We start from the raw sequence: 57,671 nt of genomic DNA on the forward strand, positions 1-57,671 counted from the left end.
ATGGCGATGACGTTAAGCTGATCTACAGTAACCGTACGACAGAAAATGTCGCCATGACCATCAGTGGTTTACAGGTGCCTGGCCCGCTGCTTGGCGGCGCGGCACGCATGATGTCGCCTAACGCTGACTGGGCGCCCGTTCTGCCAATTCGTCAGAGCGCGGCGACGCTCTGGTATCATGCCAATACCCCTAACCGCACGGCCCAGCAGGTGTATAACGGCCTGGCCGGCATGTGGCTGGTGGAAGATGAAATCAGTAAATCCCTGCCAATCCCGAACCACTATGGCGTGGATGATTTTCCGGTCATTATTCAGGACAAACGGCTGGATAATTTCGGCACGCCGGAATACAGCGAGCCGGGCAGCGGTGGCTTCGTTGGCGATACGCTGCTGGTTAACGGCGCGCAAAGTCCGTATGTCGAAGTGTCGCGCGGATGGGTACGTCTGCGTCTGCTGAACGCCTCTAACTCGCGCCGCTACCAGCTGCAAATGAGCGATGGCCGCGCGCTACACGTCATCTCCGGCGACCAGGGCTTTTTACCGGCCCCGGTTTCCGTGAAGCAGCTGGCGCTGTCGCCAGGCGAACGCCGCGAAATCCTTATTGATATGACCAACGGTGATGAGGTGTCGATCACCTGTGGCGAAGCGGCCAGCATTGTGGACCGCATTCGCGGTTTCTTTGAGCCGTCGAGTATTCTGGTCTCCACCCTGGTGCTGACCCTGCGTCCTACCGGCCTGCTGCCGTTGGTGACCGACAGCCTGCCGATGCGCCTGCTACCGCAGGAGATCATGAGCGGTTCGCCGGTGCGCAGCCGCGATATCAGCCTGGGCGACGATCCGGGGATCAACGGCACGCTGTGGGACGTTAACCGTATCGATATTACCGCGCAGCAGGGTACCTGGGAGCGCTGGACGGTTCGCTCGGACATGCCGCAGTCGTTCCATATCGAAGGGGTGAGTTTCCTGATCCGCAACGTCAATGGCGCGATGCCGTTCCCCGAAGACAGGGGCTGGAAGGATACCGTCTGGGTGGATGGGCAGGTCGAACTGCTGGTCTACTACGGACAGCCTTCGTGGCCGCACTTCCCGTTCCTGTTCCACAGCCAGACGCTGGAGATGATGGACAGGGGTTCCGTCGGCCAGATGCTGGTCAACCCGGCACCCTAAACCACGATACGATTCCCGGTTCGCCGGGAATTTTTATGCCCGCCAGAAAAAGCGTGAGCACAGGATCAGTACCGGATAAATTTCCAGACGCCCCATAATCATCGCCGCACACATCAACAGCTTGGCCTCGTCTTTTAGCGTTCCGAAGGTTGACGCCGTTTCGCCGAACCCCAGCCCCATATTGTTAATACAGGCCGCAACGGTGGCAAATGACGTGAACAGATCGTATCCCAGCAGGTTCAGCGCCCAGACGAAAAAGCCCGTTATCATCACGTAGAGAAAAAAGAAGCTCCACACCGAGCGCAGAACGCGTTCATTCACGACGCTTTTGCCGACCTTAATACTCAGCAGCGCGCGCGGATGCGCAAGTTGATTCATCTCCTGAATACACTGCTTAAACATGATGAGAAAACGCAGCGCTTTGATCCCGCCGCAGGTAGAGCCGACGCAGCCGCCAAAAAAGCTGGCGCTCAACAGCAGGAAAATGGTGTGGGGAGGCCAGTGAGCGTAATCGGCCGTCGAAAGACCGTTGTCGGTCATCATGGAGCTGGCCAGAAAGAAGGCATGTACCAGGCTGTCGGTACCGTTGTACATCCCCGCGTGCCACACCTGCCAGGCGGTGATGGCGATAATGACGGTGGCGGCACCGAGAAAGAATTTCACCTCCGGGCTGCGCCGAATCGGTTTCAGCGTGCGGCGCGCGATGACGACATACCAGAGGGTAAAGTTAAACGCGGAAAGCAGTGAAAAAGCCCCGGCGACAAGCTCAATCGCGTGGCTGTCGTAAAACCCGATGCTCTCACTTCGGGTTGAAAACCCACCCAAGGAGACGGTGGAAAGCCCGTGACAGACGGCGTCAAAAAAGGGCATGCCCGCCAGCCAGTACGCCAGCGTGCAGACCAGTCCCAGCGCCAGATAGGTTACCCACAGCGTACGCGCGGTATCGGCGAGTCGGGGCGTCAGGCGTTCCTCCTTAAACGGCCCAGGCATTTCCGACTGATACAGCTTCATGCCACCGATACCGAGCAGCGGCAGGACCGCGACGGCCAGTACGATGACCCCTAATCCGCCAATGAAATTGAGCTGAGCGCGGTAATAAAGGTACGACTTCGGCAGGGCACTGACGTCTCCAATCACCGTCGCCCCGGTGGTGGTGATCCCTGAGACCCCTTCAAAGAGCGCATCGGAAAAGGAGAGTTGCAGACCGTCATCCATCCATAACGGCATGGCGCTAATCAATGAAAACAGCAGCCAGAACAGAACGATAATCACGAAACCGTCACGGGTGCGCAGCTGTATACCGGAATGACGTGTTGCCCGCCAGGTGAGTCCGCCAAGGGTGAAAAAGGTCAAAAAGGTGGTTAAAAAAGCAAAGTAGGTTCGCTCTTTATTCAGCAGGGCGATAACCATCGGCGGCAGCATGGACAGGCTGTACAGAAGAACCAGAAAACCGCAGAGGTGAAGCACAACCCGCAGCTGGGACACATGTAACGAATCGTTGAACTTCACAAAGAAACTCCGTGCCAGAATGCATCCCGGTAACTGATTACCGCAAGATATAGTGGATATTATGATCCAAAATTAACAGTGCGCTGTATTTTAACGGCTTCCTGGATTTTCTGTTTACTTCTTGCATCCTTTTCTTCAAATCCGGCGGACTAACAGCGTATAATCCCGCTCCTTTTGTCTATTTTTTCTTCGGAAGCACTATGAGCGCAATTTCCCTGATCCAGCCGGATCGTGACCTCTTCTCCTGGCCCCAGTACTGGGCGGCCTGCTTTGGACCGGCGCCGTTCCTGCCGATGTCCCGGGAAGAGATGGACCAACTGGGCTGGGACAGCTGCGATATCATTCTGGTGACGGGCGATGCCTATGTCGACCACCCGAGCTTTGGCATGGCTATCTGTGGCCGTATGCTTGAAGCGCAGGGCTTCCGTGTGGGGATCATCGCCCAGCCTGACTGGAACAGCAAAGACGACTTTATGCGTCTGGGGAAACCCAACCTGTTCTTCGGCGTGACCGCAGGCAACATGGACTCGATGATCAACCGCTATACCGCCGACCGTAAGCTGCGTCATGACGATGCCTACACGCCGGATAACGTCGCGGGTAAACGTCCTGACCGCGCGACGCTGGTCTACACCCAACGCTGCAAAGAAGCCTGGAAAGACGTGCCGGTTATCCTGGGCGGCATCGAGGCGAGTTTGCGCCGTACCGCGCACTACGACTACTGGTCAGACACCGTGCGCCGTTCGGTGCTGGTGGATTCCAAAGCCGATATGCTGATTTACGGTAACGGTGAACGTCCGCTGGTGGAAGTGGCGCACCGTCTCTCACAGGGTGAGCCGGTGAGCAGCATCCGCGACGTGCGCAACACGGCGATCATGGTGAAAGAGGCGCTGCCGGGCTGGAGCGGGGTGGATTCCCGTATCATTGATATGCCGGGTAAAATCGACCCGATCCCGCACCCGTACGGCGACGATCTGCCGTGTGCGGATAACAAGCCGGTAGAGCCAAAGAAAGCCGAAACGAAAGCTATCGTTGTTCAGCCACCGCGCCCGAAACCGTGGGAAAAAACCTACGTGCTGCTGCCTTCCTTTGAGAAGGTCAAAGCCGATAAAGTGCTCTACGCGCATGCGTCCCGTATTCTGCACCACGAAACCAACCCGGGCTGCGCGCGTGCGCTGATGCAAAAGCACGGCGAGCGCTTTATCTGGATCAACCCGCCGGCAATCCCGCTTTCCACCGAAGAGATGGACAGCGTCTTCGCGCTGCCGTACAAACGCGTGCCGCATCCGGCATACGGCGAGAGCCGAATCCCGGCGTATGAAATGATCCGTTTCTCAATAAACATCATGCGCGGCTGCTTCGGCGGCTGCTCCTTCTGTTCCATTACCGAGCATGAAGGGCGCATTATTCAGAGTCGCTCCGAAGATTCGATCATCAATGAGATCGAAGCCATTCGCGATACCGTGCCTGGCTTCACCGGGGTGATCTCCGATCTGGGCGGCCCGACTGCGAACATGTACATGCTGCGCTGTAAGTCACCGCGCGCGGAACAGACCTGCCGTCGTCTGTCGTGCGTGTACCCGGATATCTGTCAGCACATGGATACCAACCATGAACCGACGATCAACCTTTATCGTCGTGCACGTGACCTGAAAGGGATCAAGAAGATCCTGATCGCTTCCGGGGTGCGTTACGATATTGCCGTGGAAGATCCGCGCTACATCAAAGAGCTGGCGACGCATCACGTGGGTGGCTACCTGAAAATTGCCCCTGAGCATACCGAAGAAGGCCCGCTGTCCAAGATGATGAAGCCGGGTATGGGCAGCTACGATCGCTTTAAAGAGCTGTTTGACACCTACTCGAAGCAGGCGGGTAAAGAGCAGTATCTGATCCCATACTTCATCTCCGCGCACCCTGGCACGCGCGATGAGGACATGGTGAACCTGGCGCTGTGGCTGAAACAGCGTCGCTTCCGTCTGGATCAGGTGCAGAACTTCTATCCATCACCGCTCGCGAACTCAACGACCATGTATTACACCGGCAAGAACCCGCTGGGTAAAATTGGCTATAAGAGTGAAGATGTGGTGGTGCCGAAAGGGGATAAACAGCGCCGTCTGCATAAAGCACTGCTGCGCTACCACGATCCGGCTAACTGGCCGCTGATCCGTCAGGCGCTGGAAGATATGGGTAAAAAGCATCTGATCGGTTCGCGCCGCGACTGCCTGGTGCCTGCGCCTACGCTTGACGAGATGCGTGAAGCGCGCCGCCAGAACCGCCATACGCGCCCGGCATTGACCAAGCACACGCCGATTGTGCATCAGCGTTCAAACGGTAACGCTACTGCGAAGAAACCCGTGAAACGTAAAGCGTAAAAAATAAAAACCCCGGCGAGCCGGGGTTTTTTTATTCACCCGCCAAACTGATCGGGATCAGGGCCTAAACGCTTGCCCTTGTCCAGCTTCGCAATTTCACTCAGTTCATCTTTATCCAGGCGGAAATCCCAGACGTCGAAATTCTCAGCGATACGCGATGGCGTGACCGATTTCGGGATCACCACCAGGCCGTTATCCAGATGCCAGCGAATAACGATTTGCGCCGGCGTCTTGCCGTATTTATCCGCGAGATCGCGAATAATTTTCTGGTCGAACACCCCTTCACCGCCCTGTGCCAGCGGGCTCCAGGACTCGGTCTGGATCTTGTGCGTGGCGTTCCAGGCGTGAAGCTGACGCTGCTGCATCAGCGGGTGCAGCTCAATCTGGTTGATAACCGGCGCGACGCCCGTCTCGTCAATCAGGCGCTGCAGGTGGTGAACCTGGAAATTACACACGCCGATGCTTTTCACCAGCCCTGCCTGCTGTAGCTCAATTATCCCTTTCCAGGCGTCAACATAGTGATCGATAGCCGGGACTGGCCAGTGCATCAGATAGAGATCGACGAAATCGAGCTGGAGTTTGTCCAGACTCTCCTGCAAGGCTTCGCGGGGGCGTTTTTGATCGTCGTTCCACAGTTTGGTGGTAATGAAAAGGTCGTCGCGGGACATGCCAGCGCTGGCCAGTGCCTTACCCACGCCGTCCTCATTTTTGTACGCGGCGGCGGTATCAATCGACCGATAGCCGACTTCCAGTGCTTTATGAATGGCGGAGACGACCTCGTCGTTACCGGCTTTCCATACACCTAGCCCCAGTTGGGGCATCACGTTGCCATCCTGCAGCTTGATTACGGTTTGGTTTGCCATTTTTCCTCCTTCAGGTGCTCATCGTCGGAGGGAACCCCCGACGATGTGATGTGCATTAAGTCTGGACGAAATGTCAAAAAACGAAAGGCGGGATGTCAAAAACGCTTAGCGTGCCGCTTCGTAGATACGACGGCTCACTTCCAGCGTAATGTCGCCGTGCTCACCCAACTGGGTCATACCGTGTTCTTCAAGTTTCGCCAGCAGGGCAGGGATGGAGCTGCCATCCAGACCATAGCCGGACAGACGCGTTGGCACGCCCAGACCTTCAAAGAAGCTGCGGGTTGCTTCGATAGCCGCGTCGATACGCGCATCGTCAGAACCTTCGGTGATGTTCCACACGCGCTCAGCATACTGCAGCAGTTTGGCGCGTTTGGTATCACGTTTTTCGTTCCACAGTGCAGGCAGGACGACGGCCAGCGTTTGCGCGTGATCCAGACCGTGCATGGCCGTCAGTTCGTGGCCCAGCATATGGGTTGCCCAGTCCTGCGGCACATCGGCACCGATCAGACCGTTCAGCGCCTGGGTTGCCGCCCACATCACGTTGGCGCGCACATCGTAGTTTTCCGGCTCTTTCAGCGCTTTCGGGCCGTCTTCAATCAGCGTCAGCAGAATGCCTTCCGCGAAGCGATCCTGAATTTTGGCATCTACCGGGTAGGTAACGTACTGCTCAACGGTGTGCACAAACGCATCGACCACACCGTTCGCGACCTGACGTGCAGGCAGGGTGTAGGTGTAAACCGGATCGAGGATGGCGAATACAGGCTGAACGTGATCGTTCATAAAGGCCTGCTTATCACCCGTGGTTTTACGGGAGATAACGGCACCTTTGTTGGATTCAGAACCGGTCGCGGGCAGGGTCAGCACGGAACCCATTGGGATCGCGCTTTTGATATCGCTGCCGCGGGTTTCCAGAATGTGCCACGGGTCAATACCGTCCGCGTAGTGCGCCGCAGCGGCGATGAATTTGGTGCCGTCCAGGACGGAGCCGCCGCCGACTGCCAGCAGGAAGGTGACTTTTTCATCACGGGCGATTTTGACCGCGTTCATCAGTGTTTCATAAGACGGGTTAGGCTCGATACCGCCGAACTCACGCACGTCCAGACCTTCCAGCGCGCTGTAAACCTGATCCAGTACGCCGGTTTTTTTCACGCTGCCGCCACCGTAGGTGATCAGTACGCGGGCGTCAGCAGGGATCTGTGCGCGCAGGTCGGCGATAGCGCCTTTACCAAACAGAATGCGGGTTGGGGTGTGGAGATTAAAATTATTCATTGCTCGTTCCCTTATGTGGGTGAAAAACCGTGGTGGCGCTGAAGGCTACCTGATGCTGCACATTGTGGCCGTCCGGGGCTATCCTCTCAATGCACATTCCTGCCGATGTCTTGCCCATTTCTACAGAGCGCTGGAGAAAACACGGTAAACTGCGCACACTGTTAACGTCGGAAACCGTAGCCGGAGTAACGTAAAATGAACCGTGAAGCGATCTGCCTTCAGCTTACTGCGCAGATTAAAAGACTGATTGATAAAGAAAATGGCGTCGGTGACATGTTGCCTGACATTCGTCTTCTGTATGGGACGCAGCCAGGGACACGCACACCGGTCATGTACCAGCCGGGCATCGTTTTTCTCTTTTCAGGCCATAAAATTGGCTATATCAATGAGCGCGTGTTCCGGTATGACACCAATGAATATCTTCTGCTCACAGTACCTTTACCCTTTGAATGTGAAACTTTCGCGACAGAAGCGGTACCGCTGGCGGGCATTCGTTTAAATGTTGATATCCTACAGCTGCAGGAACTGCTGATGGAGATTGGCGAGGACGCATTGTTCCGGCCGTCGATGCCCGCGAGCGGGATTAACTCCGCGACGTTATCCGAGGAGATCCTCTGCGCCATTGAGCGTCTGCTCGACGTTATGGAACGGCCGCTGGATGCACGCATCCTGGGCAAACAGATTATCCGCGAAATTCTTTACCATGTGCTGCTGGGGCCGGGCGGTGGGGCATTACTCGCGCTGGTCAGCCGCCAGACGCACTTCAGCCTGATTAGCCGGGTGCTCAAGCGTATCGAAAGCCAGTACACGGAAAACCTGAGCGTTGACCAGCTGGCGGCGGAAGCAAACATGAGCGTCTCGGCGTTTCATCATAATTTTAAGTCGGTGACCAGCACCTCGCCGCTGCAGTATCTCAAAACCTATCGGCTGCATAAGGCTCGTATGCTGATGATCCACGACGGCATGAAGGCCAGCGCGGCGGCGATGCGGGTGGGCTATGAAAGTGCGTCGCAGTTTAGCCGGGAGTTTAAGCGTTACTTCGGCGTCACGCCGGGGGAAGATGCGTCGCGCATCAGAATGATGCAGGGGACCTGAGGGGAGAGCCCAGCCGGGTAAGCGTAACGTCACCCGGCTTTTTTATATCACGCGCTGCAGTATTTCTTCTTAATCACGACCGCAATCGTCCCGAGCAGTCCCGCGACCAGCAGGAAAAGCGGGAGGATCATCAGGAAGGTCATTACCTGGTCTTCGTGGTGTTTCACAAAGGGGATCATATTCAGCGCGTAGCCAAGCGTGGTCACCACGCCTACCCACAGCAGGGCGCTCAACCAGTTGAAGAACTGGAAGCGGCGGTTTGACAGCCCGGAAATGCCTGCCATGGTCGGCAGCAGCGTGCGAACAAACGCCAGAAAACGCCCGGCCAGCAGCGCCAGCAGACCGTGGCGGTCAAACATGCAGGTCGCACGTTGATGATATTTATGCGGTAACTGCGCCAGCCAGCCTTTCACGACGCGCGTATTGCCGAGCCAGCGGCCCTGCAGATAGCTCAGCCAGCAACCGAGGCTGGCAGCGGAGGTGAGTATGACCATCGTCGGCGTGAAGTCCATGACGCCTTTACCGATTAACGCCCCGGCCAGTAAAAGCAGGCTGTCACCGGGTAAAAATGAGGCTGGCAGTAATCCATTTTCCAGAAACAGGGTTGCGAACATCACGAAATAGACGATACCTACAACGTGAGGGTCCGCCAGCGCGGCAAAATCGTGTTGCCAGAGTGCCGCAATAATATCTTGAATAACAGCCATGGACTTTCCTGTGGAACAGCAGATGCAGATATAGCGCTATTGTACTCCCTAATTCGCCCGTGGGGTTTGATCGCGGGCGCAACTAATGCAGACTTTTCTGGTGGCAGTGTTCACAAAAGCGTCCAGGGAGTACATTTTCAGCATGCACTCTACACGATACGTTCAAACCCTGCCGCTAAATCCGCAATTAAATCGTCAACATCTTCTAAACCAATATGCAGTCGGATCAGCGTGCCGCTGAAATCCACTTCTCCACCGGGGCGCAGGGCCGCAATTTGCTCCGGCTGGTTAGGCAGGAGCAGGGATTCAAACCCGCCCCAGGAGTAAGCCATGCTGAAAAGGGTAAAATGATCCAGGTAGTTCGCCAGTTCGTCGTTACTGAGCCGTTTTTTAAGAACAAATGAGAACAACCCGCTACTGCCCGTAAAGTCACGTTGCCAGAATTCATGGCCTTTGCTGCCCGGAAGCGCCGGATGGTTAACGCGCTCGACCTGCGGGTGCCGGGCCAGCCATTCGGCCACCTTCAGACTGCTTTCATGGTGCTGACGCAGGCGTACCCCCAGCGTACGGATACCGCGGCTGGTCATGTAGGCCGTATCCGCATCCACCATCTGGCCCATCAGGTAGGCATTCTCCCGAAGTTGATCCCAGCAGCGCGCGTTCGATACGGCAGTACCGATCATGCCATCAGAGTGGCCAATCAGATATTTGGTCGCTGCCTGAATAGAGATATCAATGTCGAATTCCAGCGCCCTGAACAGCACGCCCGCCGCCCAGGTGTTGTCGATCATGATGATTGCCTCGGGGGCTTTGCTGCGCACTGCTTTCACAATAGCCGGGACGTCGTGCACTTCCATGGTGATAGAGCCTGGGGATTCCAGAAATACAATGCGCGTGTTCGGCTGAATAAGTTCAGCGATACCTTCGCCAATCAGCGGATCGAACCAGCCGGTGGTCACGCCGAGCTTGCTGAGGATTTTGGTGCAAAAATCCTGGCTTGGTTCATAAGCGGTATTGGTCATCAGGATATGGTCGCCCTGTTCCACAAACGCCAGAATGGTATTGGCGACTGCCGCCGCACCACAGGGGAACAGGGCGCAGCCCACGCCGCCTTCCATTTCGCACATGGCTTCCTGAAGTGAAAAATGGGTTAGCGTGCCACGACGGCCATAGAACAGCCCGCCTTTGGCGCGGTTGCGCGTGGCGATTTTTTTATCCTCGACGGTATCAAATACCAGTGAGGAGGCGCGTTGAATCACGCTGTTGACCGATCCCTGAGTGTATTTTTTGCTGCGTCCTGCCTGTACCAGCGTGGTATCAAGATGCTTCTTTATCATGTTCGCTAACCCTGTTTTTATACGTCTGGACGTCCAGACTACCACGATTGTAAAAATCTGCACCCGGGGGCTTATCGAATAAGCAGAAAATATTAGCAAAAATACGCATAAGAAATTTTTACTGCGTAAGCGCAAGGAAAGTGAACGAAAATTACGGCAGTATGTAAATACTAATGAGAACTACTATCAATTCGACGACGTTTTGATATTATTACGGTCAGATTTTGTGATTTGCGTCCTGGAGATACAGAGTGGGTAATAATTTGATGCAGACGGATCTCTCCGTCTGGGGCATGTATCATCATGCTGACATCGTGGTTAAGATTGTGATGATCGGCCTGGTTCTGGCGTCCGTGATCACCTGGGCTATCTTCTTCAGTAAGAGCGTCGAACTGCTGTCGCAGAAGCGTCGCCTCAAGCGGGAACAACAGCAACTGGCTGAAGCCCGCTCCCTGGATCAGGCCTTAGACATGACCTCATCCTTCCATGGAAAAAGCCTGACCACCCTGTTAGTCAACGAAGCACAGAACGAGCTGGAACTCTCCGCAGGCAGTGAAGATAACGAAGGCATTAAAGAACGTACCGGCTTCCGCCTGGAGCGTCGCGTTGCTGCCGTTGGCCGTCATATGGGCCGCGGTAACGGTTATCTGGCCACTATCGGGGCGATCTCACCGTTCATCGGTCTGTTCGGTACGGTCTGGGGCATCATGAACAGCTTTATCGGCATTGCGCAGACGCAGACCACCAACCTGGCGGTGGTTGCGCCAGGGATTGCCGAAGCGCTGCTGGCGACCGCAATCGGTCTGATCGCGGCCATTCCTGCGGTCGTCATCTATAACATCTTCGCGCGTATGATTGGCAACTATAAAGCCACGCTCGGTGACGTCGCCGCGCAGGTGCTGTTGCTGCAAAGCCGCGATCTTGACCTCAATGCCAGCTCCGTTAAACCGGTGCATGCGGCGTCTAAACTGCGCGTAGGTTGATTGTATGGCGATGCGTCTTAACGAAAATCTGGACGATAACGGCGAAATGCATGAAATCAACGTGACGCCGTTTATCGACGTCATGCTGGTTCTGCTGATTATCTTCATGGTGGCTGCGCCGCTGGCGACGGTCGATGTGAAGGTGAATCTGCCTGCCTCTTCCAGCCAGCCGCAGCCGCGTCCTGAGAAACCTGTCTATTTGTCGGTGAAAGCGGATAAATCGATGTTCCTCGGCAACGACCCGGTGACGGATCAGTCTGTTATCCCGGCGCTGGATCAGCTCACCGGCGGCAAGAAAGACACCACGGTCTTCTTCCGTGCGGATAAAACCGTCGATTACGAAACCATGATGAAGGTAATGGACACGCTGCATCAGGCGGGTTATCTCAAGATTGGGCTGGTCGGCGAAGAGAAAGCGGCCGCGAAATAACAAAGAAGCTGGCGAAAGCCGGCTTTTTTTATGCGTGTCGGGCGATCAGTTCTTTGTCTCAGTGGACGCAGGTGCAGGCGCGTGGGACGCCAGCGCGTCTTCATCAAGCGCAACGCAGGTGACGTTTGACGTGCGGTACTCGCCGTCAGACAGTTTGCGCGTCAGGCGCAGGGTGGCCACTTCTCTGGCGAGCAGATACTGATAATTGGCCTCCAGACGCCCGAGAAGCTTCTCTTTCAGCTCAGGCCGCTGTTCGATGAGGGTATTCATCACCGCGCCGTATATCTCTTCCTTCACCTGCAGAGGATAAATCTCGCGGCGATTATGCCATTTCAGGCGTACCAGCGTCGCCGGGATCGATACCAGGTCCTGAGTTATTCGCGTCATCTCGGCATTTTTTGTGTTTCGCAGTGCATCGAGATTTTGCTTTAAGATAAATTCATCACTTTTTTTGTTATCTAAAGCCAAATAAACGTCGTTATCTTTAATTTCTTTCACGTTACTCTTCCCCCAGGTTATAAAGAATAGGGTTATTGGTTTCACGCGTAATTAGATTAAGCCAAATTTCATTGCCGGCTTCGTTTATTTCTTTGGTTTTTTCCGCGATTATTTGACTTAGTTTCTGAGCATCTATTTCACCTTCGGCCTGCAGGTCATTCAGCAGGTGGACAAAGGCTTCTATTTTAACGGCGCGAAATAACCGGTCCTTTATATGACGGTCGTGCTCTTCCAGTAACATATTACGGGATTTACCGGTGCGAGAAACGCCTATTAATATGTCAGACTCGTAATCAGAGAGCTTTCTTTTCCCCTGAGTGAAATTAGCCTCTTTTTCTGCTTCCGTCGTTTGCTGTTCCACAGGCGCAATGTGGTACTTAGCCGGGACGAGGTAGTCGGGCAGCATTTTAATTTCCTTTAATTACAACAGGGTGGGGTTGGTAAAGGCGTGAGATTCGTTGACAATATCATGAGGCAATTTTAAAATCAAAAAAAATGGAGCCTACCCATGAACAGCATTTTTTTTACGGTCATCACATTACTATTACTGACCGCTGGTGTTCTTTTATTGATGCAGGAGTTCAATAAAACGCAAGTGTCGAAAGACGCCAGTGAACCTCCGCTACCTGAGCTGATGACAAAAGAGGAAGGTGAAGACCATTTCTCCGTATTGATGAACTCGGTTACACCGGTTTGGTACTGGCGGGTGAACCATGAATATATCGACTTTTTGCACGCGACAATTAAGCGAATGAAAATGTCGGAAATTAATGACACGCCTGGGTTGTTTGAAGCGCAGCGCCGCTGCAGCGACCTGAATTCCGCGGTGTATAAATATTATGACAATATCAAAAAGCGTTGCCTTAACGGTGAGAAGGTCTCCTGTTCCGATCTGGACGTATTAAACCTGCGCCAGTGTTTTCGTGAGTTCAGCCTGGAGGCGTATCCGGAACTGGTGGTGCTGGTCTGGCCGGAGTATGCGCGCCCGGACGTTAATCCTGACAATGTCTGAACGTACAACGAGTGAGTTGTTGCAAACAGTCAGCGCCGTTGAGATATACTGGGCGCTGGTTTCGTTTGCAGACAGGACTTTATGGAACGCTTCTTTGAAAACGCGATGTACGCCTCTCGCTGGATACTGGCACCCGTCTATTTTGGCCTTTCGCTGGCGCTGATTGCGCTGACGATTAAGTTTTTCCAGGAAATCTTGCATGTTCTGCCGAACATCTTTTCCATTGCCGAAGCAGATTTGATTCTGGTTCTGCTTTCGCTGGTGGATATGACGCTGGTGGGCGGATTACTGGTGATGGTGATGTTCTCCGGCTATGAGAACTTTGTCTCTCAGCTCGATATCGACGAGCGCAAAGAGAAGCTCAACTGGCTGGGCAAAATGGATGCCTCGTCGCTGAAGAATAAAGTGGCCGCGTCGATTGTGGCGATCTCATCTATCCACCTGTTACGCGTATTCATGGACGCCAAGAATGTCCCGGACAACAAACTGATGTGGTATGTGATTATCCATCTGACGTTTGTGCTGTCTGCGTTCGTGATGGGGTATCTGGATAAGATCAGTAAGAAGTAATTTCCCCCCCTCTTCCCAAGGGAGAGGGGGGCGTGAGCGCGACAGACCGCGCTATTTATCCGACGATGCCTGCCACAAATTCAATTCCCCATCCGCAACATGCTGGTCAATCCTTTTCAGCTCATCGTCGCTAAAGCGCAGGTTATTCAGGGCTTGCACGTTCTCTTCGATCTGCTCCGGACGGCTCGCACCAATCAGTACGGACGTCACGCGTTCATCCTTCAGCAGCCAGCTCAGCGCCATTTGCGCCATCGTCTGACCACGGGCCTGTGCCATCTCATTCAGTAAACGCAGGCTGTTCAGGTTGGCTTCAGTCAGCATGTTCTCCGACAGACCGCGCACCTTCTTGCCTTCACGCTGCATACGAGAATCTTCAGGAATACCGTTCAGGTATTTTCCGGTCAGCAGACCCTGCGCCAGCGGCGTAAACGCAATGCAACCCGCCCCGTTTTTCTCAAGCGTATCCAGCAGGCCGGTGTGATCGACCCAGCGGTTGAGCAGGTTGTAAGATGGCTGGTGGATAAGCAGCGGGATCTTCCACTCACGTAACAGGTCCGCCATTTTCTGGGTGCGCTCCGTGGAGTAGGAGGAGATACCGACATACAGCGCTTTACCGCTCTGCACAGCCTGGGCCAGCGCAGCGGCGGTCTCTTCCATCGGCGTATTTTCATCCACGCGGTGAGAATAGAAAATATCCACATACTCCAGCCCCATGCGCTTGAGGCTCTGATCGAGGCTGGCGAGCAGGTATTTGCGCGACCCGCCCGACCCATACGGCCCCGGCCACATGTCATAGCCTGCTTTGGTTGAGATGATCAGTTCATCGCGATACGCGGCAAAATCTTCCCGCAGCAGACGACCCATGTTTTCTTCCGCGCTTCCCGCCGGCGGGCCGTAGTTGTTGGCAAGATCGAAATGGGTAATGCCGAGGTCGAAGGCTTTATGCAACAGCGCCCGCTGAGAGTCGAGAGGCTGTACGTGGCCGAAACTATGCCACAGACCAAGCGACAGCGCCGGCAGGCGCAGGCCGCTTTTTCCGCAGTAGCGGTACTGCATATTTTCGTAGCGGGCGGGGTAAGGGTGCCAGGACATGATGTCTCCTTTCTTGTCGATGAATTTTCGAAACAACGTTTTCATTCTGTGCTTATCAAATCACAAATCCTGTTGATAAGCGATGACATGCCTGATCACCCTGAATGATTAAAGCCCGGCAGCATCAGACTGACCGGGCGTTCACTCGTCAGAAGCTGTAGCTCATCCCCGCCTGCACGCTGGCATCGTTGTCCACGTCACCGGTGCCGACATACACCCCGGTATTGAGCGTGAAGTTATGCGCGATGGTTGCATTGATGCCTGCTCCGAAGATCCCCATCGTGTTGTTATGGCCGGAGGTGGTGTGGTAATCCGCCGCCTGAATATCAGTATCGTCTCTGAACTCTTTCTGGAAGCGTGCGTCGATCCACGGCATCATCTGCACGTTCTTGTTCAGATCGCGAAGCGTTGTGGTGAGTCTCAACCCGACCCCACTGTTCCAGGAAGAGACCTGACTGTCGGCGAAGGTCACTTCACTGTCGGAGAAGCCGTTTGCTTTGGTTTGATCCCAGCCTAAGGTGGCGTAAGGTTGCAGCAGGGTTTCACCTGGCAGCAACACGTTCACACCGGTACGCGCCTGCGCCATATACAGGGTGCCATCCGTCGAACCGTGCAGTGCTTCGGTCATGCCGCTGGTATTCCCCGTCACGTTATTCGCAGACAGGGTGTACCGCATATCGCCATAGCTGAAGCTACCGTCGGCAAACATACCCCATGTTCTGCCGTTAAGCGCCTGCTGCCAGCCACCGTACAGGCTGTAGTAATTTCCGTAGACGCTGTCATTAAAGCTATCAGCGCCGTCATGGGTATCCTGCACGCGGCTGCGTGTCCATGCCAGTGCAATACCGCCAGTGACGCTATCACCGTTGTCCAGATGCGCCGTCCAGTCCACGCCACCCTGAGCGCCCTGGGTGATGCTCTTATAGTCAACATCATTGCTGAAGTTGCCATTCTGATAGAGGAAATCACCCCAGACCTGCGCACCTTCCTCCTGCTTGCCGAGCAGGTTAGCCAGATGCACCTGATTCATATGGTTGCTGATATCATCAGCCACCTGATGTCCGGCCTGCTCGGCAGCGTCCAGACCGGCAACAAGGCCCTGAACGTCGCTCGCGAGGCTGCCCTTCTGGCTGTTAAATTCGATATTCCACGACTGCGTATTATCGGCGGTAAGGCGTGTCTGCGGCGCGGTATCTGCGGCCACAATATTCAGGCTGTTGTCATAGTTATAAGCGCCGCTACGGTTTTCAACATTCTGTTGGCCATTTGTGAAGGTGGCCGCCGCATAATTTTGCGGGGTGCTGGTGCCTGAAGTGGTGAACGTACCCAGAATCACGTTCTGCTGATTTTGTGCCGAAGGAGTAATGCTGTTGACGACAACGGCATTATTAACCCCGGTGATATTGCCGAAATCAACAAAGCTGTCGGTGCTCATATTTACCATCGCATTACTGCCGGTGGTAGTAGCGACAAGCGTTGAGCCATTTTGTAAACTCCAGCTGGTGGCATCGTTAATTTTATCAATGGCGATGCTGTTATTGCTGGTCGTGTTCACCGTCTCGAACTGACTAATTTCACCAGAAACAGAACTGCCGTCATCCATTGACAGCGTGTCGCTACCGTCACCGCCATCAACATTGCCGTTAACATGAGAATTATTGGTCAGCACTACCGTATCATCGCCCGCACCGGTTGTAATATCACCATTTACAGTGGCATTGTTTTGCAGCGTGATGGTGGTATTGCCGCTGTTTTGACCGGTATTTACCGCACCATTAATGGTGCTGTTATCCACCAGAACAGAATTCGCTGAACTGCCGTTCAGGGTAATATTGCCATTCACGACGCTCTTATTAGTAAACGTAAGTGATGTCGACCCCTTTTCATTAATAACGCCAATATCGCCAGTGACGGTACTGTTATTCAGGGCCAGGGAATCGGCCTGGGTGCCGTACATGGCGATGGCTAGATCGCCCACGCCATCCAGGTTGATGTCACTGAACGGCTTATACTCGCTGAGTTTTTCGGCCAGGTCGCCCATGTTCTGCGCGATTTCACTCTGCGAGGCATCGACGGTGGCTCCGGTCAGCGTAATGCGGGTATCCGATTGATCGCTCCCTGCATAAATACCGCCCTTATCCATTGTACTGTTGCTGAGGGTAATATCCTGTTCGCCAGCGCCGGCGCTTACAATGCTGCCATGCAGCGCGCTCCCGTTCTCAATATTGACTGTGTGGTAGCCTTTATCCAGTGGATCGAGATAAATCGCTGAGCCCATCATATAGGTTTTATTACCCTGGTAATTGCCTGTGCTGTTTTCACCGTTCAGCGTCGCGCCATCAACCGTCACGGTGGAATTGGTGGTCGCGCCTCCGCTACCGACTTCAATCATATCGGCCGTAGCGCCGTTATTCAGGGTGATATTCGCGGTACCGCCGTTGCTTCCCTGGATATAGTGGCCTGACATATCCGTTCCGGATACCGTTAATGACTGCGTGTCGCCATCCCCTCGATGACCATCCATGAAAATATTATTCGCCGTGGCGTCGGCCATAACCGCATTTGTCACACCGGGATTTTGATAAAAGCTGTCATCGGTATATTTCGTTAATCCACAGGTTTGCGTCGTCACGCCATCCTCACACGGTGTCGCTGCCGTCATTGCTGCCTGGGTACCGAAAGAGGTTAAAGCCATTAAGACACACTGCGAAAGCAATGTGCGGTTCATAAATTTACGCATCTGAAACTCCGTTAATAAAAAATCGTCGACATCCTTGTAAAGGAATTTATTTAATTTAAGGAATTTCTCATAAGTAAAGGATGTAATGAAATTTAAAAGATAAGGAGTAAGTTATTGGGGTATTTAAATCAGGAAATCTGATAATTAGGTGTTAATATATTTGTGTGATAAATAAAACTGAATAGTTACCCTGCAAATTAAGCGGGTTTTCGCGAAAGGGTAGCGCTATTGATTGACGCAACCTGTTGATGAGGTACTCCTCAGGAGGTATGGCCGTTAATTTAATGCGCTGCAGTTTTACATTTATTTATCCACTGACAAAGTAAAACACATTCTTAGCAGGGTAATTTTCCCCTTCGAAAATGTCTCTTTTTTCTGAATGAACGCAGGGGCAGTAAAAATTTTAATAAAAATAATGCGTGAAAGGTGATGAATTTGCTCATTCCTGCCGATAACGAGGGTAAGACTCGCCTCTGGGCGAATTCACCCTCACGGCAAGGAAGACTTATGAATATGTTGCGTAATTTCACGATCCGTTTCGTCATGCTGACGATTCTCGGGATCTTTTGTTTAATGTGGGCGGGCGTGGGGCTTTACAGCACCTGGTCTCTGTCACGGGTATCAGAGGGCAATGAGGTGGATCGCCAGCTGGTCAAACAGATGACCATACTCAGTCAGGGTAACGATCAGTATTTTCGCTTTGTAACCCGGTTGAGTCGCGCGATGGAAGTGAAAGCCGCGGGTGGCACACCGGACCTGGCCCCTGCCCAGCAGGCGCTGGACAATATGGGGAAGAAACTGGCTGAGATGAAGGCAATCTCACCAGGACCGATGGATGAGCAAGTTTCAGCTCAGGTGATCGGTAGCTGGCAGGCTTTGCTTGAGCAGGGCGTAACGCCGCAAATGCAGCAGGCGAAGCAGTCCTCTCTGGAGGGCTACCGTCAGCAGGCGAATAACATCACCCCTCCGCTGAGTCGTGCGTTTGGTGCTGCTGCGGAGAACTTTAACAACGCGGCTGCCCGGGCACTCGACAGCACCCGAGTCGTCGTAGACAGCCTGACCAGTATGACCCGCACGGTGATTATCACCGCCACGATTATTGGCCTGTTAATCCTGCTCTTCACCGACCGTTACCTGATGGCGATGCTGGTAAAACCGCTGGCTCGCATTCGCCAGCAGTTCCGCCAGATTGCCCAGGGCGATCTCAGTCAGCCGATTGAACCGTTCGGTCGCAACTGCGTGGGGCAACTGGTTCCCCTGCTGAGCGCGATGCAGGATAGCCTGCGAGAAGCGGTGAGCTCTATTCGCTCCGGCAGCGAGAATATCTGGCGCGGCGCGACGGAGATCTCCAGCGGTAATAACGATCTCTCGTCTCGTACCGAAGAGCAGGCCGCCGCACTGGAAGAGACGGCGGCCAGCATGGAACAGCTGACCGCCACCGTGAAGCTGAATGCGGAAAGCGCGCGTCAGGCCAGCCAGCTGGCGGATGTGGCGTCAACAACGGCCAGCCGCGGCGGCTCGCTGGTGGAAGAGGTGGTGACCACCATGAGCGGTATTTCTGAGAGCTCGAAGAAGATTGCTGAAATCACCAATGTGATCAACAGCATTGCCTTCCAGACCAATATCCTGGCGCTCAACGCTGCCGTGGAAGCGGCGCGCGCGGGCGAGCAGGGACGTGGGTTTGCCGTCGTGGCCGGCGAGGTGCGTAACCTGGCAAGCCGCAGCGCCAACGCGGCAAAAGAAATTGAGGGATTGATTACCGATTCCGTTTCCCGCGTTGAGCAGGGCGCAAAGCTGGTGGGCGACACGGGCACCACCATGGATGCCATTTTGCGTGATGTGACGGAAGTGACGACCATCATGAAGCAAATCGCGTCTGCGTCTGAGGAGCAAAGTAAGGGGATTTCGCAGGTGGGTATTGCTATCACGCAAATGGATGGCGTGACACAGCAAAACGCCTCGCTTGTGGAAGAGGTCTCGGCAGCGGCCTCCGCGCTTGAACGTCAGACCGAAGAGCTTCAGCGGTCGGTGCAGAAATTCCGCCTCTCGGCATAAACACTGCTAAAAGGCCGCCGTGTGCGGCCTTTTTTTCGATTAAATGCAGGCGAGCCAAACGGAGCGCCGCCCGCCGCTTATCAGTGGGTGGCTTCACCAATCAGTGCGCCAGAGCCGGCACCGACGGCGGCCCCTTTCAGTACGCTGTTGCCTGTTACCGCTGCAGCACCTGCGCCCACCACGGCGCCCACCGCGCCGCCTTTACGCGCAGCTTTACCTTTGTCGCCGTTTTTGAACATCGCACCGGTACCCGCGCCAACGACCGCACCGCCTACCGTGGATTTCAAATCTTTGCCCGTGGCTGCGCCAATTGCCGCACCGGCCACTGCACCGGCGGCGGTTTTATCTATCGCCATACCAGAAGTGGAAAAGATCAGGGTGCTGATAATCAGCGCTGTTTTCATCAATTTCATAACAAATCCTTTGTGACTGCTGTCGGTTGAGTCCGCTTTTCTCGTCATCTGACCTGAGAAAAACGTCCGCATAGTGCCAGTAATACCGGCTCAACCCTTAAGCAAATCATGCCCCTGGCAGGGATCCCTGTTGCCGGGCGGTGGTCCGCCCGGCAGAGCATTACGCCTGACGCTTGTCTTCCGTATTGGTCTCGAAGTCGCTTGCCGCGTGGCGTTCGTGGAGCTGCTCGTTGAGCTCGCCGCTGGTGCGGTTAACGATACGCCCGCGCTTCACGGCAGGGCGGTGTGCCACATCTTTCGCCCAGCGCTGAACGTTGGTGTACTTCTCAGCGTCGAGGAACTCGGCGGCGTTATACACGCTACCCAGCGCCACGCAGCCGAACCACGGCCAGACCGCCATATCGGCGATGGTGTACTCTTCACCGGCCACGTAGCGGCTACGCGCCAGCTGTTTATCCAGCACGTCGAACAGGCGTTTGGCTTCCATCGTGAAGCGGTCAATCGCGTACTCAATCTTCACCGGTGCGTAGTTATAGAAGTGGCCGAAACCGCCGCCGAGGAACGGGGCCGCGCCCTGCAGCCAGAACAGCCAGTTCAGGGTTTCCGTACGTCCCGCCGGATCTTTTGGCAGGAAATGGCCGAACTTCTCTGCCAGATAGAGCAGGATGCTGCCGGATTCAAATACGCGCGTGGGCGGTGTCGTGGAGTGGTCACGCAGCGCCGGTATTTTCGAGTTCGGGTTCACTTCAACAAAGCCGCTGGAGAACTGGTCGCCTTCACCAATGCGAATCAACCATGCATCGTACTCGGCACCCGTCACGCCAAGCGCCAGAAGCTCTTCCAGCATGATGGTCACTTTCTGCCCGTTTGGTGTGCCCAGAGAATAGAGCTGCAGCGGATGCGAACCCACGGGTAACTCTTTCTCATGCGTCGCACCGGAGATCGGACGGTTAATATTGGCGAATGCGCCGCCGCCGTTCTTTTTCCATTCCCACACTTTGGGTGGCTGATAGGTATTTTCGTCTGACATGTTGGCCTGCCTTTTTTGTGATGTGTTGAGGGAGTGTAGCAGGAGTTCATAGGAGGGTTTAGCGAACTGAGCGCAATACATTTCCCCTTCGCGCCACACTACACAGACAGCGGAACGGGTGTATGATAAATCCCACCTCTGTCAGGTTAATTACAACGTGCAGACGACGACAACCCTTTCAACATTGCCGCCTGCCCGTCTTAGGTTGGATACATGCGTAAAGGAAAGTTAAGCAGTGACGCGCCATTCGGGACGTTATTAGGTTATGCGCCGGGTGGCGTGGCGATTTACTCTTCAAACTACGGCAGTCTCGATCCGCGTCGTTATCCGGAAGACGCGGATTTTCGCAGCTATATTGGCAATGAATACATGGGCCACAAGTGGCAGTGTGTTGAGTTCGCCCGCCGTTTTCTGTTCCTCAATTATGGATGTGTTTTCACCGACGTCGGTATGGCGTGGGAGATCTTCTCTCTGCGCTTTTTGCGCCAGGTCGTGAACGATAACATCCTGCCGCTTCAGGCCTTTGCCAATGGGTCGAAACGCGCGCCGCAGGCCGGGGCGTTGCTTACCTGGCAAAAGGGCGGGGAGTTTCATGAGACCGGCCACGTTGCTGTGATCACGCAACTGTTGGACGATAAGGTGCGCATTGCCGAGCAGAACGTTATTCACTCTCCGCTCCCGCTCGGGCAGCAGTGGACGCGCGAGCTGCGAATGACCGTTGAGAACGGTACTTACACGCTGCATGACACCTTTAACAATACCGAAATTCTCGGCTGGATGATCCAGACGGACGACACGGAGCACAGCATCCCGCAGCCGGAACTCGACGGTGAACTGCTCAAAATCAGCGGTGCGCGGCTGAAGAATAAACGTCAGTTTGACGGGAAATGGCTCAACGAAAACGACGCCCTGCAGCAGGCATATGTCCGCGCAAACGGCCACTTTATCAATAAAGATCCCTGCCAGTATTTTACCATTACCGAAAGTGCCGAGCAGGAGCTGATCAAAGCGACCAATGAACTGCACCTGATGTACCTGCACGCGACCGACAAAGTGCTGAAAGACGATAACTTACTGGCGCTTTTTGACATCCCTAAAATCCTCTGGCCGCGTCTGCGCCTCTCATGGCAGTGGCGTCGTCACCATATGATCACCGGTCGTATGGATTTCTGCATGGATGAGCGTGGCATCAAGGTTTACGAGTACAACGCCGATTCCGCCTCCTGCCACACGGAAGGGGGATTAATCCTCGAAGAGTGGGTGAAGAACGGTTACCGCGGTAACGGCCACAATCCGGCGGAAGGTTTGCTGGAAGAACTTACCGGCGCGTGGAAGCACAGCCATGCGCGTCCGTTCGTGCACATCATGCAGGACAATGACGTCGAAGAGGATTATCACGCGCTCTTTATTCAGCGCTCTCTGCTGCAGGCCGGGTTTGAAACCAAAATTCTGCATGGGCTTAACGCTCTCAGCTGGGATGCGGCCGGGCAACTGATTGACGACGAAGGCCGTCACGTTAACTGCGTGTGGAAAACCTGGGCGTGGGAGACGGCGATAGAGCAGATCCGCGAGGTGAGCGAAACCGAATACGCCGCCGTGCCGATCCGCACTGGGCATCCGGCAGGTGACGTACGGCTGATTGACGTCCTGCTGCGTCCGGAAGTGCTGGTGTTCGAACCGCTGTGGACGGTTATTCCCGGCAACAAGGCGATCCTCCCGGTGCTCTGGCAGCTGTTCCCGAATCACCGTTATTTGCTCGATACCGATTTCGAGGTTAACGACCTGCTGAAACAGACCGGTTACGCCATCAAACCGATTGCCGGACGCTGCGGCAGCAATATCGATCTGATTAGCGCGGGGGATGAAGTGCTGGATAAGTCGAGCGGCAAGTTTGTCGATCGCAAAAATATCTACCAGCAGCTGTGGTGCCTGCCGAAGGTGGATGGCAAGTATATCCAGGTCTGTACGTTTACCGTGGGCGGTAACTACGGCGGAACCTGTCTGCGCGGGGATGATTCGCTGGTGGTGAAGAAAGAGAGCGACATCGAACCGTTGATTGTGGTGAAAGACAAGTAAGCTGTTCCGGCTGTCAACACACACCCGCAAGTGTTCCTTGCGGGTGTTTTTCGTTTTCTGGCGGCTCAGGGATGCTCGTCGTGCTGCTGACTTATCTTCAGGTCAATGATGCGGCCGATCTGGTCATGATAGACCGTCAGCAAATTGTACTGACTCATCTCTGAAATGATTTGTGGGGGGACGTTAAAGCTTCTCGCCAGCTCATCGTGACGCCAGGCATCGGGACGCCGCCGCCTTACCTGGGCGCGACGGCGATTGTACTGATACCACAGAATGAGCAACCAGCCGTTAAGCGCGGCGATCAGCAAATAGATCAGCACCGTATTAAACGAGGCAATAATAATGCCCCAGCGGTAGTTGCTCTCCTCGGTTACCTGCATCCACAGATTGGCATAGAGAAAAAACAGAAAACCTCCCCATGCCAGCAGCGTCAGCACCGCATCAAAAAGACGGGGCAATAGCCGATGTTCAGTCAGAATTAGCGTATTTTCGTTCATTGAATGCTTCCTTTTCCCCGGTCCGGATTGATCCAGCGCGCACGTGCACGCTGACGTTTAAGCATGACTTTTGGAAAGGCGACGAGGGTGGTGAACAGACCAATCATCCAGTACACCATCGGGAACCAGATCACCCAGAAAAGTGAACTCGCCACGTTTCTTTCATAGCGTCGCTCGATATACAAACTGACGAGGAATTGCATCAGACACATGACCCCCAGAAGCAACCCGGTAAATTCAGGAGGAAACAGGCTCTCGACGGTCAGGTTTGTGGGTAACGTAATGATATGGCTGACAATGAACAGCAACACGGTCACCGCATAGGCGAATGCCCACAGCGTTGACAGCGCGTACTCTAAAAACAGCGGCCACATGCGATGATGTTCCCAGCGCACGATCTTGCGAAGGTTAACCAGAAAGACCTCCGCACCGCCCTGCGCCCAGCGTAAACGCTGTTTCCACAGACCTTTTAACGTCTCTGGCATCAGGATCCAGCACAGCGCCCGCGGCTCAAAAAAGATATCCCAGTGTCGAAGCTGAAGCTTCCAGCTGATGTCGATATCTTCGGTGATCATATCCGGGCTCCAGTACCCCACATCTGCCAGCGCCTGCCGGCGAAAGGCCGCAATAACCCCGGAGACGGTAAAGACCCTGCCGTAGATCCGCTGTGTCCGTTTGATGAGACCAATAATCGATGAGAACTCGCCTACCTGAATACGGCCAATCAGCGTTGATCGTGTGCGAATACGCGGATTCCCGGTGACGGCCCCGACGTGGGGATACTTAATCAGCGGCTCTACCAGATAGGCTGCGGTATCACGATCGAGCAGGGCGTCGCCATCAATACAGACCAGCAGATCGCCGCGCGCCGCCGCCGCGCCGGCCTTAAGCGCCACCGCCTTACCCTGGTTTTCTGCGAGGTGAATGACGCGCAGGCGCGGCTGTTCCTGCGCCAGCTGCTGCAGCACCTCTGCGGTGTTGTCAGAAGAACCATCGTTGATCGCGATAACTTCGATATGGGGGTAGCGCTGATCCAGCGCGGCGCTAATGGTCTCCCGGGCATTTCTTTCCTCGTTGAAACACGGGATCAGGATTGAAATTAACGGATCGCCGTCTAACGTGGGAGCAGGCGTCTGCTTATCCCATGACCAGTGCCGTTCAAGCTGAAACCAGAAATAGAGCCCCCCGGTTATCCAGAGCACGGACATGAACAGTGGCCAGAAGAAGACAAAATCCAGAATCAGTTCTCCGGTAAAGAGGGCAGCCACGCCCAGAGGCAACCCGAATACCAGGCATAAAATAGAGAATGCGATAATGCGATCAGTCATTGTCAGGGTACCAGTACGAAGAGAATTCAGGCCTGATGCGTGAAATATCAGGTTGGTTGTTGATGAAATCGTCGGGGTAGTAACCATAATTTTTGATGCCGTTCAGCTGGAGTACGCGCATCCACTGCGCCAGACGCGTGTCGGGCACGGCACGTTGAGGTTTCTGCTCCCAGTCCCGGGCCTGTAGCTCGAAAATGGTTTTATTGAGCGCACCGGGCCGTGCGGCAACGGCGGCGATCAACCGCGTGAGCCAGGCATCGCTTTCCTCTGCCGGAACGGATTCCATCAGCGGCATAGCCATCGGAACCGTCCAGTCGTAGGTCATCAGAAAATCATCCAGATTTTGTGCAAACCACGCTTCGCTCTCGGGCTGCAGGATGGGCAGGGCGAACATATTCCGCGCAGTTTTAATCTGCGGGCCGCGTATGTTTTTTACCGCCTGGCTAAGGCTGCGGGTAAAGCCGATGAGCGTCTGACTTTTAAAGCGACTCCAGGCATGAAGGGCGGCCGGATCGTGTTGCATCGCGGCGATGCTGCGGTTATTCCAGGCGCGCAGGGCATCCGGGCCGGCATCTTCAAAGTCTGTCAGCACCGCATCGTCGTGAAATAAGATCCCATTGAAGCTGGCGTAGCGGGCAAGATCTTCATAGATTTCCGTGACCTGCTGACGAACCCCGGGGTTCCACGGGGAGAGGCGGATGTAGGGGTCGGTAGCCTCGTGCAATTGGCCCGTTTGACGATCCCAGCGCTGTACCCGCGGAAGTGCGGGTGAGAGATCGAAAGAGAGCACCGGCATCCACGCATAGACTTTTACGCCTGCACGGGTTTGCAGCTGCCAGGCGACAAAATTAAACAGATCGGCGCGCACCGGAAGCCGGCTGTTAGGGAAGTAGAGCGCTTTGATCGTGCCATCGCCCAGCGGATCGGAAAACGCCTGCAGGAAAACATGACTGATTTTCATGTCGTAAACCCGCTGGACAAGTTTGTTGATGTTGTTGGTTTGCTGGGCCGGATCGGGATCGTAAACATAATCGAGATCGACATGCATGACGCGCACGGGATCGGCCTCCTGAATCTGGCTGACCGTGCTGGCAAAGGATTTGAGCGAGGGATTTCCGGAAATCAAAAGACGCGGAATATTGCCGAGATCGCGCACATCCGCCAGCCCATCCTCAAGGGTAAAGGCCAGTTGATAACCCTGCTTTCTGGCGATGGCGAGCGATGTGCCGTTCGCGGCGCCATAGGGCCAGACCCAGGCGCGGGGCGCTTTTCCCGTCACCCGGGTAATTTTGTCGGTAACTTTGCGCACGTCATCAGCGATCCGCTGGTTGAACTGCCGATCGGTTTCATAACGCCCCGTCGCTTTATCGTAAAAGCGGTTGGCGATGGCGGGTTCACGGCTTCCCTGTGGGTTAGCCGGTATGCCGTAATGCGAAGCCCAGGTATGCGAGCCAATCTCAACCAGCGGAGACTGGCTTAGCTCCCGCACCATATCCCAGGTTGCAAAGCGCTCGCGGGGCGTCATCAGTCCGCCGAAATTGACCTGCTGATTCGCTGGCGTATCTACCCAACTGCCCACCGGTGCCCACAGCGCAGGGACGTTCCAGGCCTGAAGGAGTGGCCAGACGCGGGTGTAGAAACTGCTGTAGCCATCATCAAAACTGAGTAAATAGGCTCTGGGCGGCAGCGTTTTTTTGCCCTCATGCGCATCCAGAATATCCTGCACGCTAATAGCGTGATAACCGTGATGCACAAGCCAGCCGATCTGCTCGTTTAGGGCGCTGGTACGAACGGACAGGTAGCGCTGATCGGCTGCATCATCTTCAACGTCATGGTAGGCCAGAACCAGAAAATGGTTCTTTGGCCAGGGTTTACTCGCCTCAGGCTGTGGCCGTTCCTGGGGGGGCGTAAACGAGAGGGCCTGAGCGCAGACGCTCGCGCTGAGGCATAACCAGCCGATAATTATCAGGCTCACAGAAAAACGTTTGTTCAGCATATTCATCCTTAAAAGCGTAAATTCGCATCAAACGTGACGGAGAGATTGCTTTCTCGTTTACCGTCGAAAGGGCGCTTGTCCCAGTTCAGCATCACGCCGCTATCAATGACGTTGTTCCATTGAATGCGTTGCCCGTAACCCAGCAGGGCGATGGCACCAGCGGGCTGATTTTTCTGCCAGTATTCCCCGCCGCCGAGAACGACCTGCTGGCTCCAGAGCGTGTCGTAATGGCGGTACATCTGATGATCGACGGACAGGGCCGCCGTTACGGAGAGATCCCGCTCCGGGTTGTAATAGAGCGTGTCCCGCAGGGTGTTGGTACTCGCTGAAATACCCGGTTCGAGATCCAGCGTCAGGGTGGGTGTCTGCCACAGCCGCTCTTTACCCGTAAGGGCGAACTCCTGGCGGCGGTTATGGTCGGAAAAGTGGCTGGCAGAGGCGTTAAACTGGTACTCACGGCGTTCGTTTTGATACCAGCGGACCCAGCCTTCTCCCCGGTTTGCGCTGACGCCATTACGCAGTGCCCGTAAAGGCGTCGTGCGTGAAAGACGTTCAAGGTTTCCGCCCACCTGCCAGCTATCGTTCAGGCTGTACGCCGCCGAGAGGCGAGCACCGGGCTTGTTTGCACCGTGATAATGGTTACCGGAGAGTTCTGCTTCGACCAGAAGGTCGCGAGGCCGCCATTCGACGCCGGCAAACAGGTGGCGGCTGCTGCCTTTGCCTTCGTCGAAATTGCCTTGCGCAAATCGGGTTCCACCAAACAGCCGCCAGTTATCCGCGACGGGCGGACCGTAGAGCGTGGCATCCCAGCTCAGATCGTGTGTGCCGCTGACGGGGTTATCAGAGTGCAGTCCTTTGCCCGCGTTCAAACGCAGTTCGGACAGATGATGGACGTCTCTGAGCCTGTCCAGACGTCGGGCGCTCCCGTCGACAGGCGCGCGGGCGATAACGTCATCGGCCAGTAAATCCATCTGTCGCCACTCCTGCAGATCCATTGCGACGTAGGCCTGCTGCCGTTCCAGCTCGATATTGGATGGCTCCAGCGTCTCGGCCATTTTGAGCTTTTGCTCCGCCGCCCGCGGCAGACCCCGCGCCTGAAGTAAGGTGGCGTAATCAATCTGTAATCCCTGATTTCCCGGCGCTGACGCAGCCAGACGTTGCGCCAGCTTTTCGGCTTGCGGAAGGGCATTGGTCATCAGCAAATAGTTAAAGGTGAGCGACTGCCCGATGAGCCATTGATCGTTGGGTTGCGGGGTTGGCGAACCGAAATCATAGCGGGTCCAGGGCGTGTTACGGGTTATCTTCTCAACATACTGGCGAGCGGCCTGATACTGCCCGGTATCCAGCCAGGCGTAGAAAAGCGCATGATCGTCGTCCTGCGGATCCGGCGCATAGTCTGGATAACGTTTGAGAAGCGAGAGGGCGGCATCGGCATTTTTCTCCTCCAGATACGCGGAGATAACCCAGCCAATTGCCCAGGTCGGCACGGGATGCTGAGCCGACGTTAACGCCTGATATTCCCTGATGACCTGTGGATAATCACCGTGGGCGTGAAGCGCGCCAAGCCGATCGACACGGGCCCGGATAACGTCCTCCGCTGCCTGAGGTTCGTTTTGCCAGCGGGACAGCAGTTCGTCATAGCGGTTCAGCGCCGCTTGCGCGAGCTGCAAACGCTCTGTTTCAGTACGGGCAGGCACATCGGCAAGGCGTACCATTTCAGCGGCGGCGTTGAGTGCCAGACGGCGGCGTTGCGCGGGGGGCAGCGTCACCGTTTGTGAAAGCCGCAGGGCAGGCGTGTCGGCCCGGTTGTCTGTTAACGCATCAATCAACTCAGTACGAAGGGCGTCATCCGCTGGCGCACTATTCAACGCGCGGATGTCTGCCAAAAGCCGCTCCTGGTTTTTCCCCTGACGTGAATAGACATAAGAGAGCGTCTGGAGGTGAGCCAGAGAGGGCTTTTCCGCCACCCGTTGCCGGGCTTCCTGCAGAGCCAGTGTATCCATGCGGGCGTCGGCGAGGGTTTTGATGTAGCCGATGCGATAATCGTCGTTATCCGGTGCAAGGTTACACGCCTCCTTCCAGAGCATTAACGCAGGTTGCCACGCCTTTTGGTTTCGCCTTGCCTGAGCAGCAGCAGCCACGCCACGGGCAGGAAGAGCCATATAGACCTTGTAACGCAGCCAGACCTGAATAACGTCGTCATCACGACCCGCCCAGGACGCCACCTGCAACCAGTCCGCAACCTGCTCAGGCGTCAGGGCATGTTGCTGCTGATAACGCTGAAGATATTGCAGAAAAGGAGCGTAATTACCGTTACGCGCCTGCTGAATCTGTTGTTCATATACTGATTCTGCTGCCTGAACCAGAAAGGGGAAAAGTAATAACAGAAACAATAAAGCGGGAGTGCGGTAAAAGAATAACGTATTGAAGCGAAGTGATCTTTCCATATCTATTTGCCATTTGTTTATCATAAATCCATTGCATAACACGGCCGCCTTTAAGCACGGGGTTAAAGGCCATAAATGAGAACGTTTAATCTGAATGCAGTTACGTTATGGGGTACTTACTTAAAGGTAATTATGGGTCCTTATGGTCAGGGCTAAGTGGCTGGTAATGTACACCCGATATGTTGGCAGATAAATATGTTGAAAAGCAGGGTGGTTGTTTTGAGATAATTCTGTAATGAGCTGTCCTAAACGATTATTTTGAAATGAGTTTATATTTATAACTTTATGATTTTATTGGTTTTTATTTATATTGTGACAAATTTGTTTATATTTTTAATGTGCCTTATTGGTGTGAATTAAAGTACTTTCCGGTGCATGTTTGGGAAGTTTCATGACAAAAATTCTTAATATCCATAAAAGTGACTTTTCTGAGATTGTTTTTTACTTATAATTAATGGCAGCCATTGAATGATAGTCTATGGGAAGACGGGTGATGCTGCCAACTTACTGATTTAGTGTGTGATGGTGTTTTTGAGGTGCTCCAGTGGCTTCTGTTTCTATCAGCTGTCCCTCCTGTTCAGCTACTGACGGGGTGGTGCGTAACGGCAAAAGCACTGCCGGACATCAGCGCTATCTCTGCTCTCACTGCCGTAAAACATGGCAACTGCAGTTCACTTACACCGCTTCTCAACCCGGTACGCACCAGAAAATCATTGATATGGCCATGAATGGCGTTGGATGCCGGGCAACCGCCCGCATTATGGGCGTTGGCCTCAACACGATTTTCCGCCATTTAAAAAACTCAGGCCGCAGTCGGTAACCTCGCGCATACAGCCGGGCAGTGACGTCATCGTCTGCGCGGAAATGGACGAACAGTGGGGATACGTCGGGGCTAAATCGCGCCAGCGCTGGCTGTTTTACGCGTATGACAGGCTCCGGAAGACGGTTGTTGCGCACGTATTCGGTGAACGCACTATGGCGACGCTGGGGCGTCTTATGAGCCTGCTGTCACCCTTTGACGTGGTGATATGGATGACGGATGGCTGGCCGCTGTATGAATCCCGCCTGAAGGGAAAGCTGCACGTAATCAGCAAGCGATATACGCAGCGAATTGAGCGGCATAACCTGAATCTGAGGCAGCACCTGGCACGGCTGGGACGGAAGTCGCTGTCGTTCTCAAAATCGGTGGAGCTGCATGACAAAGTCATCGGGCATTATCTGAACATAAAACACTATCAATAAGTTGGAGTCATTACCGGGAAGACGTATCAATGAATGTGCGAATTGAGGGTCAATCAAAGCCAGAATACATTTATCGTTAATATAAAAGCGCTATAAAACGAAGGCGGACTTCTTTCCGAAGGGTCGTTCTTGCTTTAATCTAAAAGGGATGGTTAGTGGCAACTTCAATAGTGTTAGTGACACAGGATCGCTACCTTGTCAGGGGGATGAGGATATTTTTTCCGGATATAATCCTGCTGGACTCCATTGACAGAAAGATATTTGATAACGGCGCAGATGAATATTCTGTATTGATTGATAGCCGTGCACCGCTGCGTTTATATGATTACCTGATACGCCATCCGGCCAGAACGAAAAAAACAATCTGCTGCGTTATGCTCGATATGCGGCATCGCGAGGAGAATCTGCTCAGCATGAAGTTGTTTATGAACACGTCGCTCACGGCACCCGATATGGCGTCGTTATTCAACCTGGTGCTCAACATGAAGGGCAAACGTCTGACAACAAAGTGGCTGCTGAACTTACGACTGAGCACGCATGAAGCCATTATGCTGCGGTTGCTCAGGGCTGGCATGGCGATGGAAGAGGTGGCACAGGAACTGAATACGTCGATTAAAAGCCTCTACCGTAAACGGACCGCGCTTTCAGAACGGCTGGGGGCAGAGAACTTCAACGAGGCTTGTTTGTTTATCTTTAAAAATAAACTGCTGGATTCGGATGGGAACGATCCCTAGCTTTGCTTTACCCCAAAAGCAAAAACCCGCCACGAGGGTGCGCTACATTATAACTTGTTCCGTTAGTTTGAACCGGAGGTGGGGGCATTCCATCTCGCAGAATTCAATTAGGTCACGTGGAAGGTTGAACCAGGCTTAAGGTGTACTATGTGTTCCATGAACATACTTTGGACTCTTCAGAGCATACAAGCATTTGAAAGTGGACTCTGATTTTGAACGAGTGTGACAAGGCAAATACCCCGGTGTAGCGGAGCAAGTTCGATCGCTAAGATATCGTAAATTCAAATGGTTATCGCCTAAAGGGAGGGCGTGGCATCATGGTGACACCCCTCGGCACTGTAGTAAGCAAATTTTAATGATCATAAAAGCTACCATAAAATTTACCATCCTGATGGAGCTGGGGGTCGTAATAAATGGGGTGGCGGGACGTCCTGCAGAAAATAGTGGAGGTTTAAATGATTGTCATTAATGGTTTTAACGAATTGCTACAAATGAAAGATGGTTTGCCTGATGTAGGTTGGTTGTATGTTTCGCCATCGTTCAGCCTTTCTTCAGAAGAAGATATAGTCAATGGTCGTTATTATATTGCTGAAAACGAAGACGAAGAAATGGATTTTGAAGATAACTACGGCACTTTCCTTGAAGCGCCAATCTTTAAGGCGATCATTGACAATAAGCTAGAGCATAATCCTGCCTCAGGGAGTGGTGAGCTTCTCTACGCGGTTCGTTATTACCTGGAAAACGATGATTTTCAGGACTGAAAACCGAAAACCTCTTTAATCGTATAAAGACTTCTTTGCAGGCTTGCTAAGCCCGTCGTAGCACCCCGTGTGGATTCTATCTATGCGGGAGTGCTTGTCATAGAAATCAGCACGTTGCTGACGGTGTTCCCTCGGTTGATGCTGGCACGGTACCTTGTACCGATTCTTACCTTCCCCTGAGGGACTGCTTGGCGGATATACTAAGCGCCGTTTCGGTATTTGGTGGGTTTTGTCATAACGCCCATTTTGTACCACCGGGAAGTGGAGTTGGGGGAGAGGTAAGGGTGTTTACTTCTGGTGAACCAACAAGTTGTTGGCTCAGAAAGCAAAAACCCCCGCCGAAGCGAGGGTTATAAATGAGTGGTGCCCGGACTCGGAATCGAACCAAGGACACGGGGATTTTCAATCCCTTCAAAAAAGACCAAACGATCCATCAGCACTAACAGTTTTTTACTGGTTTACCTTGAGAAAAATGTTTAAGTTTGGTTCTTCATGACTTAAGTATTGCTTAAATACGGCGTTTCGAAGCTACCATAATCCTACCATCAAATTGCCTTGGTTTAAGATGGCCCATCTTCGTATCCCAGTTCTAACAACTATATTGCATTAGGTGAGAGTACTTCATAATGAGCAAGCTAAAGCAATTAGCTCTTCAGAGATATCTGGGCTGATTCTGGTTGTTATGAGCTGCAACATCTGACGTCCTCAGGTTAAGGTTTACTAAGATAAGTTTGTTTTCTTCGAAAGCTCTTGATGTTTCATGACATTGGCTAGATCGTGAACATATTGAAAGTTCGAGATAGTCACGGTAAACCTCACTTAAAGCAATTACAGTAACTAAGGTTACTACTACGTGGAGCAATTTTGATATAGTTGGAGAGAATAAAGAAGAGTTCTGTTGTTCCAGGCTCTTGGTCTCGTTGAAGCACAAAAGGATAGGGTGTGAACAAAATAAAAGCTGACTCAGATTTTCTTGTTAGTCATAAAACTAAAACATTGATTGGTATGACTTTGTTCGTACTTAAGGCAAGCCCTAATGTTCCGTTTACCGCCAGGCAATTGGCAATCAAAGTTTGCGAAAGCTTTCCTGAATACGCAGAAAAGAAACTTGCTTCATCAGAACATCTTTCGAGTGTTGAAGACCTAATCTCCCAGGTAGCGGCAGAGATAGGCGCCCAAAGACCTTCGCTGGTTAAGAGAAATGCTCATATTAATGTGACGGCAGGAAAACCTAGAAAGTATCTTTGGTCAGATGATGAGGCAAAGGGCATACAATTAAATAAAGATATCTTTGTCACGGATGATGCTGACGTTTCTGATCCCCATGGCGAATTTTATTCTGAGCATGAATTATATCCTCTTCTAAGCGAGTATACTTCGAGTTCATTAAACGTGCTTGTTCGTCGTGTAGATGAAAAGAAATCCAAAAAGGGAGCCTTCAAGAGTAATAAGTGGGTACATCCAGATGTTATAGGGGTCCAGGATATTGGTCATAATTGGTCGTCCTTGACTAAGGATGCGGTTTCAATTCTTGGTGGTAAACGTGCTTTTCTTTGGTCTTTTGAAGTAAAAAAATCTTTAGTTATTTCGAACGTTAGAGAGGCATACTTTCAGACCGTTTCTAACTCATCATGGTCTCACTATGGCTATCTTGTAGCTGCAAGCATTGAGAATAACTGTATTGATGAGTTAACTGTTCTGAATGCGGCACATGGTATTGGCGTTATCCTCCTCGATGTACATAATCCGTCTGAAAGTCAGATTCTTCTTCAAGCAAAAGAAAAAATAAGTTTAGATTGGCATGACCTGCCCCCACGATTAGATACAACACTCAGTTAGTAACGTCGGAATCTTCATTCTCAGAATGACCCTTTCTCCAGCCCGCTGCAAATTCAGACGGTGTCTGATAATTCAGCGTGGAGTGCGGGCGGCATTCGTTATAATCCTGCCGCCAGTCATTAATAATTTTCCTGGCATGAACGATATCGCTGAACCAGTGCTCATTCAAACATTCATCGCGAAATCGTCCGTTAAAGCTCTCAATATATCCGTTCTGCGTTGGCTTGCCCGGCTGGATTAAGCGCAACTCAACACCATGCTCAAAGGCCCATTGATCCAGTGCACGGCAAGTGAACTCCGGCCCCTGGTCAGTTCTTATCGTCGCCGGATAGCCTCGAAACAGTGCAATGCTGTCCAGAATACGCGTGACCTGAACGCCTGAAATCCCAAAGGCAACAGTGACCGTCAGGCATTCCTTTGTGAAATCATCGACGCAGGTAAGACACTTGATCCTGCGACCGGTGGAAAGTGCGTCCATGACGAAATCCATCGACCAGGTCAGATTGGGCGCCGCCGGACGGAGCAGCGGCAGACGTTCTGTTGCCAGCCCTTTACGACGTCTTCTGCGTTTTACGCCCAGGCCACTGAGGTGATAAAGCCGGTACACGCGCTTATGATTAACATGAAGCCCTTCACGGCGCAGCAACTGCCAAATACGACGGTAGCCAAAACGCCTGCGCTCCAGTGCCAGCTCAGTGATGCGCCCTGATAAATGCGCATCAGCAGCCGGACGGTGAGCCTCATAGCGGCAGGTCGACAGGGATAAACCTGTAAGCCTGCAGGCACGACGTTGCGACAGACCGGTCGCATCACACATCAACATCACGGCTTCCCGCTTCTGGTCTGTCGTCAGTACTTTCGCCCAAGAGCCACCTGAAGCGCCTCTTTATCCAGCATGGCTTCGGCAAGCAGCTTCTTGAGTCTGGCGTTCTCTTCCTCAAGCGACTTCAGGCGCTTAACTTCAGGCACCTCCATACTGCCATACTTCTTACGCCAGGTGTAAAACGTGGCATCGGAAATGGCATGCTTGCGGCAGAGTTCACGGGCGGGTACCCCAGCTTCGGCTTCGCGGAGAATACTGATGATCTGTTCGTCGGAAAAACGCTTCTTCATGGGGATGTCCTCATGTGGCTTATGAAGACATTACTAACATCGGGGTGTACTAATCAACGGGGAGCAGGTCAGGCAAACTATTAATCGTCTTATTGAATTGAATCCAGACTTTAAAGAATATATTGATTTGATAAACCAATTCTCGTTAAATAAAAAACTTAAAATAAACGAATGGGGTATTGAATATGAATAGGTTTTTTCTCTTAATCAATTGTAAACGTTAACTAATAAAGGTCTTAGGAGATAGTTATGGCTTATGATTTGACTAATACTCTGGTCATTGGTATTAGTTCAACAGCACTTTTCAATATGCAGGAATCAGATAATCTTTTTAAGGAATTCTGTTCCAGCAATCCAGAAAAAGCAATTGAGCAATACAGAGACTACATGCTTTTGCATGAGAATGATGAGTTGCTTCCTGGAACTGGATTTCCCTTGGTAGAGGCTTTGCTGGGGCTAAATAAGTATAAAAAAGAAGCTGATAAATCTCCTCTTGTTGAAGGTAATGACTCCAACTTATTGATAGTGTTTTATGTTCAGATAATGCCCGATGACTTTGTCATGCAGCTCCACCGATTTTGAGAACGACAGCGACTTCCGTCCCAGCCGTGCCAGGTGCTGCCTCAGATTCAGGTTATGCCGCTCAATTCGCTGCGTATATCGCTTGCTGATTACGTGCAGCTTTCCCTTCAGGCGGGATTCATACAGCGGCCAGCCATCCGTCATCCATATCACCACGTCAAAGGGTGACAGCAGGCTCATAAGACGCCCCAGCGTCGCCATAGTGCGTTCACCGAATACGTGCGCAACAACCGTCTTCCGGAGCCTGTCATACGCGTAAAACAGCCAGCGCTGGCGCGATTTAGCCCCGACGTAGCCCCACTGTTCGTCCATTTCCGCGCAGACGATGACGTCACTGCCCGGCTGTATGCGCGAGGTTACCGACTGCGGCCTGAGTTTTTTAAATGGCGGAAAATCGTGTTGAGGCCAACGCCCATAATGCGGGCGGTTGCCCGGCATCCAACGCCATTCATGGCCATATCAATGATTTTCTGGTGCGTACCGGGTTGAGAAGCGGTGTAAGTGAACTGCAGTTGCCATGTTTTACGGCAGTGAGAGCAGAGATAGCGCTGGTGTCCGGCAGTGCTTTTGCCGTTACGCACCACCCCGTCAGTAGCTGAACAGGAGGGACAGCTGATAGAAACAGAAGCCACTGGAGCACCTCAAAAACACCATCATACACTAAATCAGTAAGTTGGCAGCATCACCCTTGTTGAAGTAGTGGTTATGTCAAGAAATAGTCCTGATACAGGACTTATGATACTGAACAATATAAGAAAAAAAGGAGTAGATATAACAAGTGACCTGCTCCCCGTTGATTAGTACACCCCGATGTTAGTAATGTCTTCATAAGCCACATGAGGACATCCCCATGAAGAAGCGTTTTTCCGACGAACAGATCATCAGTATTCTCCGCGAAGCCGAAGCTGGGGTACCCGCCCGTGAACTCTGCCGCAAGCATGCCATTTCCGATGCCACGTTTTACACCTGGCGTAAGAAGTATGGCGGTATGGAGGTGCCTGAAGTTAAGCGCCTGAAGTCGCTTGAGGAAGAGAACACCAGACTCAAGAAGCTGCTTGCCGAAGCCATGCTGGATAAAGAGGCGCTTCAGGTGGCTCTTGGGCGAAAGTACTGACGACAGACCAGAAGCGGGAAGCCGTGATGTTGATGTGTGATGCGACCGGTCTGTCGCAACGTCGTGCCTGCAGGCTTACAGGTTTATCCCTGTCGACCTGCCGCTATGAGGCTCACCGTCCGGCTGCTGATGCGCATTTATCAGGGCGCATCACTGAGCTGGCACTGGAGCGCAGGCGTTTTGGCTACCGTCGTATTTGGCAGTTGCTGCGCCGTGAAGGGCTTCATGTTAATCATAAGCGCGTGTACCGGCTTTATCACCTCAGTGGCCTGGGCGTAAAACGCAGAAGACGTCGTAAAGGGCTGGCAACAGAACGTCTGCCGCTGCTCCGTCCGGCGGCGCCCAATCTGACCTGGTCGATGGATTTCGTCATGGACGCACTTTCCACCGGTCGCAGGATCAAGTGTCTTACCTGCGTCGATGATTTCACAAAGGAATGCCTGACGGTCACTGTTGCCTTTGGGATTTCAGGCGTTCAGGTCACGCGTATTCTGGACAGCATTGCACTGTTTCGAGGCTATCCGGCGACGATAAGAACTGACCAGGGGCCGGAGTTCACTTGCCGTGCACTGGATCAATGGGCCTTTGAGCATGGTGTTGAGTTGCGCTTAATCCAGCCGGGCAAGCCAACGCAGAACGGATTTATTGAGAGCTTTAACGGACGATTTCGCGATGAATGTTTGAATGAGCACTGGTTCAGCGATATCGTTCATGCCAGGAAAATTATTAATGACTGGCGGCAGGATTATAACGAATGCCGCCCGCACTCCACGCTGAATTATCAGACACCGTCTGAATTTGCAGCGGGCTGGAGAAAGGGTCATTCTGAGAATGAAGATTCCGGCGTTACTAACTGAGTGTTGTATCTAATCGTGGGGGCAGGTCACAAGGTCAGTATTCACAGGTGGTGAAACGGTGGTTGACTATCTCGAGGCTTTCAATGTGGATCTCTTTCTTACAACCAGTATTGATGATGCACAGCGCGTTATCGACTCTAATGCCTGTGCAGTTGCTATTTTAAAGGAACCGCCAAAAGAATCTATAAAATATCCGCAAGATCAGGTAAGAATTGCCTTTGATGGTGATGCTGTCTTATTCGATGAGTCGAGTGAGATTGTCTATAAAACGAAAGGAATTAACAGTTTCCATGCACAAGAAAATGCCAAGCAAAATGAACCTTTGGCGGAAGGTCCTTATGCAATGCTGCTAAAAAAAATAGCGAGATTACAAGACCGATTACCTGCAAGAGTTGATTATTCACCGATAAGAATTGCTCTTGTTACAGCAAGAAATAGCCCATCCGAGCTACGAGTTATAAAAACATTAAGAGCTTGGGGGATAAATGTTGATGAGGCATTCTTTCTGGGTGGGGTCGAGAAAACAAAAATACTTAAAGCTTTCAATCCTCATATATTTTTTGATGATCAAGATGTCCACCTTGAGCCAGCATCAGTATATGTCCCTTCAGGCCGAGTACCTTATGCTTCTCGCTCACCATTATATCAGCAAATATTGTCAATCAAGCCAGCTTAATTTATGTCAATGTCATTGCCCCGATGAGTCGGGGCGGAACTATCATCATGGTCACGAATTTTTCTCAGATGACAGTTATCTGCCGAAGATAGTCTTGCAATAAAATCTATCGTTTAAATAAACTATGGGCTTCGGTATTTTTTTTGATGTAAAAATAAAAAGATAATATCATAAATGTTAAACCTCAAAATAGCCGAGCAGCAAACGCCAAAACAACAATACTGACATTACCATTAACTGTCGCGATGGTTCTGAGTCGGTCGTCTTTAAGTGTTTTACCATCAAAAGTTGCGATGGTGCGGAGTCGATCGTCTTTCAAGGTCTTCCCATCAAATGTTGCGATGGTGCGGAGTCGGTCGTCTTTCAGGGTTTTACCGTCAAAGGTAGCGATGGTGCGGAGTCGGTCGTCTTTCAGGGCTTTACCATCAAACGTCGCGATGGTCCTCAGTCGATCATCTTTCAAGGTCTTGCCATCAAAGGTCGCGATAGTCCTGAGTCGATCGTCTTTTATAGTTACGCTCATAAGTATTCTCCTGTGATACATCTATTCAGTACTTTACCATCCAAAATCAAGCAGTGGTTTCTGTGAGTTCTGGACGCTAATTGTTTGAATGTGCGTTAAAAATTCATCCAGTTAGCATTAACATTAACCAGCGCTTCATCGATCATACAGGTCTGACGCAGTTTAAAAGATACAATCTTACCTATAAATTGCGGTGGCGCATTGTTCTTTTATCTGGCTACTAGAGGTGTCCACCAACCCCTTTAAATTTTTCGATAAACGCCCCAATTTTCTGGAATACAGTCTGCTTTTTCGTTTTGTACTGAGGATTCAACGGACTGAGCTTTGGTAGCGTCTCGTTTAACTCCGTCCCATTTTCGGTAGCATATTCCCGTTTTAGTGATGTGCGGATATAGCGCCTTGCAGCCTCTTCATTGAGGTTTTCTTCCTTAATCAACGCCTCTGCTTCCCGTTGCTGTTCACGCTGAGCATAGGTAAAGAATGCATCAATGATACTGGCCTTGTCCGGCATGTCATCAAGGTTAGTTTGCTGAATAAAGTCAACAATCAGACCTTCTTTGGCACGGTTGCCCAGACTTGAGCGGATTAAGCGTCTGACCTCTTCAGTCAGGGCTTCTTTACCTTTTTTCTGACGATTGTGGTCGAAAATCAGACCAAGGATGTAGTCCAGGTTAATTTCCTGCGACTTCAGCAGGTCAATTTCAAACACCACGTCATCCCAGTCTGTGGTTGATTTATCCCTGTCGTTTGCTGCTTTTTCGCGTCGCTGCCAGTCCCGGATATCATTGTATGCTGAGCGATAGTCCTGAACTTTACGTTCTGCCGGGAGACGAATGGTTTGTAATTCAGCAAATTTTTCATCATCCACATAGTGCTCTGCTTTAAAGGTTTCTACCGCTTCCGGGTCACTAATATCAACCTTCTGCAGGGCTTTCAGCGTGGCAAATTCATCATAGTTTTGAAGGATGTTTTCTGCCCGCAGATATTCACCAAACAGTTTGACGAAGGCTTTTTTCTCTTTTTCACTGTCGATACTGGCAGGGTCAGGGAAGCGCTGCTCCAGCTCCGAAACAACAGCCATAAAACCTCGTTTAGCCTCACCGGTTGCCGCATCGGTAAAGCCCTGCATGTACTCTTCGTAGCTTTTTTCCAGCACCACATTCTTGGTGTTTTTGTCGCCAAAAAGTGTGATGGCATCAATGGTCGGACGCTCCAGGTCCCTGAACGTCACGATATTGCCGAAGGTTTTGGTGGCATCATAGATACGGTTTGTGCGGGAAAATGCCTGCATCAGGCCGTGATAACGGAGGTTTTTGTCAACGAAAAGAGTGTTAAGCGTCGGGGCATCAAAGCCGGTTAAGAACATTCCCACCACGATGAGAAGGTCGATATCCTGATTTTTCACTCGTTGAGCTAAATCGCGGTAGTAGTTCTGGAAGCCGTTACTGTCGGTACTGAAATTGGTTTTAAAGTGGTTGTTATAGTCATCAATGGCTGAATCCAGGAATTCCTTCGCGCTGCTGTTCATTGCGCTGGTATCAAAGCTTTCGTCAGTAATATCACCAATGGCGCTTTGCTCTTCATTTGCAGCAAAGGAGAAGATGGTTGCAACCCGAAGGCGTTTATAGCTGCCAGATTTCTTCTCCGCTTCTTCCTGTAGCATTTTAAACGTCGTGTAATAAGCTTTTGCCGCTTCCACGCTGCTAACTGCTAACATGGCGTTAAAGCCCTTAGCTCCCGGGAAGGTTCGGTGTGTTTTCTGCCGGAAGTTATTGATAATGTATTGCGTTATTTCCTGGATACGCAGGGGGTGCAAAAATGCCTGTTGGTTTTCAGCCGCGCTGAGTTTTTTCTCATCAGTTTCCGTTTCAAGAGACTTAAACTGTGGGCGGACATCGTTATAGTCCACCTTAAACTTCAGCACTTTTTCATCACGAATCGCATCAGTAATTACGTAAGAATGTAATTCACGCCCGAAGACGCTGGCGGTGGTTTCTGCCCCCAGTGCATTTTCCGGGAAAATAGGCGTACCAGTAAAACCAAACTGATAGAAGCGTCTGAATTTCTTTTTGAGGTTTTTCTGGGCCTCACCAAACTGGCTGCGGTGACACTCATCAAAGATAAACACCACCTGCTGTTGATAGACGGGCAGGTCAGCTTCGGCTTTCATCAGGTTATTGAGTTTCTGAATGGTTGTGACGATGATTTTGTTATCGTCCTTATCCAGGTTTCTTCTGAGGCCTGCTGTATTATCCGAACCATTCACACTGTCCGGAGAGAAGCGCTGATACTCCTTCATGGTCTGGTAATCGAGGTCTTTCCTGTCGACCACGAAGAAGACTTTATCAATAAAGTCCAGCTCGGTTGCCAGTCGTGCGGCCTTAAAGCTGGTCAGGGTTTTACCTGACCCGGTGGTATGCCAGATAAACCCGCCGCTTTCGGGTTTTGACCAGTTCTTCATTTTAAATGAGCTGTTAATTTTCCAGAGGATTCGCTCAGTGGCAGCAATCTGATAGGGGCGCATGACGAGCAGCGTCTGGCTGCTGTCAAACACGCTGTAATTAAACAGAACATTCAGCAGGGTATGCTTCTGGAAGAAAGTGGCGGTAAAGTCCTTCAGGTCCTTAATCAGAGTGTTATCCGACTTCGCCCAGTTCATGGTGAAATCAAAGCTGTTTTTATCCCGCTTAGTGGTACTGGCAAAGTACCGGGTATCGGTTCCGTTAGATATCACAAACAGTTGCAGGTATTTAAACAGGGAGTTGTCGCTGTTAAAGCTTTCCTTGCTGTAACGGTGTATCTGGTTAAAGGCTTCACGAATAGCCACGCCGCGCTTTTTGAGTTCGATTTGCACCAGTGGCAGGCCGTTAACCAGAATGGTGACGTCATAACGGTTAGCGTGTGAGCCGGTCTGTTCAAACTGCTGAATGACCTGCACCTTATTGCGCAGCAGGTTCTTTTTATCTATCAGATAGATGTTTTCCAGACGACCATCATCAAACGTAAAATCACAGATATAGTCGATATGAATTTTACGGGTTTTGTCCAGGCTACTGTCACTGGGGCTGTCGAGATACTGCTCTGCGAAACGCCGCCATTCACTTTCGTTAAACACCACACCATTAAGACGCTGAAGCTGGTCCCGCACATTCGCCAGCATCGCTGTCGGTGACTTAACGGAGATAAACTCATAACCCTGATTAAGAAGGTCCTGAATCAGTTCCCGCTCAAGGTCCGATTCGCTCTGGTAGCTGTCACCGGTCTCCAGAACTTTGGTGTATTTATCAAGGACGATAAAGTTATTGGATTCAGCAATGGTGTGTGTCTGTTGTGTCATGGTGCATCCTGTGCGTCATCTGGCAAAGTCCGGAAGGGTATCAGAAGCATCTCCCGGTATTCCTAAAGCCTGATACCGGGCGGGTGAAAGCATACCCTAACGGTATCAATGCCTGTTAGTTGCTGGCGGTTTCTGGTTTCGGGAAACTGAACAGTAAATCACGGTAGTACTCGTATTGTTTCTGGCGCAACTCGATTTCACGCGGGAGACCTTCGGTGATGGAGTTAGTGAGGGTATCAAATTTATCGAGAATGGATACTATACGTTCCTGTACCGCCATAGAAGGGACAGGAATTAATATTTTAGATAAATTATCAGCATTTACACGCCGAACTTTTGCGCCAGTAATATACTGTCTTTTTTGATTTTGGAATTGTTCTGTTTGAAAATAATATGAGACATACTTAGGGTTCAAATTATGTTTATAAATACAGGCATCACTGCTTACTGCTATATCATCACTGCCTAACCATGCAACAGCTTTACATACATCCTCATCATTCTCACTGGTGGTTGCGATAATCAAATTTCCCTTTTGAGCCTTCTTGCATTTTTTTGCAAGTGCGGCTGAAATATGTGTTTTTGTTTTTTTTGTGTATGTTCCGTAATACGTATAGATTTGACCATAGTGTATGCATCCTACACCTGCATCCATAAAGTCTTTTTTCTGAAAAGTACCACCCCGGATAAACTCGCCAATATCCTTTTGCCCCATAGGTAAATGTGGAACATCTTCGTTATCAAAACTCAGCAACTGGTCTCGATAGTAGTTGTACTGTTTTTTACGCATGTTAAGCTCAGCGGTAAGCTCAGCGGTAAGTGCAGTAAATTTATCCAGAATCCGGACGATTTCAGACTGGATGGCAAGAGATTTTTCCGGATTGTTAGGGCAAGGGATGGGGATGCTCAGTTTTTTTACATCAGATGCATTCATATTTGGAACGCTACTACTCTTGCTGTTAATAGTTTGCGATGACAAATAGTGGAATAAATATCTTGGTAAAAGCCAACTATGCTTAGGAATTACAACTTTCAGCCTTATTATTGGTGTAAAGAATGCCTTTCTAAAATAAATGGTTCCTGTATTGGCACCAATGGAGGATATGGTTACAGCATCTTGACCAATCCTGTAGCTATCAGCATAACCATAGATTTCAGCGCCATTGCCATAAATGGGGTATTGGTAATCACTTGTCGGAGTATCTCCCTTGATATGTTTTTGTGGAGCCTCCCCTCCGGTGAATATATCACAAAGATTTCCCAGGTTGCTCCACTCAACCTCAACCCCATCCAGCAATTTTTCCAGATAACTCAACTCGCTCATTTCTGCACCTCGCAGCCTTCAATTTCAGCCACAATCGCATCAATATCTTTACGCAACTGGTCGATTTTGCTGACCGTAGTTTTCAGTTCTGCATTCAGCTCAGCAATATTGATTATTTCGCGGTTATCTTTCGCTTCCACATAGCTGCTCACTGACAGGTTATAGTTATTGGCAGCAACTGTTTCTTGAGGTACGGTTTTCGCCAAATGGTCAACGTCTGTTTTGCTGGCAAAGACCTGCATAATCTGTTCAATATGACCATCAGTCAGGATATTGTTATTGGTTTCTTTCTTAAACAACCCGCTGGCGTCAATAAACTGAACACTTGTGTCGGTTTTGTGCTTGGACAACACTAGTATGTTAACGGCAATGGTGGTGCCGAAGAACAGATTTGGTGCCAGAGAAATCACCGTTTCAACATAGTTGTTGTCGACCAGGTACTGGCGGATTTTCTGCTCTGCTCCGCCACGGTAGAAAATACCGGGGAAGCAAACTATTGCTGCACGCCCTTTAGCTGACAGGTAGTTTAGTGCATGTAGCACAAAGGCGAAGTCAGCTTTTGATTTGGGGGCCAGAACGCCAGCCGGGGCAAAACGCTCATCGTTAATCAGAGTCGGGTCATCGCTGCCAATCCACTTAACCGAGTACGGCGGGTTAGAGACGATCGCGTCAAACGGTTTTTCATCGCCAAAGTGAGGCTCAGTCAGAGTATTTCCCAGTCTGATATCAAATTTGTCGTAGTTGATGTTGTGCAGGAACATGTTCATACGCGCCAGGTTAAAGGTTGTATGATTTATCTCCTGACCATAAAAACCTTCTTCAATGATATGGTTATCAAAGTGCTTCTTCGCCTGAAGCAGCAGTGAGCCAGAACCTGCGGCAGGGTCATAGATTTTGTTGACGTGAGTCTGACCGTGCATCGCAAGCTGAGCAATCAGCTTAGAGACGTGCTGAGGTGTGAAGAACTCCCCTCCAGACTTACCGGCATTTGCCGCATAGTTAGAAATCAGGAACTCGTAGGCATCACCAAACAGGTCAATCTGGTGCTCGTTAAAATTCCCCAGGTTAAGCCCTTCAACGCCTTTCAGAACGGCGGCAAGACGGCTGTTTTTGTCTTTAACTGTGTTACCCAGTCGATTGCTGGTTGTATCGAAATCGGCGAACAGGCCTTTGATGTCGGCCTCCGACGGGTAGCCGTAGGCTGAGCTTTCAATAGCGACGAAGATACTGTTTAAATCAGCATTCAGCCTGTCGTTGGTGTTAGCTTTAGCGGCAACGTTGCAGAACAGCTGGCTCGGGTAGATGAAATAGCCTTTAGTCCTGATGGCATCGTCTTTGATGTCATCGGTAATGATGCTGTCATCAAGTGCTGCATAATGTATGCTCTCATCCCCTGCTTCCATGTAGCTGGAAAAATTCTCACTGATGAAGCGGTAGAAAAGTGCACCGAGTACATACTGTTTAAAATCCCATCCATCTACGGAGCCTCTGACATCATTGGCAATGGCCCAGATTTGACGGTGTAGCTCTGCACGCTGCTGAAGGCTTGTCATTTTGTATCCTGTTGTATGATTCTTAAGTACTGCTATTGGCCCGATTTTATCGCAATTTCATTCCGTTGGCAGGCTTTGCATGTCATGCGTTGTACTGAGTGTTCGTTTGCCCGGTTATGTAACCAACGCTCTTTCAGTCAGGCCAGTAGAAACGTTGTGCTGACAATAAATACTGAGGCCCCAACACTTTCGGGGCTTAAGATCAGTCAGTGAGAATTTCTTCATCCGTATCCATTGTGGATGGTGATGAATCTATTTTTGTTGTAAGAAACACCCGACTCAGTAGTCTTTGCTTCAGGGCGTTTCTTCGCTCATTGTAGAATTCCGGGAAGCGACTGAACTCAATATTTTCATCTGAAACTAACAGCATTGATGGCGAATAGTTGTTTGATGGCTGAGATAGCCATTGTTTCAGGGAAGTATCCTGTTTACTTATATTCTGAGAGTGATTCAGTAAATGAAGATTCGGTATGGTGTCCCAGTATTCCGGATTTTCATAAAAGCTGAGCTTCTCAGGTGAATTCGCAATATAATCTAGTTTTTCAAGATATTTCTTTGAAAAATGATTTCTTGGGTGAAGGTGATCAATATGAAACACCTCGGTTGGATTCATTTCAGGGAACAGAAGATGCAATAGTGCGCGGCAACGACCTTCGCCATATCTGATATTGAGAAGGCTTTCGATGTATTCGTCGTCAAATCTAAGGTCTTTATTCGAGCCTTTATATCTGTCAATAATCTTCTCAAGAGGGAAATGAATATCTGAAAGACTATTTTTCATTACATCTCTGATGCTCGTGAGTAGCGCATCGGCCTGGCTTCCAAAGATCCCTTTCAGAAGTACCATGTAAAACCACTGGCTAATTACTGAGCGTTCATTGTGGTTTTTATTCAGGAGGTTAATCGTTGTATATAATGGATGTCCACTGGTTTGCTTTTTGTAAAGCCAGTAGGCCACAGGAATGACTGCATTTTTAGATATCAAAGACTGTGGATTGATGCCGAATCGCCTGATAAGAATAAAGGTCTCCTTGATACAGGATTTTATTTCAGACCATTGTTGTTGTATCTTACCGACCTCCTCTGAAGTGAAGTTTTTTACTTTGAACCGGACGTCAGAGTCAATAAGCATCAGGCTGGTTTTTAAGAACCAGTCTCTTTCAATATAAAACCCCATTTCGTTGTTCTGATAAATATTTTTTGTCAGTTCATCCAGTTCTCTTCTGAAATCACCCTGCCAGTGCGCTACCGCTATTGACATCAGTAAGTCGGAGAACTCAAGTTTTGTCCCCCCGCTGTTCGTGCGTATGAAAACATCCAGCACATGGTCAATATCCTGACTGCTCTCATTGAAGTAGTGGATGATGTTCTCAGTTCTTATTTTTGTATAAAGTCTCAGCAGAGTTTTTCTGGAAAACTCACTGGAAATGAGATCTCTTTTTTCAAGTTCTGGTACGACAACGTTAAATAAAATATCATCAGGGGAATCATACTGCTCGTATTTGAATATTTCGTGCAGGCAGAACCAGTGATGTTTGTTGTCTGTAAGTGAATCAGTGTATTGCTTGTCGGTCAGGAACCTGAAGTTATACTTCATCATGAGCTCATCGTCTGAATTAAGTGGCGCTGTTAAATCGACGTAAAGCTTTCTTGGCGGCAGGATGCGATCATCCTGTGCCGAAGGCCACCACACCCGGGGCTGTTTATACGCATACGTTCCACACAATCCAATATATAATGATGTGAGACGTTGCTGACCATCAATCACCGCCTTGAAATCATGAAATCCAGCATTTGTTGCTACGCAGGGGTTTTCTTCATTAAATCGCTGACAGTATTCTTTCAGGAATTCATAGAATTTGTAATCATTTTTAATACTGGCACTACGGATATCCCACATCATGAAAGAGTTTATCGGATAGTCTCGCATGATGGAATCAAACAGCAAACATATTTGACTGCTGCTCCAGACGAACTTCCTCTGAATTGCAGGCAGAAGATAGTGGCGTAAATTAATCAAATCTATCGCTTGTTTTATCGTTATTGCTTTTTCATACTGGCCAGCCATCATAAACCTCATATGTTATATTAGCTGACCTATTTTAATTTAAAGCGTGTCGGTAGTACAGTCTTTGCACAAACTAATTTATGCAATGGAAAAGCTGACGGCTCGGTTTGTGTTTTTCATTCGGGTAGACTCGCATTGCGGATGCACAAAGTGATGAAACCTGTCTTGCTATATTTTTACCGAAGTTAACAAGAAGGCCGTGCTTTATTTTTTCACCCTCTGCCCTGATGCTGATGATAAAGCTGAACTGATATACGATTACCTCAATGAGGTCATTGCCAAATGTTATAATGGCGGCGTTGTTTATTTCATGTTCATAATCCCTCAGGTCAGTGTTAAGTCTTGCTGTTGCATCTACAAGTGCGTATTCTTTATCGATAATCATAATTTTCTCACTTATCATGTTAATGTGATTTAATCATCACTAATAATATGTTGTGATTTTAATTACGATTATTCGTCTGTTTACTCCCGTAATGCATTATCTGATGAATAATGTTCATGTGGGGTAAGGCTTCCATAAAGTCAGACTGTTCAATCAGCGAAATGAGTGTGTTATCGATCTCAAACGTTGTATCCGGTAATACCTCAACCAGCCTGATTCGGGACAGGGAAATAACGAACACGCCCGATGACGTACATCCGGCAAGAAACCACTCCGCATGGCTGCAAAGCAGACGGTAGGGATGAACGGTATGGCTGACGTTTTCGTCGGTTCTGATACGCACCTGGGTCTGGTTAAGTATGGCGAGCGTCAGTCTGCTGAAATCACCGAAAAGGGTGGGTTTCTGGCGCGGCTCCGGTAGCATAATCCTGTATGGCGAGGGACGTTCCCCGTCAAGCATCAGGCTCAGCAGTTTGGCATCCATCGCGGGTAACAGACGGTCAAGATGCAGCAACCTCGCCAGTATCTTCATATCCCGTTCCGTGCGGCGACGAAAGTAATGTGAGGCAAGCTGATACACGCCGTTGCTCTGTTCAATATCAAGGTACGTCAGACGGACGTTGAAATCCCGTCGCAGCGTTCGCGTCGTCACTCCAAATTCTTCTGCCAGCGTCCCGATATGCAGCTTTTCACCCTGAAACAAACGGCTCAGGATGATGGAAAGGCGGGTTGCCAGTCTGTCATGTTCGTTTTCTTGTGTTATCAGCGTCATACATCATTTCCGAATTTAGCCGGGAAATAATGCCAGCAGTAGCGGACAGGATTTGTCCGCCCTCTGAAGTTTTTTAAAGTCTGAATACCTTAAATGTAAGTGCTAAACGTCAGTATTCTCAGGTGAATAAAGATGCTTCTGGCGCATGTAGGCAATAAAAATGCAGGATGGTAGCGTCACCCGGTATGCGGGACCGGCTAAATCTATCAGTAGCCAGAGAGAACTGAGCACCCAGCCCACGGGACCGGCAAAAGCGCCCATAGTCCGTGTCAGCATGGCATTTCCTGCAACGGTCAGCCCTCTGCCTAACAGGGCTTTTGCTACGCCATTTGTGACAACAAGCGCCATCTGATAGGCCGCAAATCCGGATGTTTTTATCCCCGCCTGGATTGCCATGGTCAGCAGCTCCGGCGTGGGATTGCTGTAGCCTGTCTGCAATTCTTCCGCCACAGTCTTTAGCTGGTCGGGCGTCATCTTCTCAAGACTTTTCTCCAGAATCTTCATCAGCAGATTCATTTCAATGGTTTCAACACTGGATTTGCTGTTGTAGTTCACCTTCATTTTATCGCAGGCATCGGTAAGAATTTCCCGGTACAGCACCCCTTTCCCCCAGCGGAGCAGCGTGGCAAAGCTGTTCGCCCCAAAGGTCTGAACTTCGGCGGCAATGGCATCCCAGTAGCGCGGGTGGTTGGGCTTGTGTTTTTTATACTGAGGATCGTAAGTCAGCGTTTCCGTGATGCGTGCCAGTCCGTCTTTCGGATCGCAGATAAGCACAGAAACCAGTAAATCCAGATCGTCACGATGGCAGTGGCGCAGAAACTCAAGGTCGGGGTCGTGTCGGTAGGTAGCCATATTTCACCTCATTGCAGATATTGGACCTGACAGTTTAAGGAAGCCCCCGGACAGGGTTTGTCCGCCTGAAAAACAAAAAAGTAAAAAAAAACCTGCCCGAAAGCAGGTTTCTGTTCACCGGATGGAGGTATAACGCGTCGGGATTACTTTCCGCGCCATTCCTTTTCCACTTTATCCGCAAAGGCATCGCACTGCCGGGCATATTCCGGGTTATAGAGCAGCTCCGACTGCGAAAGCTGCATGGCGGTCATGCTGCCGTTACGGGCATTTGATTCGAGCCAGGTTCTGCCATAGGTTTTGTTCATCACCTGAAGTACCCGGTTGAATACCGGTCCGTTGAAGCGGGCATTGAGATTAACGCCTTTTACCTGAAGGCCGCTGTCACTGGTCTGGGTCAGGCGGGTGGAGTACATCGCGCAGAAGGTCGAGTTGGTTATCATCTGAGCGTCAGCCTGCTCGTCGGCGAACGCGCTGTGGCTGAAGGCGGAAAGCAGAATTGTGGCGGTTAACAGTTTTAAAATTTTCATCATGTTCCCTTATGGATTGAAAAGCGGAGACAGCCTGCCATACGGGGTGGTCAGGAGATGTCCGGCAGAGAAAAAAGTCAGGGTTTCAGCGAGGGAGCCAGTCGCCAGCGGTGAGGGCCAGCGGATTCCAGCACAAAGGCCAGTTGAGCGAGGTCCCGTCTTGCGGTCCGGGGAGATACGTCAAACTGCCGGATGATGTAGCGAACAGATATTGTCTGACCGTAAAACAGGGCCATGGTCAGCCGGATAAGCCGTTCTCCCTGTCCGGTGACACGTTGCCTGCAACGGCTGGCTTTCATCGTTGCCATACGCGCCATCGGTCCCCTTTCTGAAAAGAATCGAGGTGTCTGGCAAGCCAGATATCAGGGCACGAATCGCCGGTAACGCAGCGGGCAGTAAACCGGTGGCAGTTAAAGTCGAGCAGGCTATAAGGATAGCGCTGACCCACTGCCGCCTTTGCCCGTTCAGCGGCCTGCGCACAACCCTGAGGCGTCAAATCCATACAGTCGGTATACACCGAGATAGCGGAGTTCCAGCCATCGAGCCGGTCAAGAAACCCTTTAGCCTTACTTTTGATAACGGTTCCATCGCCATCAAGATGAACAATATCGCCGTTACCCACATAGATACCGCTGTGTGCGGCAAGGCCAAAAAGCAGTTCGCACTGCACGATACCACCGTAAGCCGGTTCATCGACGCAGGAGAGAATGCAGTTATCGATAAATGAATCCACGAAGTTCAGCAGCAGAAGCCGGTACATAACATTCAGTTCCTTACTACGGGGGAGAGGGGGGATGCGGGGGAAACGTTGTGAACACTCAGCTTTCCCACAACGTACGGACCGTGAAAACCCCCATATCGTGGTAAGCCATAAAGTTACTTTCCCATAGCGACCAGAACTCACGGGCGTCGACATGAGAGATATCGCCACAACGGGAAAGCCACGTGTATTGTTGCGTCCAGCTCACATCGACATCTTTTTCAAGCTCAGGCCATGGATGCCCTGCATAGTGAAAATCGGTGACGTAATCGAGCTGCCAGTCTTCTCCGGCAGGGATGAGGCGTATTTCGACCGGATGCCAGCCGCCCTTTTCCGGTGAGTATTCAGGGTCACGGAAGTTAATGGTTAATCCGGTGATGGGGTGACGATGAGGCGGTTTTTGCGCAACGATACCCAGAAGCAGTTGGGTGAACGACCGGGAGAGCGGCAGCACATAGCCGCCCTGCAATATTACGGGTGATGACATAGTGAATTTCCTGATTTTTGGTTAACAGAACACAGAAAAAGCGGGGTTAGTCCTGGCTGAGCGTAGCAAGCTGCGTCATACGATGCTGCCAGTCGGCATAGCAGCGGTGCATAAAGAGTCTGCTGCTGTCCGCTTCGATAAGGCAGATATCCGGACTTCTGAGCACAGCAGCAAGAAAACCTGCGTTATTGGTGCTGCCCTGACCAAACAGTGGGCGAAATACACGGGATGGAAAGCTGTCTGGCTGCTGTTCCAGAATGGCGTGAATCGCATCAAGCGCTATCCATTCACGGGAGAACAGGCCCCCTTCGCCATTGGCGGTTAAGCGCAGGGCAAGACTCCCGGTTTCACCCTCTTTACCCAGCTCATACGTCAGCAGTCCTTTACTGTGGGGGCTGATTTTCTCGGCTTCACCCCTGTAGAACACGGTATAGCTTTCGGTGACGGCGGCTTCGGTAGCGTTTTTTTTCTTACTCATGGTTCTGCGCCTCAATCAGGTTCCGGAGTTGAGTGATAACGGTCGTGTCCGGGAACACCAGATAGATACCCTGTCCGTTATCGCAGACGATACCGAGCAGGAGATACCAGCCATCATCAAGCGCGGTGACGTATTCCGGGTTAGCCAGTGCGACTGCCAGCAGCGGGTCTTCGGGGAGGGTGTCATCGTGGTTGAGATGCCAGAGCAGGGTTCCCGTTTCGTTCCAGAAGGCGGTAAACAGGTTGATATCATCGACAGGTCCAAGGATTTCATTTCTGAGGGCTTCCAGCGCGGAGGTGGGCAGGTTGAGAAGGGGAAGACTGGTGGGGGTAGTGAGTTTAAACATGGCTTTCTCCATATATTACTGATATTCCATGAAATAATATATTTTCCATGCTGCTGCCATTACGGAGATTGATTCGCCGGATGACTTTTACCGGGGGCTGGTAAAAAAGATGAATATTCTGGAGGCCTTATTTTCGGAAAACGAACACGATCCGTTTTGGCAAGGTTCTTCAGGGCGAAAAAGATCTCACAATGGTTTCCCCCCCGAACTTCAGGTAATTTATACGGAAAATAAATTAACTATCTGATTTTAATGGATAAGTTGTTTGTGGCATTAATTATCATTTAATTTTTTTGTTCTGCTGTTTGAGGGTTTTTGTAGTTGCTCTCGGTATATTATGCTGTGGTGGCAATTTGCTGTAGCAATTAATCATGGATAGTATTGGAACATCGCTGGCCAGCGTCTCTTGTAATTTGTTTCTTATTATTTTGAAGAGATGAACGCGATATGAAGTTATATCCCTCCACAAAAAAGGCTAATCAGCCATTAACTAAATCCGTGATTGCGGAAAGCTGTGCCCGTGCATTGCATGAGGGCCGGACAGTCGAAGCCAGTGATAGTAAACTGACGGGGCTAAAGATAATTGCCTCTCCTGCTAGCCCTGATGGAGCCACTTTTATCGTTCGCAAAAGTATCTGTGGCGAAAATATCTACAAGCGTATTGGACGATATCCTGAATTGTCTGTTGCAGAGGCTCGTGAAATTGCGTCTGAAATTATCACCGGCCTGAAAGAGAGCGCTAAAAAGCACGGTAAAGATTACCGTAAGATTAAAAAAATGGACTTTAATGGCCTGCTGAAAACATACGTTGAAGAGGTTCTGAACAAAGGTATTAAGCGTTCAGCAAGGACAGACCTGTCTAAAATTCACAAGTATCTACTCCCTCGTCTTGGCGATAAAAAAATCGCCGATATGACGGAGGCGGACATTGTGGCCTATCTGCATGATCTCGATCTCAAGCCTGCCACCCGCAACCGCCATCTGGCACTCATTAAAGCGGTGTTTACCTGGGCTATCCGCATGGGATATATCAGCCGCTCTCCGGCGCTTTATATCAAAGCGCTGCCTGAAGTGACGTCAGATAGACGCGCCATGGATGACTCCCAGCTTCAGTGCTGGATGGATGTCTGTGAGCGCTGGCGTAATGGTAATCCCGATCATGAAGCTCTTGCTCTGCTCATGTTCCTTGCCCTGACGGGACTGCGTCTGGGGGAAACCCGTCATCTTCGCCTTGAGGATGTGGACTGGAGCCGAAAGGTTATCACCCTTCGCCACACCAAAAACGGCAAACTCCGCCGTGTACCGGTATGTGATAAGGCTTTCGTTCTTCTGACAGAACAGCGTCAGCATCTGGGTGATGAAGGCTGGGTATTTCCGGGCAAGGGGACCGATAATCCGGTTTCTGAGCCGCGTCGCCTGCAAAAACGGCTTTGTGAGGCTGCGGGTATTCCACCGTTCACCATCCATGAGATGCGACATACCTTTGCGACAAAGCTCATTGAGAGCGGGGCCGACATTCACACCGTCAAAGACTTACTGGGCCACAGCACTATCAAAGTAACGGAGCTTTACTTGCACGCTTCCCCGGCGCGTTACCACGAAGTCGTTAACCGGGCGATGGGGTAACAACCTTCACTCAACGGTATGGTTTTTAACTATGGTTCTGATGCACCCGTTTTCTGACGGTGGCGTAATTTGATGGTAATACACATGAATAAAAAAGTGACAACTAATGTTCCTAAGGTTTCCGGGATTAAGCGTATTCGCGTTTTTGCTGACCGCGATAAAAATTTCACCAAAATGTCGGAGGCAATTATCAGGCGTGCTGAAAAGACTGAAGTCGGTGAAGATGATATCGCTTCACTCGGTATTAGTGATGGGCTGCCACGGCATTATGTGAATACGGCTGATGGCCTTTTCTACATCGGTGGACAGAAACCTGTGCTGGTTTGCGGTACGCCAGTTGTGCCTGTCGCCCTGTTTTGCGGGAAAGATAAGGAGTCCAGTCTTGGGATTCGCCTGATGACCGGTAACGGGCTGGGTAAGTATGTTAAGGCCCTGGTGCGCTTTGAGGATATTGTTCAGAGCGGTGCTCAGGTAGTAGGCAAACTGGCAGATCGTGGATTTTGTGTTGGCTCCTCTCCACAGCAGTTTGCCCTTTTTGACCGTTTTCTTCAGCGCTGCCGGAGTTTACCGCTGCCTGTCTATCTGATGGCAGATGCGATGGGATTCGTTTCGGAGGATATGGCCTTTTTACATGGTCATGAGCCCGTTGTGACCTCTCTGACCGGGTTTGATTATCTGCTGCCGGGATTCCGCGTGCGTCCCGGACTGCACAAAGGTGGGGCTCTGGAGGAGTGGATTAACCTCATCCGGGAAAATGTCCATGGCTGGGCGCAGACCTTTGCGCTGAGTGCGTCCTTTGCTTCGATGCTTCTGGTTCCTGCCGGTATGGATGTGGGCATGTTTCATTTTCACGGCGTATCCACCACCGGTAAAACGCTTCTCCTGATGCTGGCTGCATCGGTCCATGGTGATGGCAGCGAGCCGGGCAGTGGGGGGAATGTAAATATTATTCGCTGGAATACCACGCCTAACGCGATGGAGCGCCTTCTCGCTGACTATTCCGGTCTGGTCGCCTGCGTCGATGAACTGGGTGCGAGTAATCATAAGCAACTTTCCTCACTGCTTTACAACATTACGTCAGGTACGGCAAAAGAGCGCCTGAACCGTGGCCTGACGGCAGATGAGCCGTTTAAATGGCGCATGTTTATTCTCTCCACCGGTGAGATGTCAATCTCCGAAAAGCTGGCTGAACAGAAAGCCGTGTTACAGGGAGGGCAGGAGCACAGGGCCATCAGTATGGAACTGTTGCCTGAGGATGCTCAAAAACCGGATGAACCGGTATCAGAAACACGTGCCCGTGCAGATGCACTGAAGACGGGGCTGGCAGAGGCTTATGGTCATGCCGGGCCTGCATTTATCGGCAAACTGTTATCCGGGAAAAATACGGCTGGCGGTCTTCGCACCTACGCAGAGTTTTCATCCTGGCTCCAGGAACAGACAGATGATTGCTGTAACGCACTGGAAGAGGCCCTGAGGGATGAGGGGCGTGATATTACCCGCGTTCAGCGGCGCGGACTGAAAAGATTTGCGCTGGTATGGCTGGCAGGAGAGAAGGCGCTGAAATATGGCCTTTTACCTTTCGAAAGCGATGCGGTGGCTAAATCCGTTATATCCGCTGCACGACGCTGGCTGGATGATAACCAGAATCAGTATAACCCGGTGCGTAACATGCTGGAGGAGCTTCAGCTGACGCTGGTGACAAAAAGCAGCAGGCACTTTATCACCCTGCGTGACGAACATGCCCGATGCCCGGGAGATATGTGGGGATTCGTCCATTACAAAACCGGCGACTTCCTGATTTATGAATCGGTGTTTGAAAAGCTCTGTTCTGAAAAGGGACTTAAGACCGTTGATGTGGCCAGACCGTTAGAGCGTTCCGGTTATCTGCTTGGCGAAAGTGCCGGACACTATAAAAAAAGAGCGCTGAAGACGATGGCGCAGTCTTACTACCAGGTCAAAAAAGCGTTTCTGAAATGCAATGTGATGACCGAATTTTAACCCTGAATAAAACCATTTTGACTGAATAACAACGAATAGAAGGTGATGTATGATTTTTGAATCAGACCAGTACTATGACGGTTTTCCTCACGCTATCAGCAGCGAAAATGAAGAAAAAACCTCATTCAATGATTACGCTCTGGTTAACACACTGGCGGAGTGCCTGTATCACGACATTTCTCGTGAAATCTTCGATGGCAGTGAGCCGGCGCTCCGGGCCGTCATTGCCAACGGTAAGATTAAATTCCTGGCTCGTTATACGCTTCAAGGGGCCTGCTATTATGAACCCCTCGGCACATTTCCACGTATGCCCGTTAACGTCGCGCGTGAACGAGCACGTGAACTCTATAACAGATTTGATGATCACCGGGTGCCGGATGAAGAATATGGGGCCATCCCGTTCTGACTGATGGCTGAACAGTAAAAAAAAGCAGGGGCATTTGCCTCTGCTTTTCATTTATCGCAAGGACGGTAGCTGAGCCGTTATCCTTTCCGCCAGTAGCTGGCTGGTGTTTTGTAAACGCTGAGGATGAAGATGCGCATACCGTTGTGATGACTGACTGCTGCGATGCCCCAGTTGAGCCTGAACGTCATACAGTGTTCCGCCGTAGGACACGATGAGGGCGGCAACCGAATGGCGGCAGGTATGAATACACACTTCCTTGTCGAAAATTCCCGCCCGACGAACGATACGCTGAAAGGCCTTAACCGGGTTACTCAGCGGCATCCCCGGTTTTTTGCCTATAAACAACCACGGATTTCCCCGCTGCGTTGGCAGCGTTCTGATTACGTCCATCGCCAGTGAGTTAAGGTGAACAATCCGTCCATAGCCATTCTTGGTTTCAGGGAGCCACAGGGTGCGTTTAACCGGGTCAACATGCTCCCACTTTGCCAGACGCAGCTCATCGCGGCGAAGGCCGGTCAATAACAGCAGTTTGACATAGCGGGCAGCTACAGGGCTGGTATCGTTATCGGCGGAGAGAAAAATACGACGAATTTCGTCCTCGGTAAAATAACGCTGTCGGGCGTTGTTTTCCCTGAGAAGCTGTACCACCCTTGCCGGATGAACAGAGGTAAGGCTTTGTCTCCCGGCCCAGGTAAACACCGCTTTAATGAGTACGATGACACGGTTACAGGTGGCTGCTGACAGTGACATACTTAGCGTTTGCTGAAGCCGAAGAACGGCGCTGGGTGTGATATCGCTCAGCAGCATCTGACCAATGGCGGGGCGGATATGATCCCGGTAGCGCTGAACATCCTTGCCCCAACTGCGTTTCGCGGATTTTGCCCAAACCAGATAATGCTGGTTAAAGAGTTCATCAAATGTCATCTCTTGTCTCTTGTTTTCACGTTCCTGCTTAGGGTCAGTCCCGGTGGCAAGCGAGCGTTTATGCTCTATGGCAATCTTGCGTGCTAAGGTGACATCGACCTCAGGCCAGTGGCCAATGGCGATGGCGCGTTTTCGTCCATGATAGAGGTAGCGGAGCAAGAATTTTTTACGTCCTTCACCTTTGCTGACCAGACACTTCAGACCCGAAATCTCGGTATCGCTGTATTCGGCATCGGTACTGCGTGAATCTGATGAGTTTGGGGGAAGGGATTTAATGAGCTGACTGGTAAAACGGAAACGTTTCGGACTGGACATATTAGCTCCTGTGACTGGTGTAAAGAACGTCAGGGTTGACCCATCCCCGGCACGGCGCTGTTAATGGCTGAGTTGATTTTCTGGTGTGGCGAAGGGAATGCTGGTGCCACATGGGATGAATGAAGATGGGAGATGCAGAGAGAGCAGGCTTTACGGTCTGCTTCTGGTCTTAAGGAGAAAAATTGCCGTTGGGGAAAAGTTCACAGAAATAATATGTGTTTCAGTCGGATATAATTACATGTGATAAGGGCAAAGAGCGTGCTTTGCTAAAATTTGACATGTTGAAGTCCACTCTTTTTAACGATGTCGTTATGGACGACATGGCGAGTCTTGCTTAGATAATTAATCAAAATACTGTGACTTTGGACCCACGTTTACCACATTTCGAGCACTTGAGCCGAGTTTTAAGGTCTTCTAGAGTTACTCCCATTGCAACATACTGCTTAAGGTCGTTCAAAGTAAGGATTGTGGGGAGACGACAAAAAAATCCAGAGGCGCAACATACCAGCATCTCCGAGCCGTTTTTTAACCAGTCCTCAAGATTATCGTGCGATCTCGTTAGTCGTTCGATATCCGCTCTCCACTGC

51 protein-coding genes and 2 pseudogenes (2 of these 53 only partly in view) are annotated in these 57,671 nt (G+C 51.1%); 20 read left to right on the forward strand and 33 right to left on the reverse strand.

All coding sequences use genetic code 11. The features are described from left to right. Positions 1-1,166, forward strand: partial view of a cell division protein FtsP gene (gene ftsP / locus HV157_RS18165; protein WP_020883655.1) — the 3' portion only. The gene continues 247 nt to the left of window position 1, outside the view; 1,166 of the gene's 1,413 nt are visible here — the last part of the coding sequence; its start codon lies beyond the left edge, outside the window; it ends in the stop codon at positions 1,164-1,166. 33 nt (positions 1,167-1,199) lie between these two features. Here ftsP and HV157_RS18170 read toward each other — a convergent pair whose 3' ends face one another. Further along, entirely contained in the window at positions 1,200-2,675 is a 1,476-nt protein-coding gene (locus tag HV157_RS18170) for a TrkH family potassium uptake protein (RefSeq protein ID WP_014171619.1), read from the reverse strand. A 200-nt stretch (positions 2,676-2,875) separates the two neighbouring features. On the opposite strand from HV157_RS18170, the gene HV157_RS18175 reads away from it, so the two are divergent. After that, the gene (locus tag HV157_RS18175; protein ID WP_014171618.1) at positions 2,876-5,047 is read left to right on the forward strand and encodes a YgiQ family radical SAM protein; all 2,172 of its coding nucleotides are present in this window, start codon (positions 2,876-2,878) and stop codon (positions 5,045-5,047) included. 35 nt (positions 5,048-5,082) lie between these two features. Here HV157_RS18175 and dkgA read toward each other — a convergent pair whose 3' ends face one another. Further along, entirely contained in the window at positions 5,083-5,910 is an 828-nt protein-coding gene (dkgA, locus tag HV157_RS18180) for a 2,5-didehydrogluconate reductase DkgA (RefSeq protein ID WP_182268794.1), read from the reverse strand. A 105-nt stretch (positions 5,911-6,015) separates the two neighbouring features. Continuing rightward, positions 6,016-7,179 (reverse strand): alcohol dehydrogenase, encoded by a 1,164-nt coding sequence (yqhD, locus tag HV157_RS18185; RefSeq protein WP_182378526.1) that lies wholly within the window; start codon positions 7,177-7,179, stop codon positions 6,016-6,018. A 195-nt stretch (positions 7,180-7,374) separates the two neighbouring features. Between yqhD and HV157_RS18190 the strand changes: the two genes are divergently transcribed. Further along, entirely contained in the window at positions 7,375-8,274 is a 900-nt protein-coding gene (locus HV157_RS18190; RefSeq protein ID WP_020883659.1) for an AraC family transcriptional regulator, read from the forward strand. Positions 8,275-8,321: 47 nt separating this feature from the next. Here the strand turns inward: HV157_RS18190 and yghB are convergent, their stop codons facing one another. Further along, complete coding sequence (gene yghB / locus HV157_RS18195) at positions 8,322-8,981, reverse strand: DedA family general envelope maintenance protein YghB (protein WP_014171613.1); 660 nt, start codon at positions 8,979-8,981, stop codon at positions 8,322-8,324. 149 nt (positions 8,982-9,130) lie between these two features. Then, positions 9,131-10,318, reverse strand: coding sequence for a cystathionine beta-lyase (metC, locus tag HV157_RS18200; RefSeq protein ID WP_182268795.1), 1,188 nt, complete (start codon positions 10,316-10,318; stop codon positions 9,131-9,133). A gap of 251 nt (positions 10,319-10,569) precedes the next feature. Here metC and exbB point away from each other — a divergent pair, with 251 nt between their 5' ends. After that, positions 10,570-11,301, forward strand: a complete 732-nt coding sequence (gene exbB / locus HV157_RS18205; protein WP_182268796.1) for a tol-pal system-associated acyl-CoA thioesterase — start codon at positions 10,570-10,572, stop codon at positions 11,299-11,301. Between the two features lie 4 nt (positions 11,302-11,305). Further along, positions 11,306-11,731 (forward strand): TonB system transport protein ExbD, encoded by a 426-nt coding sequence (gene exbD, locus HV157_RS18210; protein WP_014171610.1) that lies wholly within the window; start codon positions 11,306-11,308, stop codon positions 11,729-11,731. A gap of 45 nt (positions 11,732-11,776) precedes the next feature. Here exbD and HV157_RS18215 read toward each other — a convergent pair whose 3' ends face one another. Together HV157_RS18215 and HV157_RS18220 are read right to left on the reverse strand one after the other, a co-directional pair. Next, the gene (locus HV157_RS18215; protein WP_020883661.1) at positions 11,777-12,229 is read right to left on the reverse strand and encodes a hypothetical protein; all 453 of its coding nucleotides are present in this window, start codon (positions 12,227-12,229) and stop codon (positions 11,777-11,779) included. A 1-nt stretch (position 12,230) separates the two neighbouring features. Beyond that, positions 12,231-12,635 (reverse strand): hypothetical protein, encoded by a 405-nt coding sequence (locus HV157_RS18220; protein WP_182268797.1) that lies wholly within the window; start codon positions 12,633-12,635, stop codon positions 12,231-12,233. Positions 12,636-12,737: 102 nt separating this feature from the next. Here HV157_RS18220 and HV157_RS18225 point away from each other — a divergent pair, with 102 nt between their 5' ends. Both HV157_RS18225 and HV157_RS18230 read left to right on the forward strand, forming a co-directional pair. Further along, entirely contained in the window at positions 12,738-13,241 is a 504-nt protein-coding gene (locus tag HV157_RS18225) for a hypothetical protein (protein WP_020883663.1), read from the forward strand. Positions 13,242-13,322: 81 nt separating this feature from the next. Then, positions 13,323-13,811 (forward strand): TIGR00645 family protein, encoded by a 489-nt coding sequence (locus HV157_RS18230; protein WP_014171606.1) that lies wholly within the window; start codon positions 13,323-13,325, stop codon positions 13,809-13,811. A gap of 51 nt (positions 13,812-13,862) precedes the next feature. On the opposite strand, the gene HV157_RS18235 is transcribed toward HV157_RS18230, so the two are convergent. Next, positions 13,863-14,903, reverse strand: a complete 1,041-nt coding sequence (locus HV157_RS18235; protein ID WP_182268798.1) for an aldo/keto reductase — start codon at positions 14,901-14,903, stop codon at positions 13,863-13,865. Between the two features lie 148 nt (positions 14,904-15,051). Continuing rightward, positions 15,052-17,643: an autotransporter outer membrane beta-barrel domain-containing protein gene (locus HV157_RS18240; protein WP_182268799.1), complete on the reverse strand. Its 2,592-nt coding sequence runs from the start codon at positions 17,641-17,643 to the stop codon at positions 15,052-15,054. Positions 17,644-18,150: 507 nt separating this feature from the next. Here HV157_RS18240 and HV157_RS18245 point away from each other — a divergent pair. Next, a complete protein-coding gene (locus HV157_RS18245; protein ID WP_014171604.1) occupies positions 18,151-19,698 on the forward strand; it encodes a methyl-accepting chemotaxis protein in 1,548 nt (515 codons plus the stop codon). 80 nt (positions 19,699-19,778) lie between these two features. Here HV157_RS18245 and HV157_RS18250 read toward each other — a convergent pair whose 3' ends face one another. After that, positions 19,779-20,111, reverse strand: a complete 333-nt coding sequence (locus HV157_RS18250; protein WP_020883667.1) for a glycine zipper domain-containing protein — start codon at positions 20,109-20,111, stop codon at positions 19,779-19,781. Positions 20,112-20,271: 160 nt separating this feature from the next. Then, positions 20,272-21,141: a glutathione-dependent disulfide-bond oxidoreductase gene (gene yghU / locus HV157_RS18255; RefSeq protein WP_020883668.1), complete on the reverse strand. Its 870-nt coding sequence runs from the start codon at positions 21,139-21,141 to the stop codon at positions 20,272-20,274. Positions 21,142-21,354: 213 nt separating this feature from the next. Between yghU and gss the strand changes: the two genes are divergently transcribed. Continuing rightward, positions 21,355-23,217: a bifunctional glutathionylspermidine amidase/synthase gene (gene gss / locus HV157_RS18260; protein WP_182268800.1), complete on the forward strand. Its 1,863-nt coding sequence runs from the start codon at positions 21,355-21,357 to the stop codon at positions 23,215-23,217. 65 nt (positions 23,218-23,282) lie between these two features. On the opposite strand, the gene pgaD is transcribed toward gss, so the two are convergent. Genes pgaD through pgaA form a run of 4 tightly spaced genes read right to left on the reverse strand, consistent with a single transcriptional unit; the run spans position 23,283 to position 29,485 of the window. Then, positions 23,283-23,714, reverse strand: a complete 432-nt coding sequence (gene pgaD, locus HV157_RS18265) for a poly-beta-1,6-N-acetyl-D-glucosamine biosynthesis protein PgaD (protein WP_014171599.1) — start codon at positions 23,712-23,714, stop codon at positions 23,283-23,285. Further along, on the reverse strand, positions 23,711-25,042 hold the full coding sequence (gene pgaC / locus HV157_RS18270; RefSeq protein WP_182268801.1) for a poly-beta-1,6-N-acetyl-D-glucosamine synthase: 1,332 nt from the start codon (positions 25,040-25,042) through the stop codon (positions 23,711-23,713). Before pgaC ends, pgaD begins: the two co-directional genes overlap by 4 nt. Next, positions 25,035-27,038: a poly-beta-1,6-N-acetyl-D-glucosamine N-deacetylase PgaB gene (gene pgaB, locus HV157_RS18275; RefSeq protein WP_182268802.1), complete on the reverse strand. Its 2,004-nt coding sequence runs from the start codon at positions 27,036-27,038 to the stop codon at positions 25,035-25,037. The genes pgaC and pgaB overlap by 8 nt, the downstream gene beginning before the upstream one ends. Positions 27,039-27,046: 8 nt before the next feature. After that, on the reverse strand, positions 27,047-29,485 hold the full coding sequence (gene pgaA / locus HV157_RS18280; RefSeq protein WP_182268803.1) for a poly-beta-1,6 N-acetyl-D-glucosamine export porin PgaA: 2,439 nt from the start codon (positions 29,483-29,485) through the stop codon (positions 27,047-27,049). A gap of 544 nt (positions 29,486-30,029) precedes the next feature. On the opposite strand from pgaA, the gene HV157_RS18285 reads away from it, so the two are divergent. From HV157_RS18285 to HV157_RS18300, 4 genes are all read left to right on the forward strand, one after another. Next, a protein-coding gene (locus tag HV157_RS18285) for an IS1-like element IS1B family transposase (protein ID WP_095033700.1) occupies positions 30,030-30,727 on the forward strand; the annotation gives its coding sequence in 2 pieces (ribosomal slippage) (positions 30,030-30,279 and positions 30,279-30,727; 699 coding nt in all). Positions 30,728-30,933: 206 nt separating this feature from the next. Further along, complete coding sequence (locus tag HV157_RS18290) at positions 30,934-31,461, forward strand: LuxR C-terminal-related transcriptional regulator (protein ID WP_044857798.1); 528 nt, start codon at positions 30,934-30,936, stop codon at positions 31,459-31,461. A gap of 455 nt (positions 31,462-31,916) precedes the next feature. Beyond that, the gene (locus HV157_RS18295; protein WP_106503483.1) at positions 31,917-32,222 is read left to right on the forward strand and encodes a hypothetical protein; all 306 of its coding nucleotides are present in this window, start codon (positions 31,917-31,919) and stop codon (positions 32,220-32,222) included. A gap of 942 nt (positions 32,223-33,164) precedes the next feature. Continuing rightward, positions 33,165-34,061 (forward strand): HrgA protein, encoded by an 897-nt coding sequence (locus HV157_RS18300; protein WP_182268804.1) that lies wholly within the window; start codon positions 33,165-33,167, stop codon positions 34,059-34,061. On the opposite strand, the gene HV157_RS18305 is transcribed toward HV157_RS18300, so the two are convergent. After that, positions 34,054-35,174, reverse strand: a protein-coding gene (locus tag HV157_RS18305; protein ID WP_103015411.1) for an IS3-like element ISSen4 family transposase whose coding sequence is annotated in 2 segments (ribosomal slippage) — positions 34,054-34,916 and positions 34,916-35,174 — 1,122 coding nt in all. Because the reading frame shifts where the segments join, the coding sequence is not laid out codon by codon here. The genes HV157_RS18300 and HV157_RS18305 overlap by 8 nt on opposite strands. A 249-nt stretch (positions 35,175-35,423) precedes the next feature. On the opposite strand from HV157_RS18305, the pseudogene HV157_RS18310 reads away from it, so the two are divergent. Continuing rightward, positions 35,424-35,675, forward strand: a pseudogene (locus HV157_RS18310) (5'-nucleotidase); the annotation flags it as partial. Positions 35,676-35,690: 15 nt separating this feature from the next. Here HV157_RS18310 and HV157_RS18315 read toward each other — a convergent pair. After that, a protein-coding gene (locus HV157_RS18315; protein WP_095033700.1) for an IS1-like element IS1B family transposase occupies positions 35,691-36,388 on the reverse strand; the annotation gives its coding sequence in 2 pieces (ribosomal slippage) (positions 35,691-36,139 and positions 36,139-36,388; 699 coding nt in all). Between the two features lie 49 nt (positions 36,389-36,437). Between HV157_RS18315 and HV157_RS18320 the strand changes: the two genes are divergently transcribed. The 3 genes and pseudogenes from HV157_RS18320 to HV157_RS18330 form a co-directional block, all read left to right on the forward strand. Continuing rightward, entirely contained in the window at positions 36,438-36,557 is a 120-nt protein-coding gene (locus tag HV157_RS18320; protein ID WP_275943653.1) for a 5'-nucleotidase, read from the forward strand. Between the two features lie 49 nt (positions 36,558-36,606). Then, positions 36,607-37,727, forward strand: a protein-coding gene (locus tag HV157_RS18325; RefSeq protein ID WP_180245966.1) for an IS3-like element ISSen4 family transposase whose coding sequence is annotated in 2 segments (ribosomal slippage) — positions 36,607-36,865 and positions 36,865-37,727 — 1,122 coding nt in all. Because the reading frame shifts where the segments join, the coding sequence is not laid out codon by codon here. Between the two features lie 25 nt (positions 37,728-37,752). Further along, positions 37,753-38,403, forward strand: a pseudogene (locus tag HV157_RS18330) (5'-nucleotidase); the annotation flags it as partial. A gap of 184 nt (positions 38,404-38,587) precedes the next feature. Here HV157_RS18330 and HV157_RS18335 read toward each other — a convergent pair. From HV157_RS18335 to HV157_RS18400, 14 genes are all read right to left on the reverse strand, one after another. After that, positions 38,588-38,926, reverse strand: a complete 339-nt coding sequence (locus tag HV157_RS18335; protein ID WP_000117288.1) for a 5-fold beta-flower protein — start codon at positions 38,924-38,926, stop codon at positions 38,588-38,590. A 220-nt stretch (positions 38,927-39,146) separates the two neighbouring features. Further along, the gene (locus HV157_RS18340) at positions 39,147-42,263 is read right to left on the reverse strand and encodes an HsdR family type I site-specific deoxyribonuclease (protein WP_182268807.1); all 3,117 of its coding nucleotides are present in this window, start codon (positions 42,261-42,263) and stop codon (positions 39,147-39,149) included. A gap of 115 nt (positions 42,264-42,378) precedes the next feature. After that, complete coding sequence (locus tag HV157_RS18345; RefSeq protein WP_001293047.1) at positions 42,379-43,587, reverse strand: restriction endonuclease subunit S; 1,209 nt, start codon at positions 43,585-43,587, stop codon at positions 42,379-42,381. Continuing rightward, a complete protein-coding gene (locus tag HV157_RS18350; RefSeq protein WP_000202811.1) occupies positions 43,584-45,140 on the reverse strand; it encodes a type I restriction-modification system subunit M in 1,557 nt (518 codons plus the stop codon). The genes HV157_RS18345 and HV157_RS18350 overlap by 4 nt, the downstream gene beginning before the upstream one ends. A gap of 202 nt (positions 45,141-45,342) precedes the next feature. Next, positions 45,343-47,211, reverse strand: coding sequence for a DUF262 domain-containing protein (locus tag HV157_RS18355; protein ID WP_230677153.1), 1,869 nt, complete (start codon positions 47,209-47,211; stop codon positions 45,343-45,345). A 70-nt stretch (positions 47,212-47,281) separates the two neighbouring features. Then, entirely contained in the window at positions 47,282-47,593 is a 312-nt protein-coding gene (locus HV157_RS18360; protein ID WP_000582609.1) for a hypothetical protein, read from the reverse strand. A 58-nt stretch (positions 47,594-47,651) separates the two neighbouring features. Beyond that, on the reverse strand, positions 47,652-48,365 hold the full coding sequence (locus HV157_RS18365; RefSeq protein ID WP_032165642.1) for a WYL domain-containing protein: 714 nt from the start codon (positions 48,363-48,365) through the stop codon (positions 47,652-47,654). 102 nt (positions 48,366-48,467) lie between these two features. Further along, positions 48,468-49,217: a DUF3944 domain-containing protein gene (locus HV157_RS18370; protein WP_032165641.1), complete on the reverse strand. Its 750-nt coding sequence runs from the start codon at positions 49,215-49,217 to the stop codon at positions 48,468-48,470. Positions 49,218-49,360: 143 nt separating this feature from the next. Continuing rightward, complete coding sequence (locus tag HV157_RS18375; RefSeq protein ID WP_017382952.1) at positions 49,361-49,744, reverse strand: hypothetical protein; 384 nt, start codon at positions 49,742-49,744, stop codon at positions 49,361-49,363. A 77-nt stretch (positions 49,745-49,821) separates the two neighbouring features. Beyond that, positions 49,822-50,061 carry a DeoR family transcriptional regulator gene (locus tag HV157_RS18380; protein WP_023293480.1) on the reverse strand — a complete coding sequence of 80 codons (240 nt, stop codon included), beginning with the start codon at positions 50,059-50,061 and terminating at the stop codon, positions 49,822-49,824. Then, on the reverse strand, positions 50,040-50,504 hold the full coding sequence (locus HV157_RS18385) for a lecithin retinol acyltransferase family protein (protein ID WP_023293479.1): 465 nt from the start codon (positions 50,502-50,504) through the stop codon (positions 50,040-50,042). Before HV157_RS18385 ends, HV157_RS18380 begins: the two co-directional genes overlap by 22 nt. 58 nt (positions 50,505-50,562) lie before the next feature. Continuing rightward, positions 50,563-50,991, reverse strand: a complete 429-nt coding sequence (locus tag HV157_RS18390; RefSeq protein ID WP_000098181.1) for a DUF2787 family protein — start codon at positions 50,989-50,991, stop codon at positions 50,563-50,565. A 46-nt stretch (positions 50,992-51,037) separates the two neighbouring features. Then, a complete protein-coding gene (locus tag HV157_RS18395) occupies positions 51,038-51,469 on the reverse strand; it encodes a hypothetical protein (RefSeq protein ID WP_052954245.1) in 432 nt (143 codons plus the stop codon). Beyond that, entirely contained in the window at positions 51,462-51,815 is a 354-nt protein-coding gene (locus tag HV157_RS18400; RefSeq protein WP_029403626.1) for a hypothetical protein, read from the reverse strand. The genes HV157_RS18395 and HV157_RS18400 overlap by 8 nt, the downstream gene beginning before the upstream one ends. Positions 51,816-52,493: 678 nt before the next feature. Here HV157_RS18400 and HV157_RS18405 point away from each other — a divergent pair. The 3 genes from HV157_RS18405 (at position 52,494) to HV157_RS18415 (ending at position 55,845) form a co-directional block, all read left to right on the forward strand. Beyond that, positions 52,494-53,441, forward strand: a complete 948-nt coding sequence (locus HV157_RS18405) for a tyrosine-type recombinase/integrase (RefSeq protein ID WP_249420795.1) — start codon at positions 52,494-52,496, stop codon at positions 53,439-53,441. 84 nt (positions 53,442-53,525) lie between these two features. After that, positions 53,526-55,439 (forward strand): DUF927 domain-containing protein, encoded by a 1,914-nt coding sequence (locus HV157_RS18410; RefSeq protein WP_047749357.1) that lies wholly within the window; start codon positions 53,526-53,528, stop codon positions 55,437-55,439. A gap of 49 nt (positions 55,440-55,488) precedes the next feature. Then, entirely contained in the window at positions 55,489-55,845 is a 357-nt protein-coding gene (locus HV157_RS18415; protein ID WP_029403623.1) for an Arm DNA-binding domain-containing protein, read from the forward strand. 51 nt (positions 55,846-55,896) lie between these two features. Here the strand turns inward: HV157_RS18415 and HV157_RS18420 are convergent, their stop codons facing one another. Further along, entirely contained in the window at positions 55,897-57,084 is a 1,188-nt protein-coding gene (locus tag HV157_RS18420) for a site-specific integrase (protein ID WP_182268808.1), read from the reverse strand. Between the two features lie 346 nt (positions 57,085-57,430). After that, on the reverse strand, positions 57,431-57,671 hold the 3' end of the coding sequence (locus HV157_RS18425; protein ID WP_023293471.1) for a hypothetical protein. 347 nt of this gene lie beyond the right edge of the window; the window shows 241 of its 588 coding nt (coding positions 348-588); the start codon falls outside the window, past its right edge; its stop codon occupies positions 57,431-57,433.

The organism is Enterobacter sp. RHBSTW-00318 (genome assembly GCF_014101375.1).
In the GTDB taxonomy this organism is placed as follows: Bacteria; Pseudomonadota; Gammaproteobacteria; order Enterobacterales; family Enterobacteriaceae; genus Enterobacter; species Enterobacter ludwigii.

What these genes read in the sequence shown, in the direction of transcription:
- HV157_RS18385 (WP_023293479.1), bottom strand. Translation starts at nt 50,504, where the DNA reads ATGTACCGGCTTCTGCTGCTGAACTTCGTGGATTCATTTATCGATAAC.
- HV157_RS18225 (WP_020883663.1), top strand. Translation starts at nt 12,738, where the DNA reads ATGAACAGCATTTTTTTTACGGTCATCACATTACTATTACTGACCGCT.
- HV157_RS18380 (WP_023293480.1), bottom strand. Translation starts at nt 50,061, where the DNA reads ATGGCGCGTATGGCAACGATGAAAGCCAGCCGTTGCAGGCAACGTGTC.
- HV157_RS18415 (WP_029403623.1), top strand. Translation starts at nt 55,489, where the DNA reads ATGATTTTTGAATCAGACCAGTACTATGACGGTTTTCCTCACGCTATC.
- metC (WP_182268795.1), bottom strand. Translation starts at nt 10,318, where the DNA reads ATGATAAAGAAGCATCTTGATACCACGCTGGTACAGGCAGGACGCAGC.
- HV157_RS18230 (WP_014171606.1), top strand. Translation starts at nt 13,323, where the DNA reads ATGGAACGCTTCTTTGAAAACGCGATGTACGCCTCTCGCTGGATACTG.
- HV157_RS18365 (WP_032165642.1), bottom strand. Translation starts at nt 48,365, where the DNA reads ATGACGCTGATAACACAAGAAAACGAACATGACAGACTGGCAACCCGC.
- HV157_RS18235 (WP_182268798.1), bottom strand. Translation starts at nt 14,903, where the DNA reads ATGTCCTGGCACCCTTACCCCGCCCGCTACGAAAATATGCAGTACCGC.
- HV157_RS18250 (WP_020883667.1), bottom strand. Translation starts at nt 20,111, where the DNA reads ATGAAATTGATGAAAACAGCGCTGATTATCAGCACCCTGATCTTTTCC.
- HV157_RS18245 (WP_014171604.1), top strand. Translation starts at nt 18,151, where the DNA reads ATGAATATGTTGCGTAATTTCACGATCCGTTTCGTCATGCTGACGATT.
- HV157_RS18240 (WP_182268799.1), bottom strand. Translation starts at nt 17,643, where the DNA reads ATGCGTAAATTTATGAACCGCACATTGCTTTCGCAGTGTGTCTTAATG.
- HV157_RS18410 (WP_047749357.1), top strand. Translation starts at nt 53,526, where the DNA reads ATGAATAAAAAAGTGACAACTAATGTTCCTAAGGTTTCCGGGATTAAG.
- exbD (WP_014171610.1), top strand. Translation starts at nt 11,306, where the DNA reads ATGGCGATGCGTCTTAACGAAAATCTGGACGATAACGGCGAAATGCAT.
- yqhD (WP_182378526.1), bottom strand. Translation starts at nt 7,179, where the DNA reads ATGAATAATTTTAATCTCCACACCCCAACCCGCATTCTGTTTGGTAAA.
- yghU (WP_020883668.1), bottom strand. Translation starts at nt 21,141, where the DNA reads ATGTCAGACGAAAATACCTATCAGCCACCCAAAGTGTGGGAATGGAAA.
- HV157_RS18335 (WP_000117288.1), bottom strand. Translation starts at nt 38,926, where the DNA reads ATGAGCGTAACTATAAAAGACGATCGACTCAGGACTATCGCGACCTTT.
- yghB (WP_014171613.1), bottom strand. Translation starts at nt 8,981, where the DNA reads ATGGCTGTTATTCAAGATATTATTGCGGCACTCTGGCAACACGATTTT.
- HV157_RS18345 (WP_001293047.1), bottom strand. Translation starts at nt 43,587, where the DNA reads ATGAGCGAGTTGAGTTATCTGGAAAAATTGCTGGATGGGGTTGAGGTT.
- HV157_RS18350 (WP_000202811.1), bottom strand. Translation starts at nt 45,140, where the DNA reads ATGACAAGCCTTCAGCAGCGTGCAGAGCTACACCGTCAAATCTGGGCC.
- pgaC (WP_182268801.1), bottom strand. Translation starts at nt 25,042, where the DNA reads ATGACTGATCGCATTATCGCATTCTCTATTTTATGCCTGGTATTCGGG.
- HV157_RS18420 (WP_182268808.1), bottom strand. Translation starts at nt 57,084, where the DNA reads ATGTCCAGTCCGAAACGTTTCCGTTTTACCAGTCAGCTCATTAAATCC.
- dkgA (WP_182268794.1), bottom strand. Translation starts at nt 5,910, where the DNA reads ATGGCAAACCAAACCGTAATCAAGCTGCAGGATGGCAACGTGATGCCC.
- HV157_RS18175 (WP_014171618.1), top strand. Translation starts at nt 2,876, where the DNA reads ATGAGCGCAATTTCCCTGATCCAGCCGGATCGTGACCTCTTCTCCTGG.
- pgaB (WP_182268802.1), bottom strand. Translation starts at nt 27,038, where the DNA reads ATGCTGAACAAACGTTTTTCTGTGAGCCTGATAATTATCGGCTGGTTA.
- HV157_RS18400 (WP_029403626.1), bottom strand. Translation starts at nt 51,815, where the DNA reads ATGTTTAAACTCACTACCCCCACCAGTCTTCCCCTTCTCAACCTGCCC.
- HV157_RS18360 (WP_000582609.1), bottom strand. Translation starts at nt 47,593, where the DNA reads ATGATTATCGATAAAGAATACGCACTTGTAGATGCAACAGCAAGACTT.
- HV157_RS18390 (WP_000098181.1), bottom strand. Translation starts at nt 50,991, where the DNA reads ATGTCATCACCCGTAATATTGCAGGGCGGCTATGTGCTGCCGCTCTCC.
- HV157_RS18395 (WP_052954245.1), bottom strand. Translation starts at nt 51,469, where the DNA reads ATGAGTAAGAAAAAAAACGCTACCGAAGCCGCCGTCACCGAAAGCTAT.
- HV157_RS18220 (WP_182268797.1), bottom strand. Translation starts at nt 12,635, where the DNA reads ATGCTGCCCGACTACCTCGTCCCGGCTAAGTACCACATTGCGCCTGTG.
- HV157_RS18355 (WP_230677153.1), bottom strand. Translation starts at nt 47,211, where the DNA reads ATGATGGCTGGCCAGTATGAAAAAGCAATAACGATAAAACAAGCGATA.
- HV157_RS18290 (WP_044857798.1), top strand. Translation starts at nt 30,934, where the DNA reads ATGAGGATATTTTTTCCGGATATAATCCTGCTGGACTCCATTGACAGA.
- HV157_RS18190 (WP_020883659.1), top strand. Translation starts at nt 7,375, where the DNA reads ATGAACCGTGAAGCGATCTGCCTTCAGCTTACTGCGCAGATTAAAAGA.
- HV157_RS18295 (WP_106503483.1), top strand. Translation starts at nt 31,917, where the DNA reads ATGATTGTCATTAATGGTTTTAACGAATTGCTACAAATGAAAGATGGT.
- pgaA (WP_182268803.1), bottom strand. Translation starts at nt 29,485, where the DNA reads ATGGAAAGATCACTTCGCTTCAATACGTTATTCTTTTACCGCACTCCC.
- HV157_RS18340 (WP_182268807.1), bottom strand. Translation starts at nt 42,263, where the DNA reads ATGACACAACAGACACACACCATTGCTGAATCCAATAACTTTATCGTC.
- HV157_RS18375 (WP_017382952.1), bottom strand. Translation starts at nt 49,744, where the DNA reads ATGAAAATTTTAAAACTGTTAACCGCCACAATTCTGCTTTCCGCCTTC.
- pgaD (WP_014171599.1), bottom strand. Translation starts at nt 23,714, where the DNA reads ATGAACGAAAATACGCTAATTCTGACTGAACATCGGCTATTGCCCCGT.
- gss (WP_182268800.1), top strand. Translation starts at nt 21,355, where the DNA reads ATGCGTAAAGGAAAGTTAAGCAGTGACGCGCCATTCGGGACGTTATTA.
- HV157_RS18370 (WP_032165641.1), bottom strand. Translation starts at nt 49,217, where the DNA reads ATGGCTACCTACCGACACGACCCCGACCTTGAGTTTCTGCGCCACTGC.